At 41.2% G+C, this 57,502-nt stretch carries 60 protein-coding genes and 6 pseudogenes (2 of these 66 only partly in view); 40 read left to right on the top strand and 26 right to left on the bottom strand.

Features of this window, described 5'->3' with window-relative positions; all coding sequences use genetic code 11:
* Together FD724_RS39365 and FD724_RS39360 are read right to left on the bottom strand one after the other, a co-directional pair.
* Positions 1-527: the 5' portion of a hypothetical protein gene (locus FD724_RS39365; protein ID WP_372726559.1), read on the bottom strand. Its footprint begins 157 nt before the window's first position; 527 of the gene's 684 nt are visible here — the first part of the coding sequence; it begins with the start codon at positions 525-527; its stop codon lies off the left edge, out of view.
* A 101-nt stretch (positions 528-628) separates the two neighbouring features.
* The gene (locus tag FD724_RS39360; protein WP_179075865.1) at positions 629-1,996 is read right to left on the bottom strand and encodes an IS4 family transposase; all 1,368 of its coding nucleotides are present in this window, start codon (positions 1,994-1,996) and stop codon (positions 629-631) included.
* Positions 1,997-2,211: 215 nt separating this feature from the next.
* Here FD724_RS39360 and FD724_RS39355 point away from each other — a divergent pair, with 215 nt between their 5' ends.
* Complete coding sequence (locus FD724_RS39355) at positions 2,212-4,641, top strand: response regulator (RefSeq protein WP_179076961.1); 2,430 nt, start codon at positions 2,212-2,214, stop codon at positions 4,639-4,641.
* 265 nt (positions 4,642-4,906) lie between these two features.
* Here FD724_RS39355 and FD724_RS39350 read toward each other — a convergent pair whose 3' ends face one another.
* A complete protein-coding gene (locus tag FD724_RS39350) occupies positions 4,907-5,773 on the bottom strand; it encodes an NmrA/HSCARG family protein (RefSeq protein ID WP_179076960.1) in 867 nt (288 codons plus the stop codon).
* A gap of 130 nt (positions 5,774-5,903) precedes the next feature.
* Between FD724_RS39350 and FD724_RS39345 the strand changes: the two genes are divergently transcribed.
* Positions 5,904-6,821, top strand: a complete 918-nt coding sequence (locus FD724_RS39345) for a LysR family transcriptional regulator (RefSeq protein WP_179076959.1) — start codon at positions 5,904-5,906, stop codon at positions 6,819-6,821.
* Between the two features lie 140 nt (positions 6,822-6,961).
* On the opposite strand, the gene msrA is transcribed toward FD724_RS39345, so the two are convergent.
* The 3 genes and pseudogenes from msrA to FD724_RS39330 form a co-directional block, all read right to left on the bottom strand.
* Entirely contained in the window at positions 6,962-7,639 is a 678-nt protein-coding gene (gene msrA / locus FD724_RS39340) for a peptide-methionine (S)-S-oxide reductase MsrA (protein ID WP_179076958.1), read from the bottom strand.
* Positions 7,640-7,673: 34 nt separating this feature from the next.
* Positions 7,674-7,957 (bottom strand): annotated as a pseudogene (locus tag FD724_RS39335) (glucosidase); the annotation flags it as partial.
* Positions 7,958-8,676: 719 nt separating this feature from the next.
* Positions 8,677-9,147 (bottom strand): HAD-IIIA family hydrolase, encoded by a 471-nt coding sequence (locus FD724_RS39330; protein ID WP_179076957.1) that lies wholly within the window; start codon positions 9,145-9,147, stop codon positions 8,677-8,679.
* Positions 9,148-9,177: 30 nt separating this feature from the next.
* Between FD724_RS39330 and FD724_RS41595 the strand changes: the two genes are divergently transcribed.
* On the top strand, positions 9,178-9,306 hold the full coding sequence (locus FD724_RS41595) for a hypothetical protein (RefSeq protein ID WP_256874800.1): 129 nt from the start codon (positions 9,178-9,180) through the stop codon (positions 9,304-9,306).
* Between the two features lie 242 nt (positions 9,307-9,548).
* Positions 9,549-11,555: a DEAD/DEAH box helicase gene (locus FD724_RS39325; protein WP_179076956.1), complete on the top strand. Its 2,007-nt coding sequence runs from the start codon at positions 9,549-9,551 to the stop codon at positions 11,553-11,555.
* 147 nt (positions 11,556-11,702) lie between these two features.
* On the opposite strand, the gene FD724_RS39320 is transcribed toward FD724_RS39325, so the two are convergent.
* The 3 genes from FD724_RS39320 to FD724_RS39310 form a co-directional block, all read right to left on the bottom strand.
* On the bottom strand, positions 11,703-12,086 hold the full coding sequence (locus FD724_RS39320) for a DUF6516 family protein (RefSeq protein WP_179076955.1): 384 nt from the start codon (positions 12,084-12,086) through the stop codon (positions 11,703-11,705).
* Positions 12,076-12,366, bottom strand: a complete 291-nt coding sequence (locus FD724_RS39315) for a hypothetical protein (protein WP_179076954.1) — start codon at positions 12,364-12,366, stop codon at positions 12,076-12,078. The genes FD724_RS39320 and FD724_RS39315 overlap by 11 nt, the downstream gene beginning before the upstream one ends.
* Positions 12,367-12,615: 249 nt before the next feature.
* Complete coding sequence (locus FD724_RS39310) at positions 12,616-13,851, bottom strand: AIPR family protein (RefSeq protein WP_179076953.1); 1,236 nt, start codon at positions 13,849-13,851, stop codon at positions 12,616-12,618.
* A 614-nt stretch (positions 13,852-14,465) separates the two neighbouring features.
* On the opposite strand from FD724_RS39310, the gene FD724_RS39305 reads away from it, so the two are divergent.
* On the top strand, positions 14,466-15,374 hold the full coding sequence (locus FD724_RS39305; protein WP_179076952.1) for a macrolide 2'-phosphotransferase: 909 nt from the start codon (positions 14,466-14,468) through the stop codon (positions 15,372-15,374).
* 198 nt (positions 15,375-15,572) lie between these two features.
* Positions 15,573-15,998: a GFA family protein gene (locus tag FD724_RS39300; protein ID WP_179076951.1), complete on the top strand. Its 426-nt coding sequence runs from the start codon at positions 15,573-15,575 to the stop codon at positions 15,996-15,998.
* 86 nt (positions 15,999-16,084) lie between these two features.
* On the opposite strand, the gene FD724_RS39295 is transcribed toward FD724_RS39300, so the two are convergent.
* From FD724_RS39295 to FD724_RS39285, 3 genes are all read right to left on the bottom strand, one after another.
* Positions 16,085-16,336 (bottom strand): hypothetical protein, encoded by a 252-nt coding sequence (locus FD724_RS39295; RefSeq protein WP_179076950.1) that lies wholly within the window; start codon positions 16,334-16,336, stop codon positions 16,085-16,087.
* Positions 16,337-16,428: 92 nt separating this feature from the next.
* A complete protein-coding gene (locus FD724_RS39290; RefSeq protein ID WP_179076949.1) occupies positions 16,429-17,379 on the bottom strand; it encodes an RpoD/SigA family RNA polymerase sigma factor in 951 nt (316 codons plus the stop codon).
* A gap of 187 nt (positions 17,380-17,566) precedes the next feature.
* Complete coding sequence (locus tag FD724_RS39285; protein ID WP_179076948.1) at positions 17,567-19,810, bottom strand: ATP-dependent RecD-like DNA helicase; 2,244 nt, start codon at positions 19,808-19,810, stop codon at positions 17,567-17,569.
* A gap of 309 nt (positions 19,811-20,119) precedes the next feature.
* On the opposite strand from FD724_RS39285, the gene FD724_RS39280 reads away from it, so the two are divergent.
* From FD724_RS39280 to FD724_RS39250, 7 genes are all read left to right on the top strand, one after another.
* A complete protein-coding gene (locus FD724_RS39280) occupies positions 20,120-20,875 on the top strand; it encodes a ParA family protein (protein ID WP_179076947.1) in 756 nt (251 codons plus the stop codon).
* Positions 20,872-21,825 carry a ParB/RepB/Spo0J family partition protein gene (locus tag FD724_RS39275; protein WP_179076946.1) on the top strand — a complete coding sequence of 318 codons (954 nt, stop codon included), beginning with the start codon at positions 20,872-20,874 and terminating at the stop codon, positions 21,823-21,825. The genes FD724_RS39280 and FD724_RS39275 overlap by 4 nt, the downstream gene beginning before the upstream one ends.
* 174 nt (positions 21,826-21,999) lie before the next feature.
* A complete protein-coding gene (locus tag FD724_RS39270; protein WP_179076945.1) occupies positions 22,000-22,515 on the top strand; it encodes a hypothetical protein in 516 nt (171 codons plus the stop codon).
* A gap of 538 nt (positions 22,516-23,053) precedes the next feature.
* Positions 23,054-24,010, top strand: a complete 957-nt coding sequence (locus tag FD724_RS39265; protein ID WP_179076944.1) for a ParM/StbA family protein — start codon at positions 23,054-23,056, stop codon at positions 24,008-24,010.
* Positions 24,011-24,018: 8 nt separating this feature from the next.
* The gene (locus FD724_RS39260) at positions 24,019-24,312 is read left to right on the top strand and encodes a hypothetical protein (protein ID WP_179070152.1); all 294 of its coding nucleotides are present in this window, start codon (positions 24,019-24,021) and stop codon (positions 24,310-24,312) included.
* Between the two features lie 215 nt (positions 24,313-24,527).
* Complete coding sequence (locus tag FD724_RS39255; protein ID WP_179070153.1) at positions 24,528-24,785, top strand: type II toxin-antitoxin system ParD family antitoxin; 258 nt, start codon at positions 24,528-24,530, stop codon at positions 24,783-24,785.
* The gene (locus FD724_RS39250) at positions 24,785-25,087 is read left to right on the top strand and encodes a type II toxin-antitoxin system RelE/ParE family toxin (RefSeq protein ID WP_179070154.1); all 303 of its coding nucleotides are present in this window, start codon (positions 24,785-24,787) and stop codon (positions 25,085-25,087) included. Before FD724_RS39255 ends, FD724_RS39250 begins: the two co-directional genes overlap by 1 nt.
* Before the next feature lie 169 nt (positions 25,088-25,256).
* Here FD724_RS39250 and FD724_RS39245 read toward each other — a convergent pair.
* A pseudogene (locus FD724_RS39245) lies at positions 25,257-30,369 on the bottom strand (hypothetical protein); the annotation flags it as partial.
* A 34-nt stretch (positions 30,370-30,403) separates the two neighbouring features.
* Between FD724_RS39245 and FD724_RS39240 the strand changes: the two are divergent.
* The 3 genes from FD724_RS39240 to FD724_RS39230 all read left to right on the top strand — a co-directional run bounded on the left by FD724_RS39240 (position 30,404) and on the right by FD724_RS39230 (position 30,934).
* Positions 30,404-30,553: a hypothetical protein gene (locus FD724_RS39240; RefSeq protein WP_179076943.1), complete on the top strand. Its 150-nt coding sequence runs from the start codon at positions 30,404-30,406 to the stop codon at positions 30,551-30,553.
* Complete coding sequence (locus FD724_RS39235) at positions 30,540-30,731, top strand: transposase (protein WP_179076976.1); 192 nt, start codon at positions 30,540-30,542, stop codon at positions 30,729-30,731. Before FD724_RS39240 ends, FD724_RS39235 begins: the two co-directional genes overlap by 14 nt.
* Positions 30,732-30,814: 83 nt before the next feature.
* Positions 30,815-30,934 (top strand): transposase, encoded by a 120-nt coding sequence (locus FD724_RS39230; protein ID WP_179076942.1) that lies wholly within the window; start codon positions 30,815-30,817, stop codon positions 30,932-30,934.
* A gap of 471 nt (positions 30,935-31,405) precedes the next feature.
* On the opposite strand, the gene FD724_RS39225 is transcribed toward FD724_RS39230, so the two are convergent.
* On the bottom strand, positions 31,406-31,564 hold the full coding sequence (locus tag FD724_RS39225; protein WP_179076941.1) for a hypothetical protein: 159 nt from the start codon (positions 31,562-31,564) through the stop codon (positions 31,406-31,408).
* Positions 31,543-31,812 carry a hypothetical protein gene (locus FD724_RS39220; RefSeq protein WP_179076940.1) on the bottom strand — a complete coding sequence of 90 codons (270 nt, stop codon included), beginning with the start codon at positions 31,810-31,812 and terminating at the stop codon, positions 31,543-31,545. Before FD724_RS39220 ends, FD724_RS39225 begins: the two co-directional genes overlap by 22 nt.
* 823 nt (positions 31,813-32,635) lie before the next feature.
* Between FD724_RS39220 and FD724_RS39215 the strand changes: the two genes are divergently transcribed.
* Positions 32,636-32,785 (top strand): hypothetical protein, encoded by a 150-nt coding sequence (locus tag FD724_RS39215; protein WP_218651569.1) that lies wholly within the window; start codon positions 32,636-32,638, stop codon positions 32,783-32,785.
* A gap of 632 nt (positions 32,786-33,417) precedes the next feature.
* Here the strand turns inward: FD724_RS39215 and FD724_RS39210 are convergent.
* Positions 33,418-33,702, bottom strand: coding sequence for a hypothetical protein (locus FD724_RS39210; protein ID WP_179076938.1), 285 nt, complete (start codon positions 33,700-33,702; stop codon positions 33,418-33,420).
* 1,280 nt (positions 33,703-34,982) lie between these two features.
* Between FD724_RS39210 and FD724_RS39205 the strand changes: the two genes are divergently transcribed.
* From FD724_RS39205 to FD724_RS40475, 9 genes are all read left to right on the top strand, one after another.
* Positions 34,983-35,177: a hypothetical protein gene (locus tag FD724_RS39205; RefSeq protein WP_179076937.1), complete on the top strand. Its 195-nt coding sequence runs from the start codon at positions 34,983-34,985 to the stop codon at positions 35,175-35,177.
* A gap of 150 nt (positions 35,178-35,327) precedes the next feature.
* Positions 35,328-35,513 carry a relaxase domain-containing protein gene (locus FD724_RS39200; RefSeq protein ID WP_179076975.1) on the top strand — a complete coding sequence of 62 codons (186 nt, stop codon included), beginning with the start codon at positions 35,328-35,330 and terminating at the stop codon, positions 35,511-35,513.
* Positions 35,514-35,547: 34 nt separating this feature from the next.
* On the top strand, positions 35,548-35,727 hold the full coding sequence (locus FD724_RS39195; protein WP_179076974.1) for a relaxase domain-containing protein: 180 nt from the start codon (positions 35,548-35,550) through the stop codon (positions 35,725-35,727).
* A gap of 461 nt (positions 35,728-36,188) precedes the next feature.
* A complete protein-coding gene (locus FD724_RS39190) occupies positions 36,189-36,374 on the top strand; it encodes a hypothetical protein (RefSeq protein WP_179076936.1) in 186 nt (61 codons plus the stop codon).
* Positions 36,340-36,630, top strand: a complete 291-nt coding sequence (locus FD724_RS39185; RefSeq protein ID WP_179076935.1) for an AAA family ATPase — start codon at positions 36,340-36,342, stop codon at positions 36,628-36,630. The genes FD724_RS39190 and FD724_RS39185 overlap by 35 nt, the downstream gene beginning before the upstream one ends.
* Before the next feature lie 605 nt (positions 36,631-37,235).
* A complete protein-coding gene (locus FD724_RS39180) occupies positions 37,236-37,379 on the top strand; it encodes a hypothetical protein (protein ID WP_179076934.1) in 144 nt (47 codons plus the stop codon).
* Between the two features lie 634 nt (positions 37,380-38,013).
* On the top strand, positions 38,014-38,148 hold the full coding sequence (locus FD724_RS41590) for a hypothetical protein (protein ID WP_256874798.1): 135 nt from the start codon (positions 38,014-38,016) through the stop codon (positions 38,146-38,148).
* Positions 38,149-38,354: 206 nt separating this feature from the next.
* Positions 38,355-38,609: a DUF3854 domain-containing protein gene (locus FD724_RS40480; RefSeq protein ID WP_218651568.1), complete on the top strand. Its 255-nt coding sequence runs from the start codon at positions 38,355-38,357 to the stop codon at positions 38,607-38,609.
* Positions 38,569-38,721: a DUF3854 domain-containing protein gene (locus tag FD724_RS40475; protein WP_218651570.1), complete on the top strand. Its 153-nt coding sequence runs from the start codon at positions 38,569-38,571 to the stop codon at positions 38,719-38,721. Before FD724_RS40480 ends, FD724_RS40475 begins: the two co-directional genes overlap by 41 nt.
* Here the strand turns inward: FD724_RS40475 and FD724_RS40470 are convergent.
* Entirely contained in the window at positions 38,705-38,851 is a 147-nt protein-coding gene (locus FD724_RS40470; RefSeq protein WP_218651567.1) for a hypothetical protein, read from the bottom strand. The two genes, FD724_RS40475 and FD724_RS40470, sit on opposite strands and share 17 nt — an antisense overlap.
* A 76-nt stretch (positions 38,852-38,927) precedes the next feature.
* On the opposite strand from FD724_RS40470, the gene FD724_RS39170 reads away from it, so the two are divergent.
* Positions 38,928-39,365 carry a hypothetical protein gene (locus FD724_RS39170; RefSeq protein ID WP_179076933.1) on the top strand — a complete coding sequence of 146 codons (438 nt, stop codon included), beginning with the start codon at positions 38,928-38,930 and terminating at the stop codon, positions 39,363-39,365.
* Positions 39,366-40,369: 1,004 nt separating this feature from the next.
* A complete protein-coding gene (locus FD724_RS39165) occupies positions 40,370-41,428 on the top strand; it encodes a hypothetical protein (protein ID WP_179076932.1) in 1,059 nt (352 codons plus the stop codon).
* A gap of 914 nt (positions 41,429-42,342) precedes the next feature.
* On the opposite strand, the gene FD724_RS39160 is transcribed toward FD724_RS39165, so the two are convergent.
* Complete coding sequence (locus tag FD724_RS39160; RefSeq protein ID WP_179076931.1) at positions 42,343-42,708, bottom strand: hypothetical protein; 366 nt, start codon at positions 42,706-42,708, stop codon at positions 42,343-42,345.
* Positions 42,709-43,814: 1,106 nt separating this feature from the next.
* Here FD724_RS39160 and FD724_RS39155 point away from each other — a divergent pair.
* The 9 genes and pseudogenes from FD724_RS39155 (at position 43,815) to FD724_RS39110 (ending at position 48,986) form a co-directional block, all read left to right on the top strand.
* Positions 43,815-44,036, top strand: a complete 222-nt coding sequence (locus FD724_RS39155; protein WP_179076930.1) for a hypothetical protein — start codon at positions 43,815-43,817, stop codon at positions 44,034-44,036.
* A gap of 835 nt (positions 44,037-44,871) precedes the next feature.
* The gene (locus FD724_RS39150; RefSeq protein WP_179076929.1) at positions 44,872-45,060 is read left to right on the top strand and encodes a hypothetical protein; all 189 of its coding nucleotides are present in this window, start codon (positions 44,872-44,874) and stop codon (positions 45,058-45,060) included.
* A gap of 337 nt (positions 45,061-45,397) precedes the next feature.
* Positions 45,398-45,550: a hypothetical protein gene (locus FD724_RS39145; protein ID WP_179076928.1), complete on the top strand. Its 153-nt coding sequence runs from the start codon at positions 45,398-45,400 to the stop codon at positions 45,548-45,550.
* A gap of 158 nt (positions 45,551-45,708) precedes the next feature.
* Positions 45,709-46,077, top strand: a complete 369-nt coding sequence (locus tag FD724_RS39140; protein ID WP_179076927.1) for a helix-hairpin-helix domain-containing protein — start codon at positions 45,709-45,711, stop codon at positions 46,075-46,077.
* Between the two features lie 140 nt (positions 46,078-46,217).
* Positions 46,218-46,517, top strand: a pseudogene (locus FD724_RS41585) (AAA family ATPase); the annotation flags it as partial.
* A gap of 62 nt (positions 46,518-46,579) precedes the next feature.
* Positions 46,580-47,489 (top strand): annotated as a pseudogene (locus FD724_RS39125) (AAA family ATPase); the annotation flags it as partial.
* 147 nt (positions 47,490-47,636) lie between these two features.
* Complete coding sequence (locus FD724_RS39120) at positions 47,637-47,783, top strand: hypothetical protein (RefSeq protein WP_179076500.1); 147 nt, start codon at positions 47,637-47,639, stop codon at positions 47,781-47,783.
* Between the two features lie 89 nt (positions 47,784-47,872).
* Complete coding sequence (locus tag FD724_RS39115; RefSeq protein ID WP_306297133.1) at positions 47,873-48,349, top strand: WGR domain-containing protein; 477 nt, start codon at positions 47,873-47,875, stop codon at positions 48,347-48,349.
* Positions 48,350-48,629: 280 nt separating this feature from the next.
* Positions 48,630-48,986 (top strand): hypothetical protein, encoded by a 357-nt coding sequence (locus tag FD724_RS39110; RefSeq protein ID WP_179076502.1) that lies wholly within the window; start codon positions 48,630-48,632, stop codon positions 48,984-48,986.
* Between the two features lie 25 nt (positions 48,987-49,011).
* On the opposite strand, the pseudogene FD724_RS39105 reads toward FD724_RS39110, so the two are convergent.
* Positions 49,012-49,615 (bottom strand): annotated as a pseudogene (locus FD724_RS39105) (Uma2 family endonuclease).
* A 384-nt stretch (positions 49,616-49,999) separates the two neighbouring features.
* On the opposite strand from FD724_RS39105, the pseudogene FD724_RS39100 reads away from it, so the two are divergent.
* Positions 50,000-50,739, top strand: a pseudogene (locus FD724_RS39100) (SDR family oxidoreductase).
* 41 nt (positions 50,740-50,780) lie between these two features.
* Here FD724_RS39100 and FD724_RS41580 read toward each other — a convergent pair.
* Positions 50,781-50,909, bottom strand: coding sequence for a hypothetical protein (locus FD724_RS41580; RefSeq protein WP_256874797.1), 129 nt, complete (start codon positions 50,907-50,909; stop codon positions 50,781-50,783).
* A gap of 190 nt (positions 50,910-51,099) precedes the next feature.
* On the opposite strand from FD724_RS41580, the gene FD724_RS39095 reads away from it, so the two are divergent.
* On the top strand, positions 51,100-51,549 hold the full coding sequence (locus FD724_RS39095; RefSeq protein WP_179076505.1) for a DUF1648 domain-containing protein: 450 nt from the start codon (positions 51,100-51,102) through the stop codon (positions 51,547-51,549).
* Between the two features lie 241 nt (positions 51,550-51,790).
* On the top strand, positions 51,791-52,114 hold the full coding sequence (locus FD724_RS39090; protein WP_094344603.1) for a hypothetical protein: 324 nt from the start codon (positions 51,791-51,793) through the stop codon (positions 52,112-52,114).
* Positions 52,115-52,674: 560 nt separating this feature from the next.
* On the opposite strand, the gene FD724_RS39085 is transcribed toward FD724_RS39090, so the two are convergent.
* The 6 genes from FD724_RS39085 to FD724_RS39060 form a co-directional block, all read right to left on the bottom strand.
* The gene (locus FD724_RS39085; protein ID WP_179076507.1) at positions 52,675-53,250 is read right to left on the bottom strand and encodes a TMEM175 family protein; all 576 of its coding nucleotides are present in this window, start codon (positions 53,248-53,250) and stop codon (positions 52,675-52,677) included.
* Between the two features lie 186 nt (positions 53,251-53,436).
* Positions 53,437-53,955, bottom strand: a complete 519-nt coding sequence (locus FD724_RS39080) for a DUF6748 domain-containing protein (RefSeq protein WP_256874796.1) — start codon at positions 53,953-53,955, stop codon at positions 53,437-53,439.
* Complete coding sequence (locus FD724_RS42315) at positions 53,894-54,025, bottom strand: DUF6748 domain-containing protein (protein ID WP_372726558.1); 132 nt, start codon at positions 54,023-54,025, stop codon at positions 53,894-53,896. Before FD724_RS42315 ends, FD724_RS39080 begins: the two co-directional genes overlap by 62 nt.
* A gap of 506 nt (positions 54,026-54,531) precedes the next feature.
* Positions 54,532-55,755: a hypothetical protein gene (locus FD724_RS41575; protein ID WP_256874722.1), complete on the bottom strand. Its 1,224-nt coding sequence runs from the start codon at positions 55,753-55,755 to the stop codon at positions 54,532-54,534.
* Positions 55,756-55,847: 92 nt separating this feature from the next.
* Positions 55,848-57,356 (bottom strand): hypothetical protein, encoded by a 1,509-nt coding sequence (locus FD724_RS39070; protein WP_256874795.1) that lies wholly within the window; start codon positions 57,354-57,356, stop codon positions 55,848-55,850.
* A gap of 50 nt (positions 57,357-57,406) precedes the next feature.
* Positions 57,407-57,502: the 3' end of a GNAT family N-acetyltransferase gene (locus FD724_RS39060; protein ID WP_179076925.1), read on the bottom strand. It continues 378 nt past the right edge of the window; the window shows 96 of its 474 coding nt (coding positions 379-474); its start codon lies off the right edge, out of view — the gene reads right to left on this strand; it ends in the stop codon at positions 57,407-57,409.

Below are 57,502 nucleotides of genomic sequence, written 5' to 3'. Positions count from 1 at the left end.
CTTGCCTTTGCAGCCATAGCCACTGACGGAATTAGGCGCTCACGGTAAAACTTCTCCTGCAACCCGGACAATAGACCAAGCACACCCAACTCTGACCACACACCTAAGTCTTCTCCATTGAGGCTAACTTGGTAGTATCCGCACTCTAAGGGATCGCACTTCACAGGATATCCCGACTCATAACATTTCTCGAGCAGACTCAATACTTGAGGTGGATATGTGGCTGGGAGTATGATTTTTTGTCCACAATTTGTGGACATTTTCTCCTTAGTAATAGTTCCTAACCCAACTTCCCCGCCCCAAAGTTTAGGCAGATACCTCTGGATAACTTCATGTCCAACTTGATGCCGATGGCAAAAATCGCCAGTTTTTTCGTAACAGCACAAGGTCATGTCATGTGAGTTTTGCTGCTGTTTGGCAACCCAAATATCAATCAGCTGCTGCCTACAAAGCAAAATTTCGTGGAATTGGCGGGTGTATTCTTGTTCAGCATTAGTATCTGAGGCTGAAGACTTCCACCATTTCAGTAGCTCTGGCGTTGGAGCAAATAAAGGTAAATGCTTGCCTTGAAAGCCTTTCGGAGGGTATAGAGAGGAATGGCACTAAGAAAAGCCGAAACACTTGCGGGTTAAGCAGTTTGCAATTGTTTTCGTAATTCATGCCGGGATTTCGTCATCAAGGGGTAAGCTTTTGGGCGACGTTTACGGACTCGTGGTTCACTTCTGCCAGGGCGATCGCTCACAGCTTTGTGAGCAATAACTTTAAGTAAAGTGCGGTAAATTTGGAGACGTTTTGTTGAAGTTGCTGCTAATAATTCGGGAATAAAGTTATTTAAATGATGACGAGTACCTTGGAGTGACAGGCGTAACGGGGGAGTACCATAACTAGTGCCTGCCGACCACATCAAACTACGAAGTAGATTATAAGCAAGTAAATAAACGTAAATTTCTTTGCGTACCATTGAGGGGGTTTTACAGCGCAAAACATCCATACCCAAAGTAGTTTTAAGATGTCTTAAATCTAATTCAACGTCCCATCGCTGACCATAAAGCCCAACAATTTCCAGAGTAGAATAGGTTTTTGTATCTAATAGAGTAGTGATTAAACTAACTTGTTGACTCCGAAAACCAGGAATAAAAATGTAGTAGTAAATTTCGCGTACAGTTATGGAAGTAGGTAAGGCTGAAAATTCATCATTACTCAATCCTGCGGGGCATCTTTTAGGCTTATACCAAGTAACAAGTTTGTCACAATCTCCAATAACTTTGCCTTTTCGCATAGTAGTTGTACGAGATTGGTGTTTGCGAAATACGGCATCACAATCAAGTTGTTTAATAGCAAACATATCGGCGTAAGCACAAAAAGCTCTATCACCTAAAAGCACATCATTTGGTTTGAGAAAACTGTACAACCTCCGAGCTAATTTAATATCATGAGTGTTCAGAACATCTATGCAAAAAGCAGTAGCGGCTCCCGTTAATAAACTGAATATCACACCAATTTTGGCAATTGGGAACCCACATCCTGGTTTTTGAGTGCTAGGTTGAGGGTATTCTTTCTGGTTCTCTATAGTGTCAGGCATAGATACTGTTGACCCATCTATTACCAACACATTCCGTCCACACCATAAATGTTCTTGGGTCACTATCTCTTCTAAATTTTGTGCAGAATAATTGAAAAGCTTCTCTAGTAATTTTTCCGGTAATCTTGCTCGTGCTTGGCAGTATGCACTTGTATCTGTTGATGGAATTTCTACTTGTTCTTGTGCTAGATGTGCAATTATTTTACTCACAGCGTTATGGCAAGTTTTATCAGTATCCAAAACCTGAGATAAAAATGCCCATAATGTTATTAATGGGTCAAATAACCGCTTTTTATATTTAACTTTTAGCTCAGAGATTGCAAGTCTGATCACAGACTCTGGCAATACTTCTTTAAACGGTAGTCCCAAACTTTGGCTAAATTTATCCTTGAGGATTTGTACTCGTAATGTCACAGTAGTAATTATCGTATGTGCTTGCTCGTTTCAAAGAAAGTATTCCATGAACGAGTAAGCTTTTTCTACCTTCAAAAACTTTTTGGGTAACCCTCCACTGTTACCGCTTCTATTTCACAGCCCCTATAAAAAATAGCGATCACAGCCAAGTGTCTACTGCTATTAACGCATTCATACTTGTAATGCTTATGCAGCACGGTTTATAGCTTTTCTTAGTGCCATTCGTTGCAGAGTATGTTCTCCCAGGTTACAGTTCCATACGAGAATTTGAAATTCCCGTTGCTGGCAATCCTCATGCCGAGAAAATCATCGCCCAAGAACGAGCCATCGCTTCAAGTGATGTGTACGCCGACCCTTTACTTAAAAATGCCCAACCAATTTCTCGTCAGATTGGATTAAAGTCAATGTTAAACGTTCGCACTTGCGATCAAGGAAAACCAAATGGAATCATAACGATACAACAATGTAGCCATTTCCGCTCCTGGACTCAGGAAGAAATTGAATTATTAGAAGCAGTTGCTGATCAACTCGGTATTGCTTTGGTTCAGGCAGGTTTGCTAGAGCAAGAAACCCAGCAACGAGAAGAACTCACCTCGAAAAATTTTGCACTGGAGCAAGCAAAACATGAAGCGGAGACTGCAAATCGCGCAAAAAGTGAATTTTTAGCGATGATGAGCCATGAAATTCGCACTCCAATGAATGCTGTTATCGGTATGACAGGGCTACTGCTCGATATGGAATTGACTCACCAACAACAAGACTTTGTAGAAATTATTCGTACTAGCAGTGATGCCTTGCTGACTCTGATCAATGATATTTTGGACTTCTCTAAGATTGAGTCCGGTAAATTAGATTTAGAAGAACACCCTTTCAACCTCCGCTATTGTATAGAAGAAGCCTTAGAATTACTAGCTTCTCAAGCTGCTGCTAAAAATCTGAATTTAGCCTACTTAATTGATCCCCAAACCCCAAGCATAGTTGTCGGGGATGTAACACGAGTGCGACAAATCCTTGTAAATTTGATTAGTAATGCCATCAAATTTACCCACAATGGCGAGGTTGTCGTCTCTCTAATGTTCAATCAAGCAATTAGCAAAGACAAATACGAAATTCAATTTGCTATTAAAGATACAGGCATTGGTATGTCCCTTGAAGGGATGAATCGCCTATTTAAACCTTTTAGCCAAATTGATGCATCGACGACTCGTCAATATGGTGGTACTGGATTGGGTTTAGCAATCAGCAAACGATTGTGTGAACTGATGGGTGGCTCTATCTGGGTTGAAAGTTTTCTAGGAGTTGGTTCTACATTTTATTTCACGCTGCTGCTTCACTCCTATCACAGTTACGAAATTGTTGATGTTGAATTTATTCAACAAAATTTAATTGAAAAACACCTGTTAGTGGTTGATGCCAATGCAACTAACAGACAAGTAATTAGTTTACATGCTTCTAATTGGGGAATGATAGTTCACTCAGTGGAATCCGGTTTGCAAGCTTTGGAATTGATTAATTCCGGTGAGCAATTTGATATTGTAGCATTAGGTATACAGATGGCAGATATGGATGGTTTAAATCTGGCAGCACATATTCGCTCTCTACCAAGCTGTCAAAACCTACCTTTAGTAATGTTGAGTTCCGTTGAAAGATTTATCCAAAAAGAAGATGAGGAAAAACTAGGTTTTGTAGCTGTCCTGAGTATACCAATTAAGCGCTCCCATCTTTATAACGTATTTACCCATGCCTTATGCGAACAACAAGTTTCTTTGTTACCTACAAAATCATTTCTACCAGTCTTTGATTCTCAATTAAGTCAAAAGTTGCCATTACGAATTCTGTTGGTGGAAGATATTTCTTTAAATCAAAAGGTAGTTATACAGATGCTACAGCGCATGGGTTATCGTGCTGACATAGCAAATAATGGATTAGAAGCACTGTCAGCTTTACGCCAACAATCCTATGATCTAGTATTCATGGATGTACAAATGCCAGAAATGGACGGGTTAGAAGCGACTCGAAGAATTTGTCAACAATGGTCAGATAACAGCCGACCTTGGATTATTGCTATGACCGCCCATGCCATGCAGGGCGACAGGGAAGAATGCCTCAGTGCCGGAATGAATGACTACATTAGCAAACCTATCCGCATGGAGACTCTCGTTCAAGCTTTCAACAACTATCAAATTTTGCACTCATCAGCTAATAAAAATCAGCAATTAACACTTTCTGCCGAAACAGATGAGCAACTTTTTCTAACTGAAATCAAACAAGAAGTGATCTTAATCCCAGCTATCGATGCAGAAGGATTTCAAGCGTTAAAAGATTCGCTAGGCAATGATGTTGAAATTTTGGCAGAAGTTATTGATGACTATTTGGAAGATGTCCCACAAAGATTAGTTACCATTCATAACGCAATTGACAAAAAAGATGCTGCTGGACTTCTTAATTCTGCCCATGCTTTAAAATCGGCAAGTATGAATTTCGGTGCTAACAATCTTGCCAAACTATGCCAAGAATTAGAAGATATAGGTCGTACTGGTACTACACTCACTGCTTCTACTATATTTTCAGAACTTGAAACCGAGTTTCAAAGGGTAGAAGCGGCTTTACAACTAGTAGTTCGCTTTCGTGACTTGGCGGGGTAAGGGGGAAGGGGGAAAGGTTTCAAATCCCTTACCCCTTTCCCTTTCCCCTTTCCCCTTTCCTTAGTCCTCACAAGCGCATTTTTGGGTTGGCAGACTACTAGTACAGTTTGGGCTAATCTCTGAACAATAGACAACTCTTTATCGCTACTTTTGTTTCCGAGGGTATAATATCCTCTGAGCTTCCCAGACTCAGTAAAACCTTACAAAAAAACTTTCATCATTTATCAACCTGTTGACTCAACATCCAAGGTAGTTTCAGCGAGTTTTACCAGCCGCGATCGCGCAAATACGATTCAAAGTTGGTCAGCTTAGAAAACTCACGTTGTAACTGCACCAAATCTGCTGCGTAGCCAATCCGCTCAAACCAGCGATACATAATGGTCACTTCCTCTCCGGCTTGCTGCTCAAACGCTTCAAAAGGAATTTGCTGGTATTCGACGGTTTTGCCCAACACACAGCTGAACGCGGCAGCTATTTCTGGCATAGTCATCTCCACACTGGCGACTTCGATTTCGCGGTTCAAGAACTCGGCGGGGCGAGCGAATACCTCAGCGACCATTGCTCCGTAATCTTCTTCAGAAAGTTGCTGCAATTTTGTTTCAGGACTGAGCGGTTGGGAGAGCGTGCCATGCTCCACCATTGGACGCATTGATGCGTAGTTGTAAAAGAAGAAAACTGGACGCATGATTGTATAGGGCAAGCCGAGCGATCGAACGTACTCTTCGACTTGAAATTTACTGTCGAAATGGGGAATGCCCGTGTTGCGTTCGGCGCTGCCCACAGAACTGTAGACGAAATGCTCGACACCTGCCGATGAAGCTGCGTCTGCAACGCTTTTACCATCTTGGATCTCGGCTGATAATCCACCTTCTTTGAGAAAAGTCTGCAATGAAAAAACACCATAAGCACCTTGCAGAGCGCGATCAAGCGACGCGCGATCCCTGAAATCTCCGGCGACGAGTTCTGCCCCCGCTTGTTGGAGTGCATGAGCAGCGGACTTGTTTGGATCGCGCACAAAAGCACGTACCTTGAAGTTACCGCGCTTTAAAAGATGACGCGCCACTGCGCCACCCTGATTGCCCGTGGCTCCGGTGACTAAGATAATTTTTTCTCCTGTTGTTTGCTGTGTCATCTCTGTTTTTTTAATGCTGTTTGTGTATTTGAAATTTATCTTGTCTAAACAGTAGCTTGTGCAGAAAAAAAGAAAAAGTAGTTAAAATTCAAAACAGTTGTGCAAAAAATTCAAAGATGCGTTTCGGTTAATGGACAAGCTCAAAAGCCTGATGATTTTTATCCGCGCCGCTCAATCTGGCAGCTTTTCGGAGGCAGCACGACACTTAGGTATGGCTCCTTCAGCCGTGAGTCGAGCCGTATTGCGCTTGGAAGATGACTTGGGGGTGCGCTTGCTCCAGCGAACAACTCGCAGTTTGACCCTGACCGAAGATGGCAACCGATTTTATCAACGCTCTGAGCAAATTCTCAACGATTTGGAAGAAGCCGAACTCGAAGTCAAACAATCGCAATCAATGCCGCTCGGAACATTGCGGCTCGATTTGAGCTTTGTGTTTGGCAAAATACATATCGCTCCAGCTCTGCTGCAATTTGTCACCCAATATCCAAAGCTAAATCTGAATGTTTCTTTTAACGATCGCGTGATCGATCTGATTGAGGAAGGCATTGACGCGACAGTGCGGATTGGAATGAGCAGTGATAGCCGTTTAATCATGCACCATCTGGCAACTGCACGCTACATCACTTGTGCCTCACCGCAGTATCTCGCTCAGTATGGCACGCCCACAATACCCACAGAACTTTTGCAGCATCGCTGTGTCAACTTTATCTATCCACAGACTGGGCGAGAGCCTAAATGGAAGTTTGAACAAGATGGAAAAGCGATTGACCTTTGTGTTGAGAGTTATCTGCGATTCGATAATTCAGAAGTCATTTTAGAGGCAGTCATTCAAGGAGCCGGTGTAGTTCAATTTCCCAAATTTATCGCAGCCAAAGCGATCGCGCGTGGAGACCTCCAACCAATTCTTCAATCCTACGCGACCAAAGTTGGATTACCAATCTCCGTGTTGTACCCGCAAAAACGCTATCTCTGTGCTAAAGTTCGCGTCTTTGTTGAGTTTATGACAGAATTGATGGCTGCATTAAAGCGAGTTGATATTGTAGATTGAAAGCTATTTCTTTAGAGACAGTAGGTGTTGCAGAAAATCTTCAGCAATTTTTCAAATCAATTCAAAATTACAATCAGTGAGGATAGGTTAATCTTTCACTGGATTGAGGGGATGTTAAAAGCCGAATGCTGCAAATCCCCTTACTTACTATACATATCAGGGAACTTTGCTTGGAGTTTAGCCAGTTTCGGCAAGTCATTCACTACCACATAGCGATCGCTTGGATGATGCCCTATATAATTCTGATGGTATGCCGCAGCCTGATAAAAACCTTTCAAAGGATCTAATTCTGTCACAATCGGCTTGTCGAAGATTCGTGATTTGTTGAGTTGAGCGATATATTCTTGTGCAGCCTGTTTCTGCTCATCGTTAGCAAAAAAGATCGCCGAACGATATTGCTTACCTGAGTCTGGGCCTTGTCGATTCAACTCTGTTGGGTCATGCGCTACCAAAAAGTAGACCTTCAGAAGCTGGTTATATGATATTTTTGATGGATCGTAAGTGATTTTTACGGATTCAGCATGATTAGTTAATCCAGCACTGACAAGTGTATAGTCTGCGGTTCTTGCATCACCCCCAGAAAAGCCAGAAACAACATCAGAAACACCTAATAGATGCTCAAAAACTGCTTCCATTCCCCAGTAGCACCCACCAGCGAAAACCGCTACTTGCTTTCCCTGCGGTATGGCAGTCGAGATATCAGTGGCCGGAGCAGGAAGTATCACACGAGATGCACCATACAGGAGTAAAACAGTCAGCGAAATGATGGACAAGTTGCGTAATAACTGGCGGGATAGAGTAAAGTTATGAATTGACATTCGGTTGTGAATTCCTTTATTTAATAGACCAAGCTAAGGTTTCTTTGAGAATAGAATTTTCACCATTCCAAATAGCAATCGCAAAACAAAGCTGTTAATGATTATCAGAAATACCAAAAATACCATCTTCACTCCAACGGTAGGCGCGAGAACTGGCTTGGTCATGGGTGAAATAGTCCCATCCAGTACTGTTAGGACTGTAGTCTTCGCACATCCCTTCCCATTGGCGATCGCTTAAATATCAACCCATCTGCGCCAATAGGCTATGTGATGTAAGGCTTTTGCAAATCTGATTTCTTCTTGGGTTGGAGTTGTCATCATCTCAAGAAAGTGCATATCTGCACTTTAGTTTAGTTAATTTGCTATATGGATTATCACGTTTTTATCAAAGATGGGACTGATATTTTGATTAAAATTTGCTAGGTGAATTGATAAATAAAAATTTAGGATAAACTCAGGAAAAATTTATATTAATTTTTATTATCAAAATAAATTATCATTCGATTGTTGCGATAATAAGCCCTCCAGAGGCTAACCTTGTAGAAGGACAAATTATTTGACTAGAATGGCAGATTATTTGTCATCAATCTAAATTTTTCTAAGTTTCCTGTTCTAGCAATTTTTATAACTTCATGCCAGAAATCCTAAAAATTAGATACTGAATGCTTACATATCACCTGTGCTGCTATTGAAAGGTTAACCAAAATATAGTCAGCTGTGACTGTAACCATAAGTTTGCCGGGGTGGCACGTTTATGGTTTCAAACGGACTTACGACAGCTTGAATTTTTGGGGTTTTTAAGAAACAATCTTGCTAATTCAAGTATTTGAGGGTGCATAATCCTTGAACTTTCGGCACGTTTATGCTTGATTTTTAGACTTTCGGCAACTTTTTGGTTTCAAAACCAAATACTTTGACTGCGATCGCGAAACGTTAAATCAAGCCTTTGTGCTTGTCCTGCGGCAAGGTTATGCTTTCAAAAGCGGCAAACTTATGGTTACAGTGACATCAGCAATTCCTAGACGAGACATTTGGGGCTAAGACTGATTACCCTGATCTATCAAAATCGTTTTACACCCTGCACTATGTCCAGCTTCTACATCACTGAGATTATCGCCAATAAACCAAGAATTTGCTAAATCTATATTTTGTTCGCTAGCTGCACGTAAAATCAAGCCTGGTTTTGGTTTACGGCATTCGCAAGCAATTGCATACTCAGATATTACACCATTTGGATGGTGGGGACAGTAGTAGAATCCATCTAGCGATAGATCCGCTTTTTCTAATATTTCATTCAATCGCGCTTCCACTCCCGCCAAGGCAGATTCTGGGAAATAATCCCGTGCTACTCCCGACTGGTTAGTAATCACAATTAATTTATATCCAGCTTTGCTAAGTATTTGTAATCCTTCAATAGCACCGATTTTCATTTCAATTAATTGCGGATCAACATTGTTTGGTACATTTTCAATTAAAGTGCCATCTTTATCTAGAAATATCGCCGACATCTGAGATTGCGAATTTAATTTGTTAGTTCGATGCCAAATTTTCTGATTTTCCAAGAAGTATATTTCCCCATCTTAAATCTAATACCACTTGCAAAAGACGACAATGGTGTTGCCGTCTATCCCGTGAGCGATCGCGTCCAGCATTATCGCACAGTATAAAACTCGCCAATATAAAAAAGCAAGTATATTCATTTACAACAGTGGCAAGATTTGATATGCAGTGTATCACTTCCAGCAAATTATCTCTATAATTTGCTCTTGATGAAGTAAAATCGCATCAAATCAATCCAAAATATTTTTACTACTATTAGAATTGGGATTATTGGTATCTTAACTTGAAGAGCTTGTGGCATAATGAGCAATATTCCCACGAGAGAAAAATTCTTGTTGAGGTAGATTGAATGCCTGTTACCTACGAACTCAGAGATTATCAACATCAGTGGATAAAAGATATTTGGAATTCTTGGGAGAATGGTAATAGGCGGGTGCTTGCACAACTCCCGACAGCCGCCGGAAAAACGGTGTGCTTTGCACATATTTCTCATAAATTCTTTGAACAAGGAAAGCAAGTTTTAGTCATTGCCCATCGGATTGAGTTGATATCTCAAGCCGCCGAAAAGCTAGAGCAAATTATCGGTGAACCAGTTGGGATTATCAAAGCAGGTGTTCTGGCTAATCCGGAACGGAGAATCCAAGTTGCTAGCGTTCAAACGTTGAGCAGACGAGAGGTATTGGATTTGCCAATGAACATTGGACTTTTGATATTAGATGAGGCGCATCATGCAACTGCTTTATCTTATCGGCGATTAATTGAACATTATGAAAGCGCCCAAATATTAGGTGTAACTGCCACTCCCCAGAGGATTGACGGTCAAGGTTTTGTTGATTTATTTGATGATTTGGTTATTGGCATTGACACTGCTCAATTAATTCAGGCTGGGTATTTAAGTAACTTTCGATTATTTGCAACGAATCAAACTATTTCTACTCTTGGAGTTGCAAAATCTCGTGGGGATTTCAGAGCTAAAGATTTAGCGGTTGCCGTCACCAGCCAAATTGGTGTTAGTGAAATCCTTGAGAATTACTTTAAATATGCACGAAATCTTCGTACAGTTATTTTCGCCTGTAGCTTAGAACATTCTCGTGCCCTGGCTGCGGAATTTTCTCGTAATTATATTAGTGCTGAACATTTGGATGGCAAGACTCCCCCACAAGAGAGATTAGAAATATTGCAGCGTTTTCGCAATGGCACTACCCAAGTAATTACTAATTACGAAATCTTAACCGAGGGCTTTGATTGCCCTAATATTGAGTGCGTTTACTGTGTCCGTCCAACTGAAAGCTCTACTCTTTGGCTGCAAATGCTGGGGCGAGTTCTAAGAACTTACACTTTAAAACCAACTGCGGTGATCATTGACATTACCGATAATTGGAAAAAACATGGGCTTCCTGATGAAGCCCGCAAATGGAGTTTATTGCCTGAAACTATATCAGAAATACAAAACAAAGGCTTAATCCAATGTGACCATTGTACCCATATTTTTAAACCGCTTGCTGAAGAATTAGCTAAAATTGAAGCCGAAGTTGACAACGATGGAGTACTGATTCAACATCACCAAGCTATTTGTCCAAGTTGTGGTGAAACGATTGATTTTACTACTAAGGAGAATCCTACAAAGCCAAATTTTAGCAGAATCCGACTTAGACAGGGTTTTAACCTTGCTCTTACAGAAATTGACCTTTCTGTTTCTGCTTACAGATTAGACTTAGTTACTGATACCCTAAAAAAGCAAGGTTTACGGGGTGCGAGTCCCACTAAAATTTATAGCGCCATTTTCATCGCTTTTATTGAAAATATTACTAAATTTACTCTTGGTGATTGGCGCGAAATCGTTAAAATGGTTGAGCCATCCCAATCCGCAATTACCAAAAAAGCATGGGAACTGTACAAGGAAGCTTTTGAGCGACATAAGAACCGCATCTTGGCTATGTCTTTTGTCGAACAGAAAAAGCTTAAACAACAAGGCAGTAGCAATGTGGCGACTAATGTAACGACAATAGAAGCTCTTGGGCAGTTGGAGAATAGTATATTCTGGGAACCAAAACCACAGGAAAAGTCATCTAAGTTCAAAAAGAATTTAGGCGATAGTTATTTTAAAATGAAGTACAAATCACAATGGAAAGAATCTTTAACTTACTGTTCAATGCTAACAGGTGATTTTTTAAACATAAATGCTGGACTATTCCATGTGGAAACTAAAGACGTATATGTAAATATCTGTATTGAGGTTAGAGAACTTCCTGGGCTGAAATCCAAACTCACAGAGATTTGTGATCCCGCAGAGATTGAATATGCTTTTACTCAAGGGTTTGGCAAGCTTGCTAAGATCATGTTCCGGTTAAGCTGATTCCCAATGTTGGGTCATCATTAACTTGATAATTTTCTAAATATTCATTTGCCTCCTTTGATGCCAACATCCTACCATCTGGGTGTAAGTTGAAATCAACTCCTGGCTTGAAACCGAAATTGGCAACGTCTGCCGTAGGAATCGCACTTATCCTAATATTTTCTCAATTTCTTTTAGGATCTCAGCTAAAAAAGGAGCATCTGATTTAACTATATTATCCTCACTCCCATCATGTTTATGATGAGGGAAAGTAGTCAGATTTAATTTTCGGTGATGTTCAGTATTGTCATAGCGAAAAATTAGATTATTCTCTGAGTTCATATATTGATAACTATACATTTTTCTATCTGGGGATATTTCAACATAGATAAATTCCCTCAGATGCAGCAACGAATTATCTTTAAATTCGAGCTTGGCTCTGATAAAACCTTCATATATTCCTCTTTTTTCAGTTTCTAAATTAAATATTTTAACTATTTCTGAGGATTCGATTAAAATCCGAATTTGCTGAAAATAATCTTCAATCAACAAAATCAATCTCCTCTATCGACTCTTTTGTTTTTTGTAAATGTGCCAACATTCGAGCTTCTCCAATCCACTCATCATAGTCAAAATTATGGGATAATTCATCATTATTAAACTGAGTGAGAAATTCCTCAGTCGATAATTGATATTTGGTTTCAAAATCCTGAATCCGTTCTTCTGTTCTTTTGATTCCTGCTGTCACACTCTGTAATCTTTCTGACAAAGCACTTTGAATAATGCGTCTGAGGGAATCTGGATCTTTTGACCGGAGTTTGAGTTCAGCCATTATTTTTTCTCTCTTGCTACTGTTAAATTCACAAAATAGTCCTTGAATGAGCAGTTGTTATTGTATATGAAAATGGAAAATAATTTGTGAGCAATAGCACTTTTTCGATTTCACTTTCTTAGGCTATCACTTAAAACAGTTATCAGTCACCAGTTAAAACCCAAGGACTTTACGACTTGACTGATAACTGTTCACTCTTAAAAGCCATCGCCCATCCAAAACGAATCTCTCAATAGAAACCTTGTACTATTATTTCTTACCTGCTTGCACACGCCTTTTTGTACCTTGTGTCACCTTCGGTTCTTCTTGCTTACTGGAGTTGACCATTTTAACCAAGTGCTGATTTAGATAACTCTGCGCCGAGATATACAGACTTTCCCAAATCTCTTGATTGCGGCTGATTTTTGTACCGACTGTATTTCCGGCTGTTTTCTCTGACACCAAGTATTTGCGGAAGTAGTTATTCCACAAGTGTTGCAGGAAATCTTCAGCGAATTCGTTAAACGGCAGAATCCATTTATAGTCTTTGTCCAAAAATACCCGATAGGACGCAATTATCGGTAATGCCAGGTCAGTTGGCGCACTAAACCCGAATGAATACTTGCTGTCAGGCAACAATGTAGTTTTACGTATATCAATTGATGCTAGGTCGTTAGCACCCTTTCTTCTGGGGTTGCTGATATGTTCTTGGATTATTTCGTAGAGTCTTTGCTCTATCCATAGAGCATGAGTTAACAGAGGCAGTAAGGCGGTTAATCTTTCCCTTTCTGCATCTGTGATGTTACTTGGAAGACTCATCCCTGCTGGGTGTTTGGTTCGTTTATTGCCGTCGGGGTTGTATTTATTTCTGTCGAGGCAGTAAAGGAGCTTCAGCAAATGGGTGACATTACACTGGGCATTTCTGGGAGCGCCGCTTTGGTTTTGGTAATAGGCAATGCGGAATTTTCTATCTTCTTTCCGTTCTAACTGAGCTAAATACTGCTTGATGAATTTGTAATCACCCCTGGCGTTGACTTTGGAGCGAGAATCTACTGGTGTTGTAGTATTACTTGCTAGGGCTATGTCTTTGGCTGATTCTTCAGTCAGTCCGATGTGGATCGTAACTTTTACTCTGGCTTCGGTTAAATCGTATTTGTAATTTTTCGCTTGCTCAAAAGCTAAAACTGTGTGACCACCGTTGATAATCCCATCACTACCCCCCTCCGAGGCTTCTAAAATTTCTAGCTCCAGTTCAGTTTTGTTCTTGACAGGTTTAGCAATATTAGCTGATAGAACGATTCCACTGTGGCGAGAGAAGAATTTTGCAGGTTCGGTGGTCAATGAGTCGAAAATTTGTCTGTAGGTCGCGCTTTTGCGGTTCGGTTCGCGGATATTCGGTTCTAGCGGCAGGTCTATCGGGAAGCTTTCTACATGGGCGGTGGCAATGATGCAGTTTGGGTTGGCTTGAAAATAGTTATCTATTTTTAGATTCCAAGTTTTGGGCATAGTTGGTTTGCAATGTCAGGGGAATTTCCATGTTAACTAAAACCCGTATCTAATATCCCGTTTCTCGCTAATGCCAAGTACAGAATTATGTTGCGTCATCTTGTTCTCTAATGATGCTTCCTTCATTGAAACGATGAAAGAACTGTATTAGCAAGTGAAAACCAAAAATCAGAACTTGATTTAAATTTTTATATACTAAGTACAGCAAGAGTACAGCAAGATGGCGATCGCTCCTTCCGTGCAAATTCTTGTAACTCTCTCCTGTTCAGAAGGCAGTTATGCTGGAGGCTCAGTTGCCAGAAGGGAACCCACGTTTAAAAACGTGGGATTGGAGTAAGGAGCATGAGTGTCTCGTGGCACTTGCCGCCGACGCTATCGACACAAATTTTTTTATACTAGTGGACAATAACCCACAACTAAAGTTTTTATTAATACTTCTTTCATTCTGCTTTCTGCCCTCTACCTTTCTTTGTAAGCTTTCATGATTTGCAGATGAGTCTATTTGACGTATTTCCACCTAATCACCCGTATTGGATGATTAGGCAAAAAGTTTCCTTTTCAACAGTTGTTGTGCAGCAGTATTCAGCATTCTTGATGCGTAATGGTAAGAAGACATGATTAAAAAGACAAAATCAAAGCAGGAAGTGCTTGAACTAGCCCACAAGCATAACTTGACTATCCGAGAAGACTCACTGCAATTTAATGAATCGGGTCTTGATTTTCAAGTTGTGTTAGCAAGGGACACTGATGGAGAACGCTGGATTTTGCGTCTTCCTCGGCGGGAGGATGTTCTACCGTCGGTAGATAAGGAAAAACGCACGCTGGAACTGATTGCCCCTCTTCTGAATGTGGAAGTGCCACAATGGACTATTTGCACAGATGAACTCATTGCTTACCGGGCATTAAACGGTGTGCCAACAGGCACAATTGACTCTCAAGCAAAAGCTTATGTGTGGGAAATTGATCCAGCAAATCCACCCGACCAGTTTCATAAATCGCTAGCTAAGGGGATTGCCTCTGTTCATCAAGTTAGCATTGAGGAAGCACGCGCAATTGGTCTTCCCATTGAAACCGCTGAAGAAGCACGTGCGGCGATGAAACAGAAGATGGATGCAGTGAAGAATGAGTTTGGTGTTGCTGAAGAGTTGTGGAACCGTTGGCAATCTTGGCTCCAAAAGGATGAGGTTTGGACGAAAGAAACAGTGTTAACTCATGGTGATTTACACGCTGGGCATATTTTGATTGATCCTCAAGTACAGGTAACTGGCTTCATTGACTGGACTGAGGCAGCCGTCACTGACCCAGCCCGTGATTTTGTCGCCCATTACCGCACTTTTGGTGAAGACGCTTTGAATAAGCTGATATCAGCATACGCCTCATCGGGTGGACGTATTTGGCCGAAGATGGCAGAACAAGTGATTGAACTGGCTGCTTCTTATCCCATAGCCATCGCAGAATTTGCGCTCAAGTCAGGCTTGGATGAATATAAACAGATGGCTAGACAATCACTTGGCGTAGGTTAAATCAATATTTTTAGGTAATCGCCGTTACCTTTGAATAAAATGAACGTTTATGGCGGTTAGATTACCAAGCATCAAAATAGAACACTGAAACGGCTTTCTTAGCTGGTAAGCCTGTAGACTATGTATTGTTGGCATTTCCAATATTAAATAGGGAAAATGTGACAATTTGAGCGCCTGCGTGGAACCGGAGGAAACAATATGTCTAATGTAAGCATTGCAAAAGGTAGTTGCCTGTGTGGAGCAGTAAGTCTTTCTACAACTAGCATGAGTAAAAGTGTGGGAGCGTGTCATTGTAGTATCTGCCGCAATTGGGGCGGAGGGCCTCTGTTAGTTGTTGATTGTAAAAGTGATGTTAGCTTCTCTGGTGAAGAAAATATTGGGCTTTATCAATCATCACAGTGGGCAGAACGTGGATTCTGTAAGCAATGTGGTAGCCATCTTTTTTACAAATTGAAACAAAATAACCAGTATTTCATGCCTGTTGGACTATTCGAGAACTATGAAGGTCTTGTTTTCGATCATCAGGTATTCATTGATGAAAAGCCCAAGTATTACTGTTTTGCCAATGAAACTCAGAATCTCACAGGGGCCGAGGTCTTTGCACAGTTTGCACCTCCTGAATGACTCCTAAACAGTAGAGTTACTTTTTACCAGTTTGAATTAGGTTGGGCGAATGAGCGCACTGCTTCACTCACCCTTGAGGCAAAAAATCACCCAGTTATATCCTTCCCACTCTTGTAGTTCATAGCTCTGGGTTTCCTCTTGCCTATTGGGACTACTTTCGATTGCTTGGGAGGTTGAGGAGGACGGCATTGCTCACAGTAGAGCGGTCGCACACCAAAGGTTTCTCGTTGTGTGGGCTGTTCGCACTGCTTACATACGAAGTTGAAAACGCGAGTGTGAATTTCCCGCTTGTGCGCTCTGACAGTGTACTCTCGGACATCAATTGTTTTACTGGGCATCGGCTGATTACTGTTGTGGACTTACTTCCTTAATATAGTTTTTCGTCTTAGTTCTACAAGATCCGTGCATCATCTGACGAAAGTAATTCTACTTAATCAATTAAATACTCTTGCATGTCGCTTTGTCGATGGCGGAGAATACTTATAGCTTTGACCTGGATTTGACGAATCCGCTCTCGGCTGAGGTTTAGCTGTTGGCCAATCTGAGCTAGATTGAAATGCTGATCATTCTCTAGCCCAAAGTTTAAAGTCAACACTTGACGCTGTATAGGTGTCAATGGTTCTAAGAATTTAGCTACATCTTGCGATAGAAGTTCTTGGCTAAGGAGTTTTTCTGGTGAAGCGGCATCGCTGGCTAAAATTTCGCCCAATTCTGTCTCTTTTTCATCTCCCACTTGTTTATTTAAAGAAATGGCTGTGCGTGAAGCAGTGAGATATTCTCGAAGCTTATCTGTGCTTATGTTTAATGCTGATGCAATTTCTTCGGCAGTGGCATGACGACCGAGTTTTTGAAAGCTTTCTCGCTGTACTTTCTTAATTTTGGTAAGTATTTCAGTGAGATGAACAGGCAATCTAATAGTGCGCGATTGTTCTGCTATCGCGCGTGTAATCTCCTGACGAATCCACCAGTAGGCATAGGTTGATAGCTTATACCCCCGGTTGGGATCAAACTTTTCTATACCCCTTTGTAAACCGATTGCTCCTTCTTGGATCAAATCTAAAAATTCCAAATTCCGGTTCTGGTATTTCTTGGCAACAGATACTACGAGTCGCAGGTTAGCTGTCACCATTTTTTCTTTAGCCTTTTGACCAAGGTGTAGTGCTGCTCGGACTTGTGCTTCGGTTTTTTCAACAGCGTTGGCTAATTCTGTCATTGTTGGTTCGCGGTCTAGCTGTTGAGTGAGTTCATTTTTAGATTGCTCAATGACAATCATTTCTTGTACAAGTCTTGCATAAGCGATTTCTTCCTCTGGCTTTAATAAAGGATACTGACCAATTTCTTGCAAATAGATGCGAACCATGTCGGAACTCAGGCTGGACATACAAACTTTTCGACTTTTTTAAACCAGGGGATTTAAAAGTATAAATCAAATAGCTCATTAAAATTTTCTATTTTTAACCGAGTACCGTGGGTTTAAATCTCGCAGTTCAAAATCGCGCAAGTTTTGGGTCGGGGTCTAAATCCCCATCACAAAACTTAATTACGAATTATTTAATAGCCAAGGCATATCAATTCAGTCCTGCCTGAAGTAACCTCTGCTGTAACCGTGTGTACCGCCGTTGGTCATCAGTAGAGCGCACCGCCAGAGATATCGCTTTTTTTGCGCCAACTACAATCGCTAACTTCTTGGCACGGGTCAGCCCGGTGTAAAACAGGTTCCGGGTCAACATCATATAGTGCTGCATATAGATTGGCAGAACTATCACCGGATATTCTGAGCCTTGGCTTTTATGAATCGAAATGCTCCAGGCAAGGGCAATTTCATTCAGGTCAGCGTAATCGTAAACCACAGTACGCTCACCATACAGTACTGTAACTTCTTGCTCGACAGTATCAATGCTTTGAATAATCCCCAGGTCGCCGTTGAAGACTTCGCGGTTGTAGTCGTTGGTCAACTGGATAATGCGATCGCCCTCGCGCAACAAATTCCCACCTCTGTTAATCTCCACCTTGTTGGGGCTGGGTGGGTTGATCAACTGCTGCAACACAGTATTAAGGTTGCGAGTCCCTACCAAGCCCCGCGACATTGGACAAAGTACTTGCACATCAGTAGCAGGATTAAAACCTAAGCGTGGAATCAAATCGGTAATCAACTCGCAGATTGCTTGCACTCCATGTTCAGGCTGATGACCACCACCATGCCACAGACAATCAGATTGAGGTGTGTCAGAAATCGGTTCAATCGTGGGATAAATTCCTCGATTAATCTGATGAGCAGCAGTGATAATTGCACTTGTTTGAGCTTGGCGGAATACCTGGGTTAACCGCACTACTGGCACACAACCAGAATTAATCAAGTCAGCCAGTATTTGACCTGGGCCCACAGATGGTAACTGGTCAATATCACCCACCAACAACAGTAGAGCGCCAGCCAATACAGCTTTAACCAAGGAGTAAGCCAGAAACAAATCAAGCATCGAAGCTTCATCAGCGATAATTGCCGTGTGAGGCAAAGGATTTTCGCTATCGCGCTTGAAACCCCTTGAGCGCGGGTCAAATTCTAACAAGCGATGTATGGTTTTAGCTTCCAGCCCAGTCATCTCACCTAAGCGTTGAGCAGCGCGTCCAGTTGGTGCTGCCAAAGCAATAGATTTCCCCATCGCTTTCCATAGGCTGACAATGGTGTGAGTTGTGAAAGTCTTTCCAACCCCAGGGCCACCAGTGAGAATCATGATTTTGGAGTACGCTGCTGTTTCTACAGCTTGGCGTTGCTGTTCTGAAAGCTGAATTTTACGGCTAACAGTAAAGCGGTCAATCCAATCACGCACGCGTTCAATGTCAGTGCCAACAGGTTTTTCCAAGCGTTGGCGTATCAGTTGAGCTAAATTCTGTTCCGTATGAAAGTAAGTTGGCTTGTAGCAAAGTAGTGTTTTCTCTTCATCCCGCTCTCTAATCAGGTCATCTGTTAGAGCCATATCTTTGATGATTTGTGCGATCGCTTCTTCTGTGGGCTGATGAGATTCGGTTGTCAGCAGTTTGATTACCGACTCAATCAGTTCGCTTTGTGGCAGATAACAGTGACCATCTTCGGCAGCTTCACTTAGACAATGGATAATCCCCGCACGGTAACGAAATTCTGAGTCCGGTGCAATTCCGATATTTCTCGCAATCTTGTCAGCAGTCAGAAAACCGATCCCATAGATATCGGCTGCTAACTGGTAGGGGTTTTTGGTAACAGTAGCGATCGCCTCATCCTTATATTGCTTGTAAATCTTCACGGCATAAGTGGTAGAAACGCCATGTCCCTGGAGAAACACCATCACTTCTTTTATGGCTTTTTGGGTTGACCAAGCGTTTTTGATTAAAGTAATCCGTTTTTTAGCGATGCCCTGAACTTCAATTAATCGCTCGATCTGGTTTTCAATAATATCGAGGGTTTCAAGTCCAAAGTGAGCTACGATGCGTTTGGCTGTGACTGGGCCAACACCTTTAATCAGCCCACTACCCAAGTATTTTTCAATTCCAGTGAGAGTAGCTGGTTTGGTTTCTTTGTAGTTGACTACTTGGAACTGAGGGCCAAATTGTGGATGGTCACGCCAGAAACCGGTTAGTTGTAAAGTCTGCCCTGGCTGGATGTTAGCAAAGCTGCCAACAATTGTTGTGAGTTCGGTGCTACGGGGGCGGGTCAGCCTTGCTACAGTGTAGCCTGACTCAGCAGAGTAAAAAGTTAGGCGTTCTACGACTCCAGTGATTGTTTCGTGTTGAGGAAAGGCGCTTACTTGTTGAGGGGAAAGATTAGGGGGAGTGGACATTGCTTATCATCAGATGCCGCACATCATTATAATATTGGAAGTTTAGCTATTCTAGTACATAAATACTAAATTAAATATTCAATATTAGTGTCATCGAAAACTCACCCTAGTTCAAGCTTAAAAGCCGGGGCAGTGGGGCTGACACCAGATAAACCATTGCTTGGAGACTGAAAAAGTTAGCAATCATAGAAAGGGCAAAATTATAGTTGAAATGTTAAAGTTCGATCTACTGAATGTAAGTTTCTTTTGCCAGTATGTGACTGATACCGATATTGTTAAGTTGATGTCTTTATTATTTCTGTTCAGTTAATGAGCAAAGTCATTGCAGTTTTTAATCAGTCGGGTGGTGTCAGCAAAACTACTCTGACAATGAATTTAGGCTACCATTTGGCTCAAAATCAGCAAAGCGTTTTATTAGTGGATATGGACCCCCAGGCTTCACTAACTACTTTTATGGGATTAGAGCCATCTGAACTAGATAAGACAGTTTATGAAGCTATTCTGGGAGAAGAACCATTACCAATTCATCAGAATATACATGGGATGGATATGGCCCCCGCGAACATTAACTTAAGTGGCGCAGAATTAGAACTTGTTGTCGCAGATATGCGAGATATTCGACTAAAGGAGGCTCTTGAACCAGTTATCGCACAATACCAATTCATTTTAATTGATTGTCCACCAAGTCTCGGTATTCTTAGCTATATTAGCTTGGTCGCAGCCACACACGTACTCATTCCTATTCAAACTGAATATAAAGCTTTAAAAGGAACAGAACTATTGTTAACAACGATTGCGCGTGTCCGTTCTCGGGCAAATCGAAAATTACAGATTGCTGGAGTAGTTCCAACCATGTACGATAACCGAACTGGACAAGGCTCCCAAAGCTTACAGTCAATTACTAATTCTCTATCTAAGATTGGTACCATTTATCCAGCTATTCCTCGATCCGTAGCTTTTGCTGACGCAGCCCAAGAGCATATACCGTTAGCACTTTACAATTCTAAGCATCCATCTGTCACTATTCTCAAACAGATTGCTCAAAGTTTGGAGACGTTGCCATGAGTATGAAGAAGCGTGTTAGTCAACCTTATGAAATTAAAGGAGTCGATGCTTTATTTGGAGTTGAAGAAGCAGTAGACAATAGTAGCGCTGCTTTCCTTATCCCAATAGAACAAATAGTTTTACCACATCAACAACCTCGTCGCTACTTTGCTCCTCAAGCCATGCTTGAGTTAGTAGAGTCAATTAAACAGCATGGAATTCTTCAGCCCCTTCTCGTCCGTCCTCAAAAGGATGGGAAATATGAACTAGTTGCAGGAGAACGTCGTTTTCAAGGAGCTAAAACTGCTCAATTAGAGTTTGTACCTGCTGTTATTAGGGAAATGACAGATGTTGAAGCACTTGAACTAGCACTCTCAGAAAATCTCCAAAGAGAGGACTTAAACCCAATTGAGGAAACAGAGAGTATTGTTGCTCTCTTAGGATTAAAACTTAATCAAACCACAGAATCAATAGTTGCTTTACTTCAATCAGCAGCTCATCCAGAACGAGAGGCTGTGGATAACGTTATCCACAGCCAAGAATGGCAGTCTCTACTTGAGGTATTTAACACAATCGGAAAGTTTTCCCCCGAAAGTTTTAGAACCAATCGTCTCCCATTATTAAAACTTCCTATAGATGTTATGGAAGCTCTCCGGTCAGGAGTAATCGAGTATACTAAAGCCAAAGTGATTGCGCGGATTAGGGATGAAGCCCTACGTAAATCATTACTGTCTGATGCAATTCAAAATAATTTATCTTTAAGTCAAATTAAAGAGCGTCTTGCTGAAATTCAAGCAAACACGCCTGGAAATACAGATAAAAAATCATCTTCTTTAAAAAAGAAGATAGATGAAGCCTACAGTAAAGTAAAAAAATCAAAGGTTTGGGATAATCCCAATCAGCACAAGCGATTACAAAAAATATTAGTAGAGCTTGAAGCTTTATTAGTTGAAAGCAGTGATGATAACTGAAACTACATTTAGTATGGCAATCAGCATTCCTAAAGTCATTCCTTCAAAATAGGCAAATGGCGATTAGATTGTTACGGGAGAAGCGCTTTCTACAACATCGATTCCTTCACCTTGGCAGCAATGATGCCACCTCCCTCTTCAAGAGTGATTAGTAAGAGATATTTACGATTGATAATGCAAAAGTTGAAAATTTTACCCTCAATAATAACTGCACTAACGGCGCTGACACTAACTAGTTGCAGCACTACTACTGCTGAACAGTATGAAGCTACAGCACTCACCAGTTACTCCTGGCAAGTTAAGTATGCTAATAACCTAACTAGTCAACCACAGCCACGCATTGAAACCTTTGCTAACACTTCAGTGGTGAATCGGAATGGATTGAAACCGGCGGGAGCAGTTGTTGGCCCAGATGACCGAGGGTTATGGTGGCCTACTGTACCGCCGCGACCAAGTGTTGATGAAGTTGAACAACGCAAAAAATCTCAAGAAGAGGCAGGCAAACCTGAATTGATGAAAGATGTTCAGTACAAACTGACCTACGGAGTGGGTAATTTACAGAAGGCACTACCTACTAATTATGATGTTTATCGGCAAGTAGTAAAAGCTTATCCCCAAAAAATTCCTTTGGAATTAACTTTGGGTGTGAATGATAATTCAGTAGAGAAAGCTGAACCTGTAAGCAAGTAGTAACCCACTCGTTACGCAGTCAGCAAGAAGTTAGAGTGAAAGACTGAATTGCTTTTCAACTGCCAGTGTTGAACTTACAAGTCCTCCCGACAATCTCAAGTCTTACAATCTCTTGAAAAGTGACCAATTTATTGTAAGTAAATTCCAAATGGATCAGGGTAGAGCTACATCTTGCGGGAAAGTAAATTGGTAATAAAAAGAATAAATCAAAGAGTCAACGATGATCTAATTTAATTTCTGCTGCATGATAAAAAGATTTCAAAAATTCCTGCTGGGGGCTACATGGGGGCTATGTATACCCCAACAATAGATTAAGACTTTAGGAACATTTTGACACCTATATAGGGTATATATAGGTGCTAAATGGGGTATATTTGACTGATTAACATTTTATACCCCATTTAGCCCCCAAGGGGTTATGATAAGCTCTTGAGATTAGGAAAGAAGGGGGAAGTTATTTTATTCTTCTTTCTCTTGCCCTTGCAGATCACTTGAACAGATAATTTTCACTTTCTCAAAGTGTATTACTTTTGTATTTATGTCAAACATTCACACCTTGCAAAAAATTTTTCCTGCGGGTTTCGATAACGGTTACGGAAGCCTTAAACTTTTAGTCGAAGGGTTTGAAGTAGTTCGTGTCCCCAGCTATATAACCAATGCAGAAATGGAAGATGTGCCAGGGCGTGTAGTTTTTAACGGCACTGCTTACACTGTTGGAGAGTCTGCTTACCGGACAGGGAATTATTTTGACCGCAACACAGACAATAATGAAAATAAAGTAAATAATGCATTGTTGACTTTGTTGGGTGCATTGGCACATCTCCCACACCGCAAGGCTTGGCACTTAAAATTAGTCGTCAGCTTACATGATGTTGGTCTGGCTGAAGAATTGCAAAAAGTACTCAATGGAGAATATCAGCCAATACTTGCTGGCAAACAATCAGACGTGAAAGTAGAAGTGCTGAAAGTTGTACTAGAAGGGATGGGTGCATTGTTTGGGCATCCACTACCGAAAAAATTAACCATTTTAGACTTTGGCAATGGAACAACCCTGTATTCTCGTTACAACCGGGGTCAGCGAGAAGTTCACACTGCCTACCCCATCGGTGTAGAAGTTCTCATCGATGATATCTCCCAAAAAATGAAACATCTAAATGGAGGAAAAATCGGAGATCCATCCAAAATCCGATTTTGTTTGGAAATGGGGCATACCCGATACAGCCGTGACATCGATATCAAAGATATATACAGCGCTTGCTTGAAAGACTGGTATGAAAAATACTTGAAGAAAGTGGTGAATCTCACATTGGATGCCAAACACCAAGGGGATGAAATCTGGGCGATTGGTGGAGGCTGCCTCTTACCTGGATTTAAGAAGCTGTTGGAGAAAAACGGCTTCAAAATCCTGGACAATCCCGTAGAAGCCAATGTCTTTGGGCTTTTAGAAATGGCAAAAACCATTAGCAGCAAGAATCCTGCAACATCTATTAAGTGAATATAACTATGGCAGATAAAAAAGACTTAGCACCGGAAAAAGTTCGCCTTAAAGATAATTACCGAGAGCGCATATTTGCAGAATCGCAAAAACTAGATAAAAGTTACCTGGACACGCTTTACTTTATAGTTGATTGCTATTTTGTTTTCATCAAGGCTGGATTACCTGCACAACTTTTAGCTTCTACACCCATTAATACTGGGTCAAACCAACTCACCTCTTGGACTCCAACTCCATTTCCAGAGGAGAAAGAAGAAGAAGATTCTTCAGGGGAAACATTCAGCCTTGATTTTGATTTGTAATCGTCAAAGGAAGTTGGCAACGCTAAAGAAAGGTGATTAGCCCTGAAAGCTTTGCCAGACCTCAACTGTAACCCTCAAATGTAACAATTAATGTAATGATTTTTGCAACGCCAATTTTCTTAGTTGGGCATTATTCAACTCCAGTAATAACAAAGTTGGACATTTTTTGTTATTCCCGGTAGGATTATTGCTATGAGCCTATCAAGAGGTAGCAGATGAACGTTTCTCTGACCATAGAACTGGAAAAGTGGGTGCAATCCAAAGTTGAAAGCGGTATGTACACTTCGGCTAGTGAAGTGATCCGTGAAGGTTTGCGGCTGCTCAAAGACCAGGATGCCCTCAAAGCAATACGCCTTGCCGAGTTACGTAGGGAGATACAGCAGGGGATTGATAGCGGAGAATCTACACCGCTAAACATGGATGAAATTATCGAATTGGCTAAACAACAACGGCAGACCAGAGAATCCCCATAATGGCGACAATTCTTATAAAACCGTTAGCACAAGCTGATTTATTGGATATTTGGAATTTTATTGCCAGTGACAGCTTTGATAAAGCAGATCAGCTTCTAAAAAAAATAGACAGTCAGCTCAAAATGTTGGCATCAAACCCAGGTATGGGAAGAAAACGCGATTCCTTAGCACCAAATCTGCGAAGTTTTCCACTAGGGAATTATCTAATTTTCTACCGTTCTATAAACCAAGGGATTGAAGTTATTCGTGTTATACATGGGGCAAGAGACATTCAAAGCCTTTTTGAAGAAGATGATGAGTAAGTCGTTCTTCAATAGTTAGATTTTTGCCAACACTCCTGCTTTCTCTTTATTACTTGACTTTAGATGTGCTAGACCTCGATTATAAGAAACCTGTGCTTGCTCTAGATTAGCTGTCTCCATAGCGTTGTTCTCCTTTTTTATTGCTGAAAAGGGCTATTCTAGGATAAATCTATCTTTGTAAGTCTACTTGTTGTGTTTGAGATTTAGCTAATATTTTATCAATTTGAGTATTAACATCCTCAAAAGTTTGCAATATCTGTGGAGTTAGTTTATTAGTCTGCACCTGACCAGATTGCAAGTTTAAAATTATCTCCCCATCTTTCTGCGAAATAGTTAAATCCCTCTGCTGGGTATTGAAAGCCAAGTCATAAATCTTTCCTTTAACTTGAGTACTATTTTCATCAGACTTACCCCAGACCATGCCAATCCTTTGAGCAATTTGAGTCAACCGACTGATTTTTTCAAGCTCAAATGTATCTTTATTCATTACTGTCAACGCTTCGGCTGATAATTGCTCACCAGCTTTAAACCCATAAGCCACTTCTACAATGCGTTTTTTGTAATTCTCCGACTTCCCTAACTTATCTGCGGCATTATACCAATTTCTCAAATCATCAATGGTAACTGATTGAGGTTGGACTTCTTGATTAGGTGATGCTCTGTTTTGTGGTTCAGGAAACGGGACTATTTTCCCGTCCACATAATCCCCCAACGGCTCTAGATGTAGTCCCCAGACCTGCCCTTTGCCTGTGAACAATTCTGGTAATGCTTTGGGTGAGTGCTTTTCCATGTCAGCCCACTGCTGTTGATAAACAGGGTCAGCAATCATATCAGGTGTGATTTGATACTGTTTACCGACTCGAAAGGCGACTTGTTTACCAATGCCTGTAGCTAGAGCTATATCACCCTGTTTAAATCCATACTGTTTGTATGGTTGATAAGCTCTTGTGGTGTGAGTTCGACCATATCCTCTCATCGCATCAATGCAAGTATCCACGGGTAAAGGATTAGTGTCACCATGCATCATTAATGGGTAGTTCATCGGAATCGGCTTGCCTTTGATGACAGGAGGGGCAATATTTTGAACCTCTTGGTTTGGGTGGAATTGAGCGCTTTGTTGAGGTGGGGACAATGCTGATTGAGATGGAGGTTTCAAAAACCGTGGTCGTGTGGCGAGGGAATTAACTCTTTGTTGATAGTCACTATTTGATTCAATCACAGCCCCGAATTTCTTGGTCATGCTCGACAAAGTTTTAGCAGGGATAGAGCTATCAACCAAGTTAAATACCGCTAGACCTTTTTTAGTTTCCCTGATAACATCTTCCGTTGGTACTTGCTGACATTCAACATTTTGAGCAGTTAACCATTTAGTCACAGTCTCAGCTTTCTGGTTGTCAACAGCCAAGCCCATGACTCCAAGCTTTTTGTTTGATTCTGTCGAAAATAAGAAAGTAGGACGCTCTTTAATCTGATGGAGAATTTTCGCACTACTCTCAATCATCTCTTGTTGTTCAGAATTAACCGATTGAGTCCCAAAAGCCTGAAATTCCTTCGTCCACTTCTGGGGATATTCAACGGTATTATGGTCAATTTGAGCGCAAATCACAGAAAAATTACTTTGAAGGATCGTGGGTGCGGGTGTCAGTTGTTTAGTTTTGAGTAGTCCAAGCTGTCTGAGCGCGTCTTTATCTTTTTTAAAATGCAACACTCCCAAGGGTTCACCATTGAGAAATACTGCATCTCTAGTTTTAGAAGCTGAGGTTTCGATAGTCAGTTTTCGGTAATCTAAATCATCGAATGTCTGACCAGAAAAATCATAAAAGTTGATTTTATTGATTTTGAGGAGATTACCATTTGGGGACTCACCTAGCACAAAAGCTTGATCTCCAGCTTCGGAGATAGAGGTAAGTTTCAACTTCAGGGGATTACCATTTTTTAGGTAATTAATTTCTTTTAACTGTTGGGCAGAATCACTGTCTAACTCACCCAGAGTCAAAGCATCAATTTTGATTTTCACTGTTTTGTCAGGAATCGGTACAGTGCCAAATTCTAAGTTTACGGGTTCGGCGTTAAAAACAAGTCCTGCGTAAGAGAAGTTCTTGAGTTCACGGATAGTAATTTCAACCGATTCGTTTCCTGGTAGCCCAATAGTTGCTTTGGCAGTAGCAGGTTCTACCCCAATGAAATTAGCTTGCGCCTTTGTGCCAATTGGTAACATTCCAGCCCTGGTTTCGAGCATAGCTAATTCTTTATATTCGCCGTCACTATCCTGTACAAATAACAATCTGGAAACGTGGCGTTCGTGTCCCGGTGGGTGATGAGAGGCTCTGATTTCTACCGGGTGTTTTTCGGTTGGATTCCAGTCTCGACCCAAAAATTGATTTGCTTCATTATTAAGTGTGACTAACTTCGGTTCGCTAAATTGCAGTTTCTCCAAGCAAGAGATAATCTCATTGGGGAAAGCAGCGAAGGCAAAATTAGAGACTTTTTTAGCGATCGCTTGGGGGTTTGCGTTTTCTTTTCTTGCAACTTCGAGTTCATCCTGGCGGGATGCACAGATGTTCCAAGCGGCGGCGGCGGATGCAAGTTTTTCTGACTCTGGGATTTTCGCATAAAATGCTTCTGCTGCATCATTTGCCAAGGCAAAGAGTAGTTTAGTTTGGCTTCTAGTAAGTTCTGGTTTTAGTTCTAAAAGTTTAGCTCCCTGCATGGTCATCCCCGCCTTGAGGTTGTGGTCAGTCACAGATTGTTGGCTAACTGTTCCCAACTGACGGTATGCAGGTTTTCCATCTTTATCGATTTCTTCATTAATCTGAGCGACTGCTAGTAATTTGTGGGGGCGTTCGCTACTTGTAAATTTAATTTCTTCTAGGCGAATGTTAAGTGTCTGGGCTTTCCAGATTAGGGGATGCCCGTAGCGGGTGAGGTTGGTAATTTCCAGTTTCGCCCCTTGTGGAGTTTGCACTATTGCGGATGGCCCTTTCTCAGTTTCACGCCGTTGAGACATCCGAACCGCAGCGTTGAACTTCAGATCGAACTCATACTTGGCGGCGATCGCTGCAAATTTTTGCTGTGGTGTAAATTCTACTCCTTTGAATAAGTCTTTAAACTGAACGATGGGACGCGATTCTAATTCTGATTGTTGGAAATATTTGTTAGTTTGATTAATTAATAATTCTACAGGGGAGTAACCACTGGGAGTAATGCCAGAGTTTAAATAAGCTGAACGCGACTTTTTATCTTTAATATAATTAACATCACGATACAAGTAGCGGCTGTTCTCCCGGATTTTATCCATTTCAGGTTTTTTAGCACTTTTGAATAAATCCACCGCTATTTGGTTTTGATAACATCCCTCACCAATCATTTCTCGGTACATCAGACGGTTAACATCCATCGCCTGTTGAATATTTTCTGGGGTTCTTTCATCCAAAGCAAGTTCAACAAACTTTTGCATATAAGGCTTGTATTCTTCTCGAATTAACTTTGGTTCTTTCTGGCGTTCTTGCTCAAATAGGGTTTCGTAATGCTTTGAAACTTGGTCTAGATAATTTGATTTCTGCTCAAAAGTACCATAAGTCTTTAGTACCTCAATTTCCGATTCTAATGCTTCCAGTGCTGTCACTTGATTGTTGATTATGCCCACGCTGATACTATCGCTCATGTGGATAGCGATTTTTTCAAATGGGGGCTGAGTTCCATCGTTGGAATCATAAAATGATTGTTTTTTGAGCTTAACCGTGGGTGAATAAGCGTTTTGGGGAAGATTTCTTCGCTCTGCCTCTGCTGTTAAATTAGAATATAAGCTGGCTCTTGCTACACCAATGCAATCACCATCGTAGTCTCGTGCTTGGCGTTCTGATTCGGTTTCGGGTGGGTCAATAAAATCAACATCAATACCTTGCGCTTCTAACTCTGTAATTCTGGCTTGTATACGCTTGTGGTCTTCGTCATTAACTACAATTATGCCTTGCAAAGATTTACCATCTGGAGCAACACGATCCTTAACATATTTATTATTAGAAACACACAAACCATTAGAGTTGAGAAAAGGAGAACGGAAGTTAAGAATTTTTTCTTGCTCATCAAGCCAAGGGACACAAATTTCACCATTTTTGAGTTCCTTGGAGGGAATAATCATCCCTCGGTCAAAAGTAAGCGTTTTCCCAACAGCAATATCTCGCCACTCACTTTGTACAAATCGACTTAATTCTTGTTTGACCTTCTCAGTTTCTAAAAGCTGCTGATGCCCTAGTAAATCAGCTTTAATGAGTTTGTACATGAACAAGTCATCTTTGCCGGGATCATCATCCAACTCCTGATCTGCATCTAAGTCATCATTTGTCCCTAAGTTTTTAACATCTGTTTCTTGATTGATAATGTCTGATGTTTTTAATTTATTTTGGCTCAATGATTCTTTACGTTTTTCGTATCTTTCGCAATAGTAAGCAGAAACGTTTCTAGGATCATCTTGAATAGAGGCTAATCTTTGGGCTTGTACCTCTAGTGACTCGACAAAATCTTTAAGCCCGTGCGGAAAAGATGCCAATAGTTGGGAGATAGACATCTGACCTTGTTGAGATTGTGCTTTTTCAGCTAACCAAATATTTTGCTGATATAATCCTGGCTTAATCTGCGGTTTAGTAGGGCCTTTGGGTCTATCTTTATCTGTTCCCTTAAAACTGCTTATGGGAAGAATTATATCGATTTTTGGTTCATTGTTCGGGTCTGCGTACTTTATATCATCTAGGTTGTATGGTCGGGAGTGTTCCTTTGCCAAAGCGGTATTTAGTAGTATCTTCTCCGTTTCCTTCCCTCCAGCCGAATCGATGCTGGATAACACGGTAGCTTTTATCTATTTGGGATTCTCTTAAGGTTAGCTTGTCGTAAAGTTGTGTTGAAATCTGCCCATAACAATCTCCAACTAATTTATATGCCAAATCATTCGATAATATCCCTCCATTTTCGCCCCTGTTATCAGTAGAATCATCTACTACCAAAATATTTAGCTTTTCGTGAATCGCATTTTTACAAGCCCCAAGAAAGATGGAACCATAAGCCCCCCGATCTTTACTGTCTGGACAAATCTTTTGAATCGTTTCTAAACATTCTTTATCTCCGTAAAGTAAGCGAGTCTTAGAAGATAGCAATAAAATCTGTCCATCTGGATGATTCTTTAATTCTTCAGCAGTGCTGTATTCATCTGAGTGTCCAAATGAAAATTCTTTGTCAGGAAAGTAAAATTCCAGTAAAGTATTACTGAGATTTTCAGTTAAAATGTTTTGCCGAATGCTCAAGTAGTAGCAGATAGATTTCATGTATGACACAGATAACAAAGAATTAGATGACAAAGAAAAAAGAGAAAAACGAAATATAGAAGATTTAATTAAGAAAGAAAAATTAGCGCAAAAAGATGAATACGAAGATATATTGCTCGCATTAAAAATAGTAAATATCCCTACTTAAGAATGAAGATAACTTAAATGAGGAACAAGCCAATAAGCCATCCAAGTTAAAAAATGTATCTCCTGTCTTAAAAGTAATGCATGAACTAAAAGAAAAGATTAGAAAAATTTTTAATAAGACAAATGGATTGGTATGCGGAGTATGTTTAAAACTAGGTATGTGGTATATCGAGAGCTAAAAATATTTTCCCAATAGCAACAACACTATTATTCGTTGGTATGATGAAATTATTGCTACTTTTATAATGGTACAAATAGTGGAATGGTTGAGGGAATTAATAATAAGCTTAAACTGATTAAAACGGTCGGTTCTGGCTATGGATTTAGAAATTTGAAAACTTTTAGAATTAGATGTTTATTAAATTGGCATTTTATTTATTAGTTTGGGTATAATAAAAATTGAAGATGAGCCAAAATGTTTTACGATCATCCGTATAAACCATTGATTGAGCTTGGGATCAAAATGTTTAGCACTTCCAGATTCATGGTTTTAAGAAGTTAATGAAACTTGCTAATATCTTGAGAGGCTTGATGTCAGAATTGCTGTGGATAAAATGGTAAGAAAAGAATCTAATGCAGATGGAACTTTAAAGATGAAGCCTCGCAAGATCTTTCAAAGTATTCGATGCTGTTCCAAAGATAGGGAAAATAAAACAGACAGTTTCTCTTTCCCCAAAACTTAATTATCTGCGCCGTTTAGGGTTTACTCTATTGCGCTCATACTCAGCAATAATATCCTTGGTCTGTTGTGGAAGAATCACACTTTTATTGTTAAATCGCATTTGATATACCAGATAACAGGGACTTTTGGGATCGGGACAGGAAAGATTTGTTGGCAAGATTAATGATTGTTTTACCCGCAAAAGTCGCAGAAGCTAACATGGTAGAGCCAAAAAGAAAATACCAGAAGCGCCAGAACCGAACCAACCACCGAGCCAAAAACAAGTCCTTTGAACTGTTCAAAGCGTTTTTGACGAAGTTTTTGACGTTCTAGTTGTGCTTCTTGTTCCATGCCTGTATTTTTTCCAGCTTGTGGGCAGCTAATTTATTGGCTTTAGCATCGGAGGTTTTTTCGACTTGAAAAATATCAATAGTGCGTTCTTTGGCTGCAATTTCTTGTTTTAATCGGTATTCGTTCCATTTCTCTAATGCGTTGGGCGACAGCATCGGCGTGGGCGAAGAAGATGGTAAGGGTGTCGTCTCCCAAGTCACTCCAGATAACTGTAGCCTCTGCTGCTTTTTTTCGGCGATTCTCGCCATGATTCTTCTTCTAATTGAGCGAAGAGGCTATTTTCAGAATCGCTCTGTTGTACTTCAGTGCAACATTTTTAAGCGTAAAGTGATTGAACTAACTCTGGGGCTTCTTCAGCCTGAGCAGCAGTAATTTTATCAATCAAGCTAGATAAATCTTCTCTGCCGCCACAGCTTTTTCACTAACATTCTCAATCACTGCATCTAATTCTTAATTGTTGAAAATTTTCGCTTTTACCTAGAGTTGTTAAGCTGGCTGCAACTTCTTCAAAGGATTTGTTTTGCTCTTTTATTGATTTGTAGGTTTCAAGAAAGCGTTCGCACTTATCTGGGCTATAGCTCCTCTTGCTCAGTAGTCCGCAGACTTGGAGAATTATTAAAGCCTGAGAAAGTGCGATTTTATAGCCTCTTCACGAGCAATAATTAGTAATTCAGTGATATCTAATGGTAATTAAAGCCTTTCTTCCCTTGCTTTTTCCCCTCCATTCTTCTGCTGACGACGAGGAGTTGCCCTGAGTTTCTGACGCTATGCATTGTCAACAATTGGAGATAATAGAGCCATTACTTCCTCATCATTTCTACCCTGCTCACTTAAGGTGCGACATTCACGGGAAACCTGTCTGCATCATTCTCGGTATAGCGACTTCTTTTTCAGGTATCCCACTCAAGCTGTAAAGTCCGGCTAATTTCTTGATGGTGGGAAAGGTCGTTAAAAAGTTCTTGTGGTTGATACTATAATCATGCACTCCCAGTTGGGGGTTTCTGAAACGACATATTTGCGTTCACTGAAAAGATGCCTAGAAAGGAGCAATGCGTCAAATCAATTCAAAAAATGGTCAGTCCTAAAAGCGATTTAACCAGTCAGTTCCCGACTCCGCCCCTTCTGGGTACAGGAGTTCTGGCTATTTGTAATGGTTCTTTGACTGAAGTCCTGGATATTGGTAATGGTGATGATTGTATTAGTTGTAGTGGCTGTGATTGATTAGAGGCTACTGCAATCATCGGCGTTCCTTGGAGGCGGGATTTCTCCCTAGCAGTCCCATCAAATATGAAGAGTGGAGTTGAAGGCGGTAAAGACAAGCACGAATGTGTGGCCTCTAATTCCACTGATTGATCCACTAGCTTGATAAGCTAAAGGAAGCCAATAGCTGCTAATCGCAATCATCGCCATATCTTTAGCAGGATAAATGAGTATTCCTGGAATTTAGATACTTAATTACCACGGCTTCGGAACTATCAGCCTTAACTCTACTTCGTAAGCGAAACTCAACATCTGAAAAACATTCTAATATTCCTCTCTTCACGAGCAAATTAATATTACGAATTACGAATTACGAAATGTAGCGTGTTGGTAACGAAACAATCCATATACATCAGTAAAACGCAAGCACAAGGCATCTTTTTTAATCGGCAGGTTAAAAGCCAAACGTACATCCTCTGATAATTCTGCTGCCCATGAAATGTCGGTATGAGGGAAACAAATTTTTCAACTCCGGAGCTTAAATATTCCGACGTTCCACCACCAATAATGACTTGCTCAATATGGGCAGGAATATTAATTTTGAGCCAAGTGGATACCTTTTCCCAGTATCTTTACGAGATAAGTCAGCCACTTCAATAATTTGTGCTATCTCCTTCAACCTGAAAATCAGACTTTTGCTCCGAGCCAAAGGTTTGCAGTATCTCGGTTTCAATGTCGGAGCCTGATAGATGGACAGCCTTTACCAGATCGTGGAAGTTTTGCCCTGATGTTCGGCTTTTGATTCTCTCCAGCATCCACGCCAAGCCCAATCCTTCCGTTTTTCCAGTTGAAATACCACGCTCAAAGATTACGGCCGATATATCCCGAAAAACCAGCATCACTACAGCAATGTTCACTTTATTAAAAATCTGTGCCAAAGTTTTTTACTTCGCGTCAATATCAGTCCCCCACCTTCGGGTAAGCACTGAAAGTTAATCAGATTTATACAAAATTGTTTCCCTCGAAAGCTTTGGTGCCAGATAGTGCCCTAGTTAAACCCCCTCCTCCAATCTTTCTCTATCTTCCCACTCTCCATGTGGCAATAGCAGTCCCAAGGATAAATCAAAAGTTTGCCTTCAAAGAATCTCTAATCGCATATTGCTCCCACTGCTGCCATTGCTTTTGGAATCGCATTCTCATACTTGAGTTCTAAAAATTGATTCGCGCTTCAAAATACTTTTGTGCCAAAAACCCAACCGCATAATATTCTGCCTCGTACTCTTATCCACGCTTCATTTCTCTGACCGTACTGATTCTTTTGACTTGACTCATATAAAACTAACGAATCTTTGGAAATCTTAATTAACTCTGGTTCCATACACAGCAATTTCTGACTTGTACGAAATCTCCTGAGAGAACACGATAAACCATCTTCGTCATTGAAGTTCCCGGATCAAGACTCAACATTAAATCCACAAGAAAAATTCTCCCTGTTTTTGACCCTCTTTTTTGTCTATCTACTTGATAATTACTCTCAACTTGAACCGCCCAAACCGGGATTTTTTCCACATTTACAAAGAAAGATTACAGTTTTGGCAATACTCTTTGACTTTCCATGAATTGTGCATCTGATAGAAAATCTCCACAAAATCCTCAATTCCCAATAATCACTAATTACATTCAACATCTCCCAATATCTAAACAATATCTCCCAAATCTCTAATTCATTTCTTACCTTTTCAACTATTCAACATCATCTAGTCACAAAATTCTCATTAGCTTAATATTTTCCAACAATTCCTAAGACTTCCCAAGACTTCCTAGCACTTCCTGATACTTCCCAATTTTCTCAAGGATTCTCCCAATTATCTAGTAATTAGCTTCAAGAACCACAACCCTTGTAATCCATCTTTTTCTGATTTATAACAGTACGCCATATTTAAGTGGGAAAGAATGCTCTAGTTTTGCTATATTAAATGACAGGAGAGTTTGGGAAATAAAATTTGTTTTGGTCAAAGTCTCACGAAAAAATTTTCATTCGTCATCAAGCACTACGAAGTTTAATGACGGGGGATTGATTTTGACTTCAATACTTATTGCAAGGGTGATTATCTTGCAATAAGAGAAAATAATCAGAATTTCTTGACGAGAGTAAATCGTACTAATAGATGGAATAGAACAAGGATTAACTTTGTAACCCCCATAGCAGAGGTGAGCCATGCTAACAGCTGCTAACGTAACCTCAGAGATGGCGGTAGAACTACTTCATCAAGAATTACTATCACCAAGGAAAGTCGCTTTGGAGTGGTCAAAGGTGCTGAAAAATTGGGGTTGTCAGGGGGCAGTCGATGACGAAGACGCTTTTAAAAATATCATTGAGGGGGTTACGCCTGATGGCTCGGGGAGGTATTGAATGCCAGAGTAGTCAAAGAAAAGGGAAAAAGAGAACGCAGAGCCGCATTAGACTGTACATTTTCAGCGCCCAAAAGTGTAAATGCTTGATGGCATTGGTAGGTGGGGATACTTGTTTGATTGATGCTCACCATCAGGCGCTAAAGGAACTCTGGAGCTAATAGAGCAGCGTTATGCCTATACCAGAGTGACAGATAATAGCGGCAGACATAGAGTTAAGACTGGTAACTTGGTCGTCGCGCAGTTCGATCACATCGAAAGTCGGGATTTAGACCCACATCTGCACACCCATTGTTTGCTGATGAACATGACCCAAACCCAGATGGTAGGTGGTTGAGTTTGGGCAATAATGAAATATTCGCCAATAAGAAATTCTTGGGGATGGCGTATCAAAAAGTTATCTGGCGCGTGAAGTCCTCAAACTTGGGTATGAAATAGAATTTCGTTTACATGGGCAGTTTGATATAAAAGGGTTTAAATTGGAGGATTTAGAGGCATTTTCTAAGCGGCGACAGCAAATCATCGCCTCATCTGGTGCTAATTCGACTTAAATGAACGTGAAAAATTTGGGATGATACCCGCCAGCGCAAGCAGAAACTACCAGAATCAGAATTAGTTGCATTGTGGAAAGAAGAAGCTGCGGCGTTAGGTATCACGTTTGTCAAGCCAGGAGAACCAAGAAAAGAACAGGCTCCTATTGTGGTTGGAGCAAAAAAGTCTGATTGATGCGTTAGATGATGCTAAATCGCACATTGCAGTGAGAGAAATGTCGTTTTTAGACAAGAGGATTTAGAAAATTCATCCTAGAATCACGTTTAGCTACGGATGTAAAAGCGATTGCAGCCCCTGATTAGAGAACACCAGGAGTTAATCGGCTTGCCAGGGTTTGAACTCATCAATTTACATTCAGATGACAAGCAGTTCGGCGGGAGTTGGCGATAATAGAGTTAATGCAGCAGACATAAGGCAACGTTAACCCACTTTCGCACCCGGAAGTTAGTTGAAAGCTTTTTTGGAGAATACTTTACTGAACGAAGGGCAACGGGAAGTAGTAGTAGAATTAGCTGCAACTACATCTGACCAATTCATTGCATGGCAGGGAGTAGCTGGTGCTGGGGGAAAACTTTTTGCTCTTAAAGAACTCAAAAGCGGATCGCAAGGGGATGCCGATTATAGGTATTATTGGCTTCGCCCCTAGTTCCTCTGCTGCTAAGGTTTTGAGCGAAGAGTTAAAAATTCAGTCTGAGACTGTTGCTCGATTACTGGTTTCGGAACCACCACCACAGATTGAACCAAATCAAATCTGGATTGTGGACGAAGCGGGTTTACTCAGTGCTAAGGATGCCCATGCACTCCTACAAAGAGCAACCTTACTTAAAGCTAGGATGATTTTAGTTGGTGACACTCGGCAGTTGTCAGCAGTATCAGCAGGTAATCCATTCAAATCCTTGTAACTGGCAGGAATCAAAACCGGGGAGCTCAATGAATCGTTGCGCCAAAAGAACCCTCAACTAAAATTAGCAGTAGATTTAATTGCTGATGGCAGGATTGAAGCTGGTTTTGAACGATCAGAAGTCAACGGTTCCATACTTCAATTTTTGTAGATAGTTTTTCCAAAATAGAGCAGATCGCCAATGATTATATAGTAGGGACACCAGAGCAGCGACTCAAACCTTTTGTGTTAAGCTGAACAAATACAGAAAGACTTGCCTTTACCTTTGCCGATTCGCTCGAAGCTCAAGGGTGAAGGAACTTTGGGAGAAACTGCAACCATCACCCAATTCAAAACCAAAAATCTGACAAAAGTACAGATGCGGTTTTGCCCATAACTTTGAAATTGGTGATGCGGATCATGCCCAATACGGGATTACAATCGCCGGGGGCTGGATAAAGGCAAATTATATGAAGTGGTAGGTCGAACTACTGATAAGTTGACCCCTATAAGTGATGAAGAACGGGGTTTGCAGGTAGACACGGCTTTTGAGAAAGCAGTTTATCAGAGTCACCAGATTGAAATTGCTGTAAGGGATCGCTTGCAATGGAAGAAAACGATCGGCAAATGGGACGACGCAACGGGCAGGAATTTACTGTTTCAGCCATCGACTTGAATATCGTCCAGATTAAATATGCTGATGAGCGTACTGAATGCATTAGTTTGGCACAGGCGCAACTCGGAGACTATGCCTTTGTGAGTACAACATAGTGTAGTCAGGGGTAAACTGCGGATCGGGTGTTAATTTTTGCAGATTTCACTATTGGACAGGAAAGTCGGGGGGTTGCTGCCAGCCGGGCAAGGCATGAATTAAAGATTTACACCGAAGATCTCAACGCGATTGGTAGAGTTGGCGCAACAGTCGAAAGCCAAAGAGAATGCTTTGGAATTGCTATGAAAACAAATTCAGAAATCGACGATTGAGCAGCACCAAGCAATAACTATAAATATAAGTGCCCCTTTTGAGAAGCCAGTACTAAAACAAGAGACGACAGTATCTTACTCCAAATGTCTGCTTCCAATTCGTGAAATCAGTCGCATCTAGCCGAACAACAAGCCATGATTCATCAATAAACGTACTGAAAGTCTTGCCCGTCTTGAAAGAGACACCAAATTCGAATACTCTTTGAATCGGTTTTCTCCTTAAGCCAGTACCGAAATCTCCTGTCCCTACAGAACCATTCTGGACAATCTAATCAGACTGAAAAAATACCTAATTTTATTGAAATAAAACACTGGCAAGAGTTTGAATCAAGTGCCATTCATCCTAATATTACAGCGTTGAACTTTGAGAGTCTTCAGTTTAACTTTGGGGTGTGGTGAGCATGAAGCCTGGGAACGGCTCATGGTCAGCGAAAAACTGAATCGAACAAATACAGGACGGCTAACAGATGGTTTTGGAGGGGCGTGGGGGCATCTTGGATGCTGGTGGGATGGTGGTGTGATGCTGGAGTTGATGCGCGAACATTTGCTAACTTAAAGCCAGGTGAGAATCCGCCGATTGGGGGATGGGGATGCTACAAGCCAAATCAACCAAGACCCAAAAAAGATGAGTCTGGGCAAATAATTGAAGGGAAATTCATTAAATATGAGCATCCCCCAAAAGTTGAATTAAGTATCTTCTTATTAGATGTCTCCTGACGATATTGCCGAACGCATTTTACTCCAAACACAAGGTGAACCCTAGTGATAGCGGATTTTCATGGGTCAGGATTTTGGTACTGTGTCTGGAAACATAATATCCCCTGGGCGATCGCAGAAGGCGCGGGAAAAGCAGCCAGTCTGTTGAGTCAGGGTCACGCTGCCATTGGGCTACCTGGGATTTCGGCGGGATACCGAACTCCCAAAGATGAGTTTGGTAAAAAAATCGGTAAGTCTTATCTACATGAGGAATTAAAAGATTTTCGCCACACAAGGGAGAGTTTTCAAGTTCTGCTTTGACTACGAAACCAAGCCTGAAACTAAGGTCTATATCGAGCGAGATATTTCCGTGACTGGAAGATTATTACAAGAAGCTGGAGCAAGAGTAAACGTCATCAACTCTTGGGGTTAGCCCAGACAAAGGTGTTGATGATTTCATCGCCGCAAGTGTTCACTCGCTTACGAGAACTTGAGTCATCTTGCTCCAACTTTTCGGGACGTGCAACAGCAGAATCATCATTCAAAGACTGCGGCTTTTCCACCTTTGCGTAAGCCGATACTAGGAACAACGTTCTATACAACTTGAGGGAACAGGCAACAGGGAACGGGCAACAGGGAATGACAAATTCGATCTCCTACCAACACACAGGGAAGAGTGAAATAGAAAAAACTGTTGCCTGTTCCCCATTGCCTGTTCCCTATCTTTTACAAAATAAACCACAGGTACAAACCCATGACTTTAACCAACGACAACAACCTAACACAGATACATTTGCTAACCGAGAAGATAGGGGGGGGGGGGGGGGGGGGGGGGAGCAATTGACCCAGAAAATCGAGTTCTTAGAAACCAGCCAAGCCGAGAACCTAATCGAAATGAGCGCGAATCAGTCGAACTTCTTGCAGCAATTAACCGGAGATGCTGAACTCGAAAAAGTCTTCGAGCATGGAGACGATATTGCAGGAATTAACCAAAGCTCTACAGATGATGGGCTTCGAGGTCAACGAACAGAGAAACTCTCAAGACAAGTTAACGGACAAATTTCAACAATTTTTTAATAGAGAAGCAAGTTATGTCCATTCTTCACAACCAGCCACCAGACAACTCTTAAATACAATCTCCGATTATGTTGAGCAATCAGCTGGTTGAGTCTGCTTTTAACCCAAACAGTATTAGGGCTAACAGAACAACTTTCTTAATCTCATCAACAACTTGTCATTTCATAAAAGTACATTCAATGAGTTTGAAACAGCATTGACGGGCTGAGTTGCAATCTTTATGCAGAAAATAAAGCTATTCTGTCAATCTCTGATTATGTTGAGCAATCAGCTATCGAGTCTGCTTTTACCCAAGCAGTATTAGGATTGACAGAACAACTTTCTCAATCTCATCAACAAGTTGTTAATGCTAAAAGTACATTCAATGAGTTTGAAACAGCATTGACGGCTGGAGTTGCAATCCCATGCAGAAAAGAGAGCTATTTTGTCAATCTCTGATTATGTTGGAGCAATCATCTATCGAGTCTGCTTTTAACCCAAGCAGTATATAGGGATTGACAGAACAACTTTCTCAATCTCATCAACAAGTTGTTAATGCTAAAAGTACATTCAATGAGTTTGGAAAACAGCATTGACGGCTGAGTTGCAATCCCATGCAGAAAAAGAGAGCTATTTTGTCAATCTCTGATTATGTTGAGCAATCAGCTATCGAGTCTGCTTTAACTCCAAGCAGTATTAGGATTGACAGAACAACTTTCTCAATCTCATCAACAAGTTGTTAATGCTAAAAGTACATTCAATGAGTTTGAAACAGCATTGACGGGCTGGAGTTGCAATCCCATGCAGAAAAGAGAGCTATTTTGTCAATTTTTGATTATATTGAGCAATCAAGTATTGAATCTACTTTAGCCCAAACAGTATTAGGATTAACAGAACAACTTTCTCGATCTCATCAGCAGTTAGGTTGAATATCAAACTGCATTTAATGACTTTGAGGAAGTATTGACAGCTGAGTTGCAATCCCATGCAGAAAAAGAGGGCTATTTTATCAATCTCTGATTATATTGAGCAATCAGCTATCGAGTCTGCTTTTAAACCAAGCAGTATTAGGGTTAACAAAACAACTTTCTCAATCTCATCAACAACTTGTTACTGCTAAAAATACATTCAGTGATTTTGAAACAGCCTTGACTCAAGAGTTACAATCTCATGCAGAGAAGAAAGCCATTCTGTCAATCTCTGATTATATTGAGCAATCATCTGTCGAGTCTGCTTTAACCCAAACAATATTAAGCTTAACAGAGCAACTTTCTCGATCTCATCAGCAGTTAGTTGAAGCTCAAACTGTATTTAATGACTTTGATGAAGCGGTTACGGCTGAATTGCAATCTCATGCACAAAACAAAGCCATTCTGTCAATCTCTGATTATGTTGAGCAATCAGCTATTGAGTCTGCTTTAAACCAAGCAGTATTAGGATTGACAGAACAACTTTCTCAATCTCATCAACAACTTGTCATTGCTAAAAGTACATTCAATGAGTTTGAAATAGCATTGACGGCTGAGTTGCAATCTCATGCACAAAACAAAGCCATTCTGTCAATCTCTGATTATGTTGAGCAATCAGTTATCGAGTCTGCTTTTAAACCAAGCAGTATTAGGATTGACAGAGCAACTTTCTCAACTCATCAACAACTTGTTGCTGCTAAAAGTACATTCAATGAGTTTGAAATAGCATTGACGGCTGAGTTGCAATCTCATGCACAAAACAAAGCCATTCTGTCAATCTCTGATTATATTGAACAATCAGCTATCGAGTCTGCTTTGACCCAAACAATATTAGGATTAACAGAACAACTTTCTCAGTCTCATCAACAACTTGTTACTGCTAAAAGTACATTCAATGACTTTGAAACAGCATTGACAACTGAGTTGCAATTTCATGTAGAGAAGAGAGCTATTTTATCCACCTCTAACTCTGTTGAGCAATCAGCTACTGAGTCAACCTTAGCTAAAATATTACTAGCAGAATTAAAGTTGCATCTCAAACAGATGATTCAGGGTTTAGATATTGAAATGATTGGCTGCTTTAGTTATGGAAGTAGGAAAATATGTCAAAGGTGAAAAGGTAACAGGAGCAAAGGTCAAGTGAGTTATTTCACAAGTGTTACAACTGATGCCAAAGCTTTGACTTTTGAGCAAAAATGAACATCGTTAGGGCAACTCATTAAAGATGACAAAACCATCGATTATGAAAAGATTGGGAATCAACTCGCCATCGCCAAATGACAACGAGGAGCATCTATGGTTCCGGCGCTAACTTATCAGTTATCAACTTATCAGGTATCAGGTATCAGATATTTCCATCAATTCATTGATAGGTTAGTTGTTCACTATTCACTGTTTCACTGTTCACTGATTTAACTGGTATTGTTATCCCTATTATCTTCAACTGCTCACCTAAAACAAAATTACCAGTTTCTGACCGCCTACTAAGATTATTCTTGTCGGAGCGACGAATCAACTGTTTTGATAACTGTCCAGTTATGCCAGTATGCATCAAAGAATCCACCAGCTAGCTCTTCACTTTTAACAGGACAGGAAGTATTTGATGTGTTCTGGGCTAATGTAATCAGCGTAACGTTTAACCTGGGATTACATAGAGATTTCCTAAAATCAACACGCGACCATCTGTCCCGCCGTCACCTATGCGCCGGTAATTTGAAAAGTTGCTTGGATTTGCCAGCCCTGTTCAAAGCAGCAAGTGAGTACCAACCTCAAAAACGTAGGGTGATATCCTACGTAGTGTGGCGATTACTACTGGCAATTTGGCTAATTGAGTTCTGCTTACGAAGCTCAAGTAATACTCTGACTTATGTACTCATTTTTATTCAAGTGTTTCTTAAGATTTTTAGGTAATCTTAACCTTTCGTGTTCGCGCTGGGCTTGGTAGTAATTGCTTCTTAAAATTTTTAGCTAAGAAAGCCTTTTGGATTGGTACTGAGCCTTGGTCTGTACAGGCTTGTTAAAGTTTTTAGCTAAGAAAGTCTTTTGCGTTGAAGTAGGGCTTTGTCGTGTACAAAATTTTGAGATAAAATGTCAGACGATTTTGTACTCTTAGGTAGTAATGGCGATTGCTTAAAACTTTGGGAACGATATTTCGATTCTTGCATTGAAGGCGGAAATAATACAAACAGCCAAGCTAGAAAAATTATTCCACCCAGTGCCCAGAACAAGTAAGGACGTTTGCCAGATAAAACTATCACCGTAGCACTCAACCAAACACCAGCCAGCAGTCCCCAAACTATTCCTGCCCCAAACATAATCGCTATGATGGGGCCCACGCCAAACATAAATAAGGCGACTGTAAACTGAAAAGCCAGTAAAAATGCTGATTGTTGCATTTTGACCAAGTGACTGATTCACCTGTTTCATGGGCGATTTATTGTACTCTGCTCACTACCATGGGCTGTAACGCCGTTAAATAAGATACTTTTGAGCAATCCAAAGCACCAGGATTATGAAAAACACGCCTACGGGGTTGTTGAACCATCTGCGTTACTCCTGCCCTTCACCAATGCCGTTGGCAACCTTAAGCCCAGAAGCCACAAAGTATACAAACAAACGCACTGCGGATCGCTGCATTGATCACTGCTGGAAGTGCTTTAATGGCAGTACTAGCTGCCGCCGCAATTCACCCCCACCAATACCACCAGCTCCCGCCGAACATAGTAGGCGTTGCTGTCTGAGCTTAAATCGAATAAGCCCCCACCCGTAAGAGGGTGTACTGCGATCGTATGACTACGATTGTCGCTGTACCTTGCCATGTAAATGTGATGTTGATACTTGCGCCCAATCGCCGCGAACGCCTTAGCAAGAACTTGAGATTGTGTTCTTCGCAATAGAATTATTAGATGCCAAGGCAATTACTCCTTTTTTCATTGTTCTAGGAAAAATCTAAAAATCACTAAGCCCCGTTGGGGCGGGGTTGCAGTGGTTTAGGTGTGGGTGTGGGAAGAAATAGCCCCAACAACCTTTTGTGTTTAACAAACTTTGGGGTTTAAGTCCCCCTGCCTACATGACGGCAGCGCGTTTGGATGCCTCAGCTAAATCCACGTCACAAAAGTTCGTAATTGCGAATTGTGAATTGCGAATTGGTTTTCTAAGTCCTGCATTTTAAGGCAATTGCATTGGTCGGGGTTTCAGAGTTACGTCCAATGCCGTCCTCACTACACCCCACACCTTACCCCCTTTTTCTTGACCTTATTATCGAAGTTAGAAGTAACAACAAATCTACTTCCAACTTTCCACTTCTGGACTTGTTTAATGCTCTTTGTTGGAAATTCACTTTCTATGTCAGGCTAAAGTATGCTCCCTAGCTAGTGAGCGAATTTCCTGAAGTACTATAATGTGACACCTGCGTATAGCTTTGCATAGCCATCTAGACCACCTGTTTTTTTGTTGGTGAATTCCTGGAACTCTGGCAAGTACTTCCGAGCTATGTTCAAATATGCTTGTAGTTGTCTTCCAAGAAACCTTTGGCTTTAACATCGCCGCAACTTCTGGTCTTGTTAGTTCTTCATTTTGCCAGGTAAACCTCCCTTATCCCCATGACTCTGAGAACTTCTTGGAACTTCTAACTACATATATAAAAATACCCGCCTTTTTCGTGGCGGGCAAGTCGCAAATGCAACTACAAGAGAAAAATTTTGTTCAAAGACAAGAACCCTAGCTTCTTACCCTGACTTGCCCATTTTTCATACTAGAAGGCTGCAAGCTATGTGAACAACGTTTTGAGGGTTTCGCTTAAATCTTCCTTTCATTCCCCAGCAGCGAACAGTGTAATCACTTTCGTATCCTAATACGAACGCCATCTCTTGATAAGTTAATTTCCACTTCTTCTTAAACTCTATTGGGTGCATAGTATTTATTTGATACTTAGCATAAGGAACTTATTTAATATTTATAACATAATTAATTAGTCAAATCTTTATAATTTTGTGTCAAAGGATAAATAATCTTCTTATATTTATTTATCTTAATATCTTGATAAAAGATATTAGCTATTATCGGATTTATCCAATTTATCTATAATAGAGATGCTTTCTTTTAACCAATCAAACTTTATGTCCAACACAGATACTAATTTTTCCTCAACTCTTTCAACCCAAAAGTCAAGTTAATGAAGAATAACGAAAATCCCACCCTATTAGCCAATCGCCTAACTCCCACTGATGACCAAATCAAAGACTGGCTACAGTCACCACAAATCAAACAGTGGCTTACAAACTACTAATGGGCATACCGAATAATCTCAAGATAGAAGCGTTGAAGAAGAATTCAGGAAGTCAGAATTCAGGAGTCAGAATCAATCAGTCGGGGATTCAGACCCGCGACTGATTAAAGACCACCAAATTTTCAATTTGGTGAGGGGTGCAAAAAGCGCCGATTATTCAGACGCTCGCAGACTCGCTTAACATCACTTTATCCACTAGTCATACAGAATTCATTCTGGAATTCTGACTCCTGACTCCTGAATTCTGTTCGATAAATACCATCATCAAAAAATGTTATACAAAACTCCAGACAAAGACTATCGAGTACAATTCGGTAGTTCAACTATTGGAGTCGATGTTTTACGGTGGCAGCTTTGGGCATCCTATAAATTACCTTACGTCAGTGGAATCAAAACTCCTGATTGCCCCTTTTATACTTTGAAAAAACATTTGGATGTTTCCAACCAACTTCCCGGATGACAGTTACACCGTATTTTCGTTAAATTCCCACACAATACCCGACTCTATTCTTGCCAAAAAGCGCCATGCTTAACTATCCATTCTTACCAAAACCATTATGCTTAACTGCTATTAACTTAGCAGATGACTAAATCTTGTATTGAAGCCAAATTTGATGACCTTAACAGAAACATTTCTTTACATCCCTTTTAGGCTCTAGCCCATGAACAGCTTTCATCGCACAAGGAGATTCTTTAGAGTTCATGCAAGCCAATTGGATTTTTTGATTTGAGACGATGAGTTAGCTTTAAGGCTACCCTTGTAGAAAGAACAGAATCTCTCAACTACTCTTTGACTCATGACGAAGCTCCTTCAAGTCGAAAAATTTCCGATTCTGATGTTGCCGGAAATCGAGGCGTATTTAGAAAGTGGACTATTTCGTGGGATTGGCAAGAAAACTGCTCAAACTTTGGTCAATTGCTTTGGAAGTGAGGACTTTTATCGATATTAGATAACAACCCCGAAAAGCTTTGCAGGTTTCCCGGACTAACTCAATATCGGATTGATGGTATTGCTAAAGCTTGGTCAGAGTGTAAAGGAATCCGAACTTGGGAGTGATTACCCAACTTTTGGCTGTAGGAACTTCATTGAAGTTAGCTTTGAAAATTTGTGACTATTACGGACACAAAACTGCAAATGTACTTCAGAACTAACCCTTACAGATTAATTGATGATATTGATGGCATCGGTTTTAAGACTGCTGATGAGCTAGCAATATCTCTTGGTATCCCACTATACAGCGATACTCGTTATATCTCAGCTTTAATCCATGTTTTAAAATCCGGCTTGCGTGAAGGGAATTGTTTTTTACCGTTTGAGCAATTAGTAAGTATTACCACTGACCTGCTTTCTTCACCACAGCATACGCCCGATGTTCAATTTTTAAATACAATCATTCAACAGTTACTTGCAAAAGGGACTTTAGTTTCGGGTGATGTTGGTAATAGCGTTTATCTCAAAGCTGCTTATCCGGGCTGAACTTTCTGTGACTTTGAAAATTCTTGCTCTCCTTGAGCAACCGACTCACTTCACTGAACATTTAGAACACTGGTTAGCCCAATTCCAAACTACTGACTATCGCCAACTGCCGTTTAAGTATTGAACAAATCAGCGCCTTGATGATGGCGGCCAAACATCCAGTTAGCATTATTACTGGTGAAGCTGGTCGAGGGAAAACTTATGTACTGAAAACCTTGGTTGAATGGTTCATCCATACTGATAAAGCGATTGCACTTGCCGCTCCAACAGGAAAGCTGCTAACCGGATGAAAGATGCTACAGCAGGCATTGGAGGCAACTACTATTCACCGTTTATTGCAATTGGCTGGGAAACAATGCGGTTTTTCTTCATAGCGAGATAATCTTCTAAATCTTGATTGTCTAATCGTTGATGAATTTTCAATGGTTGATATATTTCTGTTCAATTCCCTTCTCAAAGCCTTGCCCAAAACCAGAATTGTCCTGGTAGGGGACTTTGACCCCAAGCAGTCGAGTATAAAACTCGGCTGTTGTCTCAAATGGGTATTGAATTGGGTAAGCCTGCTAGCATCTCCTTTGGAGGATTGGATTTGTTGCGCGAGTGGCTCCAATCGACGGCGGCGGCTATTCACACAAGAAGCGCGTGAGCTTTCCTTGCCTCAACCAAAAGGTGTGTTGCTGGCTGGCCCACCCGGTACTGGAAAAACATTACTTGCTAAGAACATCGCTCATATCCTGAATCTACCGCTACTCCAGCTAGATATTGCGTCTCTTCTTGGTTCTTTAGTTGGTGAATCAGAGGGCAATGTTAGACGTGCCTTGAAAACTGCCGAAGCAATTGCTCCATGTATTTTATTTATGGACGAAGTGGAAAAAGCTCTTTCTGGCAGTGGTGACACCAGTGGAGTCAGCCAAAGAATTCTAGGGAATATCCTCACTTTCATGTCCGAGTCACAGTGCGGGGGTGTTCGTTGTTGCTACCTGCAATGACCCTTCAGCACTACCAACGGAGTTAAAGAGAAAGGGAAGATTTGATGAGAATTTTTCGTCGATCTGCCTACAGAGCCAGAACGGGTACAGATTCTAGGGATTCACCTAGAGCGATTCGGTATTCAAGTACAGCTTGAATATCTCGAAGCGATCGCAGCCTCGACCGCGAAATTCTCCGGTGCTGAACTGGAAACCCTTGCTTCGGAAGCTGCTCTGCTGGCATTCGATGAGGATAGACCGCAGCAGGTAACGCTTGCTGACCTCGAAGCCTGTCGTCAAACCATTACCCCGCTTGCGATTCAGGATGCTGCGGCAGTCGAACGAATGCAGGCATGGGCATCCACTGCACGACGGGCTAGCAGTCCTGTGGTTGCAGCGAAAACTCAGTCTCTCAGGACTGCCAAATACAGAAACATGAACTGATATTAATTGCGGTTGCTCCCTAATTTTATGGGGGCAATCACACTTTTTTTTAGTAATTGACAGCAGTTTCCTAACAATTATATAGACCGAAGTGTTTGAAAATCAAACACCAATTCACTAATCAAATTAATTAGACCTGAGAAGAAAATGAGTACATTTCCAAGTTTCGAGGACTTCAAAAACTCTTTATTTAACAAAGATGTTCCACCACCTGCTAAACCCAAACAAGAAAGCTTTGAAACCTTTAAGAACAGGATTTTAGGTATATCTAATCCACAACCAACAGAGAAATAATTAACATGGAAATCTATTTAGTGTATGTTGATGCTATCCAGAACAGCAATAAATTCTAGGGCGGCATTGTCGAAGATGGTAATTTAACAGTGCAGTGGGGCAGAGTCGGTTATCAAGCACAGACTAAAATCCACACATTAGGTAATTATCAAAGAGCCGTTAGCAAATTCAACAATCTAGTAGCCGAAAAGATGATGAAAGGCTACAGAAGAAGTCAGTCACAAATCGACAGTAATTGTGAAGTTTCTGAAATCAAAAGAGCGATTGAATTACTAGAGATTATCCGTCCTTATGTAGAGCAGAGAAATTTTTCAGTTGCTTATATCAATGCCCTAAATCAATATCTGAAGATTGTCCCAACACCTTTAGGTATGCAAATCGAACCATACAGGGTATATCGCTCAGTAGAAGATGTTGATTATCAAATGGGATTACTCAATTCTCTGTTAGCGATACCTGCACCAATTGCTGCTGCGGTGGCTGTTGGTCATGCCCCTGAAGCAACAGTAGAAACTAAGGTAGTCAGTCTTAAGACTATCAATAAGAACTTCTGGCGGCATTTGTAAATTAGCTTGTCAGAAAGTATTGCAGCCGATTTACTACAGCAATGCGGATTGATTAAGTGTATCCCCCAGCCTATACCGCACTGGGGGATATTTCTAACTGACTTTCAGCTTAATTGCTTGTTTGTCCTCTGGGTTTTTTCGTATGACATCGCTTAACCATTAGAATATCTTTTCTGAATGTGGAAATTTTATGTAAATTTAACCACCTTGGACTGACGAAAGTTTACAATATAATTACTGAAACTAATCTAGCTACAACCAACAGGCTTTGGTTTGACCTATGACTGATAATAAACAAGTTGTCTGCCAACTCACTCAACAAAAACCAAGACGTGTTTTGGTTGTAGCTCCAAGTGAACTAGCTATCCATCATCGTCACAGACAATCCTTTCAGACACTGCCTACTTTAAGCAATTACATTTTCAAAGTCATCGCTAAATTGTCCATCGTCAGCGCTATGTTGTTTGGCATCAGTGCGTTAGGCTACTGGGGATTAGAAATTGTTGAAGCTAACACAATCCCGATAATAGAAGAGAGATACGATTGGCAAACTCAAAAACATATTTGTTTCGGTTGGATGTTAGTTGCTTTTTCTAGCTTTCTTGGGAGTGCTTCTTTTGGTAACGAGTCCCACTAATCAGTTCCAAGAGAGTTAAGCAGCCTTAAAAATTAATGCGACGATAGATTTCAGTCAGGGGAATTTCCACGTTGTTTAAACTGTGCAGAACAATCGTCCGCTCAAGCTGGGGAGTGAACTTGCCATAGCCAGCGATCATTACTATTACGATCCAAGTTATGATACTGTTCAATGTAGGGTTCAGTTTGGCTCACAAGCAGATATTCACAAAAGCTGGCAATCGAGCGATATTTTCTGAACTTATCCCCTCGATCATAAGCTTCAGTCGAGGGTGATAAAACTTCGACAATAAGCATTGGATTCAGAATTTCATCATTACGATTGCCATTGAACTCTGGTTCACCATTAACAACCATCAAATCGGTATAAGTACCACACTGATATTCAGGAATCCAAACTCGCAAGTCGCTATTATACAAACGAAAATCAGTGTCTCTCAGTAAAAATCCTAAGTAAATTAAGAAGTTGCTGGCGATCGCACTATGAGATTCCGACCCTCCCGACATAGTAATAATCTCTCCGTTGCGGTATTCATGGCGTTCGGGGTTTGTTTCTTCCATAGCCCGATACTCGTCTAACGTCAGGCGAGTTGTTATTACATTTGGGGGACTGGTTTGAGCAAATACCACAATCAACCTCTTAGATAATTACCTCTAAAACTATTATCTGCAAACTCAAGAAGAATTGCTATTGAACTGTGATGTAATACAGATTTTATCGTCCTGTGCAAATACCTTGGGATTTGCAAGCAGAAGTACATTTACCGAGCATCGCTGGCTTGAGAAACTCATAAGTTTCCTCAATACTTACGGGAAATGCCTCAAAAAGCACAAACTTCAAAGACGGCTAAAAAAATGGTGTTGCTAGATTCGGATGATAGATGATGATACCATCCTAGAAGGAGCGGTGGAAGCCGCAGTCTTTCTTCAAGAGAGCAGCTAAATTTCTTTGCCTAACTTAAAGCGATTGTCCAAGGTTTTTCAGATCATGGAAAACCATAAGGAGAAATCCAAATGAACTACGACATCAAAGACAAAACCATTTTGGTTACGGGCGCAAATCGCGGCATCGGCAAGGCGATAGTTGAGTCGTTTATTGAACACGGAGCCACCAAAGTCTATGCGGCTGTTCGTCAGATCAACAGTGTCTCCTCATTGGTTGAGCAATACGGCTTACAGGTAGTACCAATTCAGGTTGATTTAGGTGATCCCCAATCTATTGTTGCTGCTGCTCAAAATGCCCCAGATGTGCAAATAGTTGTCAATAATGCAGGAGTTTTTTCAAGCTGGAACTCCCCTAGCTGAGGATGCGATCGCCGCTCTCGAATTTCAGATGAAGATCAATGTATATGGATTGATCTACATGGCTCAGGCATTTGCCCCGGTACTCAAAGCCAATGGAGGTGGTGTCTTTGCCCAAATCAATTCTGTTGCTTCGCTCAAGGGTTTCCCCCGACTCTGCTACTTACTGTGCCTCAAAAGCTGCGGCCTATTCAATCACCCAGGCATTACGAGAACTATTGAGTGAGCAGGACACGCTTGTGCTAAGTGTTCACCCTGGCCCGATTGCCACGGATATGGGCGATGCGGCAGGAATGAGTGAGGTTGCACAGCCACCAACACTTGTGGCAGACGGGATAATAAAAGCTCTCAAAGCTGGGGATTTTCATGTCTTTCCTGACTCGATAGCTAAACAAATGGGCGATGCTTATAAAAGCTTTGCCCAAAATGTCATTGAGGTGTCATCAAGTTAACTACATTGCAGGGTAATGCTCTAGACAAGGGCATCTGGGTATTAAACAGCAAGCCCAAACTCTTCTCGATTGTACAGATTCACTACTCCTCCTAATTCAGCAGCACCCCCATCCACACAAGCAATCCCCCACTGCGGAAACTTAACCAGCAATTTCTTGATTATTATCATCAGCGCCGGATTGTCATTCCAGCACGAGAGCAAGAAGTCAAACCCCGGATTCTGAAGAGAATTCGCCGCAACTTTAAGCGTAAAACCTCCGAATTATATTATTCGGTAGATATAAGCGAATAAGCCAAATTTATTTGGCATTATTTATGCTAGACCTGATATTGTTATTCCTGGATTCGATTCGGCACAGATGCTAAACTTGAGCGCACTGGTAGGACTTGTAGGATTATTCGTCATCACTATTCACGCTTGGTCAACATTACCGGATACTATACCTGTCCACTTTGGATTTGATGGACAAGCTAATGGTTGGGGGAGCAAAAAAGTTCTGTGGTTGTTACCAATTGTCGGTTTAGCAATTTATGGACTTTTAACATTTATTAGTCGTTATCCCAATACATTTAATTATCCAGTTGTAATTACTGAAGAAAACGCTTTAAGGCAGTATCAAATTGCTTGTTCAATGTTGGATTGGTTAAAAAGTGAGATGGTTTGGATATTTGTTTACATTGAATGGCAAATATTCCATCTAGCGACTACAGAAAATCCCAATTTAGGGGTATGGTTTATACCTGTAACATCAATAATTATATTTGCGACAATTGGATATTGGTTGAGTCAATCTTTTCTGGCACGTTAACGCCATACAAAATAGTCCCGAATGCCATTTTGATTCGAGCCTTACAAGAACAGTGGAATCCTATTGCATGACGTGATGAGTACATTGAACTACCCTGAGTTAGAGTCACCCAGGCAAAGGTGATGGAATGGCGCAGCTTCCCAGTGGGGGGTATGATGTACGTAATCGTCTAATCGTCTCGTTGCTGAGTTTCCAAGTCCATTGCTTTCAGTTCCAATCCAATGGCATTTGAAGGACAATTATGAGTAACCCTCTTTCCCAACCCGAAGATCCAGACTTCCATTCATCTATTCAGGAGAATCTAAAACAGCTTTCTGCTCAGTTAGGATCTCCTTTGTCCGAATTATCAGTCATGGAAATATACCAGAATGCGTGCGATCTACTGAGCCACGTTTCTCCATCACCTCTTACTCTTACCCGTGTTGCAGGAACATTACTGGTCTACCGAGTCACGGACACAGAACCGGAAGAATTTGAGTGGTTCACCACCCAAGTGAAACAATGTCTGGACGAAGAAGAAGTTGAGGAGTTGATTGAATCCATACATCGCACGGATGCTTTGTAATCGCTGAAAAAGGTGGAGTCTCGCGTACATCGGATACCGTCGCATTCTCTCAAGACCGCTTTACTGTACGCTGAATCTTTGCATTTAGCCAAAACTTCAAGAAGATATTTCCCTTGATTGCTGCAATAAGCTAATCGGCATTTAAGTTGCATAAAATCAGGGCTGAAGCCCTAACTACGAGTGAATCATTCTGGAAAAACGAATGATGATTATTACCTCTTGAACTTCTTGATGACTTGGCTGATTTCTCAACAAACTCAGCAGCTAAATAGAGAATTCTGATCTGCCATTATTTTTAACTCTATTGGGAATATACTTTACTTATTGACATGATGCGGCCGCACTAGGGTGATCGCTACAACTATCATATTTTTGAAGGGAAAAACTATTGTTAAATTCATTGTTACCATCTCAAGCTGTCGCTGTTGGGCAGAATACTGAAGTGCTTCATGTTGAAATACAAACAGTTAGTTTGAAATCTATCAGTAAGAATTTCTGGCGGAATATTTGATTAAAAATACTATCAAACCTTAAACTGGTTTAGTAGTATTTTTTTCTCTCTAAGGTTTAAGCGTCCTTTCAATCCGGCGATCAGGGATAAGCCACATAATCGCGACTAAAACATACAATGTACAGCCAAACCACGGTTTTACAAAAGCAAGGGGAATTGCCGCCGCATAAATCAACACTGATATTTTGCCCTTAAAATCTCGACCAACAGCCTTGGCCAGCATTGAATCTCTACCGTGATGAGAAATTAAGGTACGACTCAGAATAAAGTATGCGATCGCCGCCATCAACAGAACCACACCATAAAAAGCAACAGGCAAAGCCGTAAAGTGGTTTTCGCCCATCCAAGCAGTAGCAAAGGGAATGAGGGATAACCAAAACAACAAATGCAAATTCGCCCAGAGAGTTCGCCCGTTCACTTGCTTGGCTACCTGTAGCAGGTGATGGTGGTTGTTCCAGTAGATTCCAACGTTGACGAAACTTAAGATATAGCTCAAGAATATTGGCAATAATGGACGGAGTGCGCCTATATCGCCCCCATGAGGCACTTTCAATTCCAGCACCATGATGGTGATGATGATAGCGATTACACCATCGCTAAAGGCTTCTAATCTCCCCTTGAACATTGGTTTATACAGGTTCTCTGTTTCTGTAAATTATCGCGTTGGTAAAGATATAGCACGCATTTGGCTAGTAGTTCACCAACCCAATGAGAGCGGTATAGGTCGAGCAGGGGGAGAAAATTTCTCCCCTCTCCAACCTGCCACCACGCAAAGTTGGGTTGCCAGACCACTACTTTACGGGGGCAACCTTTAGTTCGGTTCCACTCTTAGATAAAACTGTGTAGCGACAAACTGAGTATCTCTCTTGGTTGGATCTACGTTTTCAACTACCTTTGTTGTACCTACAGCAATCAAACCTTGACCAAAAATTTCACTTGCTGCTGCGTCAAGTTGTTTTTGTGTTGCACCCGTTTGGCTCAAATCGATTGACGAAACTTGAGAAATATAAGGCTTGTTTAGAACCAGATTATCTGTGGAGAAGCAAGGAGTTGTGATGCAACGAATGCCATTGTCTTTTAGTGCCACAAAAGTGCCTTTTGCTGGGGTATTTGTCGCCGCATAGAAGGCTTCTTTTACTCTTAAATTCCCAAACTCACCGAATCCAGAAAATGTTACTGGAATGATGTTACCTCTGAGAATCACACGGCTACCATCATCATTTTGAATTTTTATTAGTTCGGAAGGCGAGACTTTCAGGGAATTCCAATCAATTGCAGACACATAGCATTCGGAGCGAAAAACACCATCTAAGCAAGGAGTAGCTTTCAAGTTGACTTGCTTTATAAAATATCCCCCCACATATAGGAGAAGCACATTTGCGAAAATCTCTTCGCACCATGTAATATCCCCACTGTGGAAACTCTTGATTTTTGACACTGACTGCAACAGAATCAGTAGTCTCTGGAGCAGAAATATTTTGCGCCGATACTTTAGATAAAAATCCGTTGGTGACTATTATTGCACCTAATAGAGGAATAATTGGGTATTTGTAGTTAAACGATTGTTTGTTCATGGTAACTTTAGATTTTATTTGAGGGTTCAATACCTTTGTTAAAAGCAGAGTTGACAGAATTTCTCGTAAAAACTGTCAAAATTACTTATACACAAGCTCGGAGTTGACAAGGTAAGTTGGAATACTATAACTCTTACACTACTGACAAGAGGTTAAAAAACCTTACAGGAAACCTTAAAGGAATTTTAAGGACTCATTGTTTTTGCCAACTTTGTCCCAGAAACGCCCGACTTTAAACCCAATCTCTGCATTTAGCCAACTTGCACTTGCACAAGAACAACAAAAGCCGACTCAAGCAGATCGTTGAGTTTTATTCCAAATGAACTGAGATGTTATCCTTCCCAATTGACTAACACCCCATCCACAACCGCAACCCCCCACTGCGGATACTTCACCAGCAGTTTCTTGATCACGATCTGCAAAGCAGGGTCATCATTCCAGCACGAGAACAAGAACTCAAACCCCGGATTCTCGCCCGAATTTGCCGCTCGATTCAGTTTCTCCCTTCTTACAGGTCGCATATTTGACCTCGCTATAATCGCCTCATGCGACCACTTTTCAGCACTGGGGGCAGGCGCGGCGGAACAAGCGCCTTCATGAACGGCTCTGACTTCTACACCTGAAACTGAATTTTCAACTAACAACGGAGTGGGATTACCTTGTTCTACCTGCCCCTGGCTCTGAGTTTGATTAGCGATCGCAGAATTTAAAAATTTTTCATTTTGTGCAACAGGCGCGGCGGAACAAATACCTTCATGACAGTCTCTCGGCTCAACACCACAGTCCTGCTTTTCAGCCAACAACAAAGCAGACTGACTCGATGCAGTATCCACAAGCGCTAGCGTCGTGCAGTCTTTTGCCACAGGCAATTCTTCAAGTTCTGACGCGCTTTCGATACGTTGAGGCGACGCGCCCCTCAAGGGCGCATGAGCCGTCTCCTCAACACCCAGATTTTTGCTTGGCGCGTCAGAACCAACTACCATACCAACAACCTTAGTTGGTTGTTGGTAGGTAGTTAACGGGTTGTTAGAAACGTTGTTAGGTTTTTGAAACTCCTGCTGTGTAGGCTTTTTAGCCTCTGAAAATGTCAAATTTTGACGCTCAGATATCATTTGATGATTTTGGGGCATCACCTGTTGATTTTCTGGGATGACGGCTTGACTCTCGACTGTCACGGATTGATTGTTAAAATTCTCCCAGTAGTGTCTGTTAAAGTAACCATGCAAGTTTTTAACACGGTAACTGGTAACACCGGATCTACCAGATTGAGTTTTGCTCCTAACTTCCTCAAACTCAAACAGTCCAGCACCATTTATAACAGCGCTGGCTTTGAGAAACGAGTTGCGGCTGAGGTTGGTGTCTAATTTATGCGCTGCCCCGCCGAACTGTTCCGCCGCGACGCAATCAAGCCACAACTGTTGCACACATGGAGCTTGTTGTCTTATCCAGTTGACATCATCTATTGAAACTTTGCAATGTGGTCGAGTAGTGGCTTTCTCAGATGAGCGCCTGTCACGTTTGTTGCCACCATCAATTATTTGTAGTGCTGTAGTCATATTCTCCTCCGATTTTTCTCATTACAAATTGGGCGGCTTTTTAATTCATGCCGCGTCTAAGTTTTTTAGCTATTCTCAAAGCGAGTCTTTATTTACTGGTTCTCACCTTGCCAGAATCGCAACTCATCTCGAAAGTACCTCTCAGTCTTCCTTGAGCGCTCTTTCCAGCAATGCCAAGCCACTACCAACTCTTCTCCCAAGTCCTCTACAACTTCTCCTCTCTCGACATATAAAGTGCGATATGGGTCAGCATGGGCAACAATAGAGCCAACGCCAATTGTGTCCGGTTGAGTAGATGCGTTCTGGAGCTTGGTAATTAAATCAGTCTCTTGGGTGGTCAATTCTCCTAGATAATCCTGTTTAATCACTTCATACTCTTGGGCAACATTCCAAAATTCCTCCCAACTACACCCAGGCTGTGCAAGCACCCCCCGAATATCACTAACCGCCTGGGGCAGTATTTCCAGTTGTTCGGCTCGATATGCGATCGCAGTTGGTGTAGGTTCACTCCCCAAAATTATCGCCGCAGCTTCAAGCGCTTGGGTATTGTTCATGGCACTGGCTAAGTTTTTTAATGCCATGCCCATGAGTCGCAGACATTCTTGGGCATTTTCTTTTGGCGGTTCCTGAGCCAGCGATCGCAGATCAATAGTTTTCTCCAAGGCTTGCTTGACTTGCTTGTTCAAAACTTTGGTCGTTTGTTGGGTCATGGTATTCCCCCATTCTTGAGAAGGGCGCTGTTGTACGGCGTTTTCTAATTCCTGAATGCGAGAAAGGAGTTGTTGATTTTCAATTTCCAGTTTTCTTAATCCCTCTATCTCAGAAAGCTGTTGCCGTAACTGGATATTTTCTTCTTTCTGTTGTTTAAAGAGTTGTTGTAGAGATTGAATTTGTTCTTGTACCTGCGCTTCGGCTTTAGCCCCTGCTTCTGCTTGTAGTCCAATTCTCAATTCCTGGGAAAGTCGCTCTAATTCCTGTTTATGCTGTTCTTCGAGTGCTGCGATCGCTTCCGTATATTCTGCGGGGTAAGTGCGCTCTCTAGGGAATGGAACGCTAGCGGCATCTAAATCAGTATTGTTGATCAACAACCTCTCGCCATCAGCAAAAGTGACAATCTGCTGCCAATGATTTGGTGCGTCTGCCTCAATGGTTCCCTCTTCTCCATATCTTGGATGTGACTGTTGCGAAACTGTGACAATGGCGGATTTAGGAACCACTGGTTCTTGAATTTTGGGAACCATTGGTTCCTGACTAGTAGTCTGCCAAGGAAACTTTGCGTTGTGGTCAGCAGAGGAGCGGAGGAGCAGAGGGGCAGAGGGGAAAGAACTTAACTTATACAATCTCTCCCCTTCTCCCCTGCTCCCCTGCTCCCCTGCTCCCTTGCTTACCTCCACGTAGCAATTTTGGGTTGGTACACTACTAGATTGCTTTTTGCGTGGAAGTTGAGGAACCACTTTTTGGGCAGCAGCCGCAAAGTCTGATTCACCAGGGGAAGGGTTATCTTTGAGAGCGATCGCTACAGCTTGTTTTAGTTTCTCTGGTTCCTTGACTAAGCGTAGTAGTGGACGGGCTTGACGCTCGTTTTTGATGTGTCCGCCCAACTCGCCAACTGCGTCAATGATCTCCAGGCATTCACAGGGAATTGACCTTATTAACTGAGACTATTTTTGCAAAATACTATGGCTAAAGGGTGAAATCCAAGCTGCTCAAACAAACGATGGGCAGTCTCATTTTGTATTCCTGACTC

Source organism: Nostoc sp. C057 (assembly GCF_013393925.1).
Taxonomy (GTDB): domain Bacteria; phylum Cyanobacteriota; class Cyanobacteriia; order Cyanobacteriales; family Nostocaceae; genus Nostoc; species Nostoc muscorum_A.
Note: the sequence above shows the minus strand (reverse complement) of the source record. Positions and strands in the feature narration are given on the sequence as shown.

What these genes read in the sequence shown, in the direction of transcription:
- FD724_RS39145 (WP_179076928.1), top strand. Translation starts at nt 45,398, where the DNA reads ATGACGAAGCTCCTTCAAGTCGAAAAATTTCCGATTCTGATGTTGCCG.
- FD724_RS39300 (WP_179076951.1), top strand. Translation starts at nt 15,573, where the DNA reads ATGTCTAATGTAAGCATTGCAAAAGGTAGTTGCCTGTGTGGAGCAGTA.
- FD724_RS39265 (WP_179076944.1), top strand. Translation starts at nt 23,054, where the DNA reads ATGTCAAACATTCACACCTTGCAAAAAATTTTTCCTGCGGGTTTCGAT.
- FD724_RS39255 (WP_179070153.1), top strand. Translation starts at nt 24,528, where the DNA reads ATGAACGTTTCTCTGACCATAGAACTGGAAAAGTGGGTGCAATCCAAA.
- FD724_RS39185 (WP_179076935.1), top strand. Translation starts at nt 36,340, where the DNA reads ATGCCGATTATAGGTATTATTGGCTTCGCCCCTAGTTCCTCTGCTGCT.
- FD724_RS39160 (WP_179076931.1), bottom strand. Translation starts at nt 42,708, where the DNA reads ATGCAACAATCAGCATTTTTACTGGCTTTTCAGTTTACAGTCGCCTTA.
- FD724_RS39325 (WP_179076956.1), top strand. Translation starts at nt 9,549, where the DNA reads ATGCCTGTTACCTACGAACTCAGAGATTATCAACATCAGTGGATAAAA.
- FD724_RS39095 (WP_179076505.1), top strand. Translation starts at nt 51,100, where the DNA reads ATGCTAAACTTGAGCGCACTGGTAGGACTTGTAGGATTATTCGTCATC.
- FD724_RS39090 (WP_094344603.1), top strand. Translation starts at nt 51,791, where the DNA reads ATGAGTAACCCTCTTTCCCAACCCGAAGATCCAGACTTCCATTCATCT.
- FD724_RS39330 (WP_179076957.1), bottom strand. Translation starts at nt 9,147, where the DNA reads ATGTCGGCGATATTTCTAGATAAAGATGGCACTTTAATTGAAAATGTA.
- FD724_RS39225 (WP_179076941.1), bottom strand. Translation starts at nt 31,564, where the DNA reads ATGGAACAAGAAGCACAACTAGAACGTCAAAAACTTCGTCAAAAACGC.
- FD724_RS39155 (WP_179076930.1), top strand. Translation starts at nt 43,815, where the DNA reads ATGCTTGTAGTTGTCTTCCAAGAAACCTTTGGCTTTAACATCGCCGCA.
- FD724_RS39305 (WP_179076952.1), top strand. Translation starts at nt 14,466, where the DNA reads ATGATTAAAAAGACAAAATCAAAGCAGGAAGTGCTTGAACTAGCCCAC.
- msrA (WP_179076958.1), bottom strand. Translation starts at nt 7,639, where the DNA reads ATGTCAATTCATAACTTTACTCTATCCCGCCAGTTATTACGCAACTTG.
- FD724_RS39275 (WP_179076946.1), top strand. Translation starts at nt 20,872, where the DNA reads ATGAGTATGAAGAAGCGTGTTAGTCAACCTTATGAAATTAAAGGAGTC.
- FD724_RS39205 (WP_179076937.1), top strand. Translation starts at nt 34,983, where the DNA reads ATGCTAACAGCTGCTAACGTAACCTCAGAGATGGCGGTAGAACTACTT.
- FD724_RS41590 (WP_256874798.1), top strand. Translation starts at nt 38,014, where the DNA reads ATGGTCAGCGAAAAACTGAATCGAACAAATACAGGACGGCTAACAGAT.
- FD724_RS39150 (WP_179076929.1), top strand. Translation starts at nt 44,872, where the DNA reads ATGTTATACAAAACTCCAGACAAAGACTATCGAGTACAATTCGGTAGT.
- FD724_RS39285 (WP_179076948.1), bottom strand. Translation starts at nt 19,810, where the DNA reads ATGTCCACTCCCCCTAATCTTTCCCCTCAACAAGTAAGCGCCTTTCCT.
- FD724_RS39085 (WP_179076507.1), bottom strand. Translation starts at nt 53,250, where the DNA reads ATGTTCAAGGGGAGATTAGAAGCCTTTAGCGATGGTGTAATCGCTATC.
- FD724_RS39290 (WP_179076949.1), bottom strand. Translation starts at nt 17,379, where the DNA reads ATGTCCAGCCTGAGTTCCGACATGGTTCGCATCTATTTGCAAGAAATT.
- FD724_RS39170 (WP_179076933.1), top strand. Translation starts at nt 38,928, where the DNA reads ATGACAAATTCGATCTCCTACCAACACACAGGGAAGAGTGAAATAGAA.
- FD724_RS39280 (WP_179076947.1), top strand. Translation starts at nt 20,120, where the DNA reads ATGAGCAAAGTCATTGCAGTTTTTAATCAGTCGGGTGGTGTCAGCAAA.
- FD724_RS39230 (WP_179076942.1), top strand. Translation starts at nt 30,815, where the DNA reads ATGGTTGAGGGAATTAATAATAAGCTTAAACTGATTAAAACGGTCGGT.
- FD724_RS39215 (WP_218651569.1), top strand. Translation starts at nt 32,636, where the DNA reads ATGGTCAGTCCTAAAAGCGATTTAACCAGTCAGTTCCCGACTCCGCCC.
- FD724_RS41580 (WP_256874797.1), bottom strand. Translation starts at nt 50,909, where the DNA reads ATGATAATAATCAAGAAATTGCTGGTTAAGTTTCCGCAGTGGGGGATT.
- FD724_RS42315 (WP_372726558.1), bottom strand. Translation starts at nt 54,025, where the DNA reads ATGGTGCGAAGAGATTTTCGCAAATGTGCTTCTCCTATATGTGGGGGG.
- FD724_RS39110 (WP_179076502.1), top strand. Translation starts at nt 48,630, where the DNA reads ATGACTGATAATAAACAAGTTGTCTGCCAACTCACTCAACAAAAACCA.
- FD724_RS39270 (WP_179076945.1), top strand. Translation starts at nt 22,000, where the DNA reads ATGCAAAAGTTGAAAATTTTACCCTCAATAATAACTGCACTAACGGCG.
- FD724_RS39315 (WP_179076954.1), bottom strand. Translation starts at nt 12,366, where the DNA reads ATGGCTGAACTCAAACTCCGGTCAAAAGATCCAGATTCCCTCAGACGC.
- FD724_RS39260 (WP_179070152.1), top strand. Translation starts at nt 24,019, where the DNA reads ATGGCAGATAAAAAAGACTTAGCACCGGAAAAAGTTCGCCTTAAAGAT.
- FD724_RS39350 (WP_179076960.1), bottom strand. Translation starts at nt 5,773, where the DNA reads ATGACACAGCAAACAACAGGAGAAAAAATTATCTTAGTCACCGGAGCC.
- FD724_RS39180 (WP_179076934.1), top strand. Translation starts at nt 37,236, where the DNA reads ATGGGACGACGCAACGGGCAGGAATTTACTGTTTCAGCCATCGACTTG.
- FD724_RS39250 (WP_179070154.1), top strand. Translation starts at nt 24,785, where the DNA reads ATGGCGACAATTCTTATAAAACCGTTAGCACAAGCTGATTTATTGGAT.
- FD724_RS39240 (WP_179076943.1), top strand. Translation starts at nt 30,404, where the DNA reads ATGTATGACACAGATAACAAAGAATTAGATGACAAAGAAAAAAGAGAA.
- FD724_RS41575 (WP_256874722.1), bottom strand. Translation starts at nt 55,755, where the DNA reads ATGACTACAGCACTACAAATAATTGATGGTGGCAACAAACGTGACAGG.
- FD724_RS39295 (WP_179076950.1), bottom strand. Translation starts at nt 16,336, where the DNA reads ATGCCCAGTAAAACAATTGATGTCCGAGAGTACACTGTCAGAGCGCAC.
- FD724_RS39220 (WP_179076940.1), bottom strand. Translation starts at nt 31,812, where the DNA reads ATGGCGAGAATCGCCGAAAAAAAGCAGCAGAGGCTACAGTTATCTGGA.
- FD724_RS39345 (WP_179076959.1), top strand. Translation starts at nt 5,904, where the DNA reads ATGGACAAGCTCAAAAGCCTGATGATTTTTATCCGCGCCGCTCAATCT.
- FD724_RS39310 (WP_179076953.1), bottom strand. Translation starts at nt 13,851, where the DNA reads ATGCCCAAAACTTGGAATCTAAAAATAGATAACTATTTTCAAGCCAAC.
- FD724_RS39120 (WP_179076500.1), top strand. Translation starts at nt 47,637, where the DNA reads ATGAGTACATTTCCAAGTTTCGAGGACTTCAAAAACTCTTTATTTAAC.
- FD724_RS41595 (WP_256874800.1), top strand. Translation starts at nt 9,178, where the DNA reads ATGCCAAATTTTCTGATTTTCCAAGAAGTATATTTCCCCATCTTAAAT.